Annotated in this window: 48 protein-coding genes and 2 riboswitches; of the genes, 29 read left to right on the top strand and 19 right to left on the bottom strand. The window is 73.2% G+C overall.

Annotated features, from left to right (window positions below; translation table 11 throughout):
* Window positions 1-188: 188 nt before the first annotated feature.
* The 3 genes from purS (at window position 189) to OERS_RS13160 (ending at window position 1,586) form a co-directional block, all read left to right on the top strand.
* Window positions 189-461 carry a phosphoribosylformylglycinamidine synthase subunit PurS gene (gene purS, locus OERS_RS13170; RefSeq protein ID WP_056652540.1) on the top strand — a complete coding sequence of 91 codons (273 nt, stop codon included), beginning with the start codon at window positions 189-191 and terminating at the stop codon, window positions 459-461.
* Complete coding sequence (gene purQ / locus OERS_RS13165) at window positions 461-1,189, top strand: phosphoribosylformylglycinamidine synthase subunit PurQ (RefSeq protein WP_068626105.1); 729 nt, start codon at window positions 461-463, stop codon at window positions 1,187-1,189. The genes purS and purQ overlap by 1 nt, the downstream gene beginning before the upstream one ends.
* 115 nt (window positions 1,190-1,304) lie before the next feature.
* Window positions 1,305-1,586, top strand: a complete 282-nt coding sequence (locus OERS_RS13160) for a hypothetical protein (RefSeq protein WP_056764641.1) — start codon at window positions 1,305-1,307, stop codon at window positions 1,584-1,586.
* A gap of 9 nt (window positions 1,587-1,595) precedes the next feature.
* On the opposite strand, the gene OERS_RS13155 is transcribed toward OERS_RS13160, so the two are convergent.
* The 5 genes from OERS_RS13155 to OERS_RS13135 form a co-directional block, all read right to left on the bottom strand.
* Window positions 1,596-2,267, bottom strand: coding sequence for a DUF1345 domain-containing protein (locus OERS_RS13155; RefSeq protein ID WP_083201447.1), 672 nt, complete (start codon window positions 2,265-2,267; stop codon window positions 1,596-1,598).
* A 117-nt stretch (window positions 2,268-2,384) separates the two neighbouring features.
* A complete protein-coding gene (locus tag OERS_RS13150; protein WP_056764798.1) occupies window positions 2,385-3,212 on the bottom strand; it encodes an MBL fold metallo-hydrolase in 828 nt (275 codons plus the stop codon).
* Window positions 3,213-3,279: 67 nt separating this feature from the next.
* Window positions 3,280-4,326 carry an LLM class flavin-dependent oxidoreductase gene (locus tag OERS_RS13145; RefSeq protein WP_068626104.1) on the bottom strand — a complete coding sequence of 349 codons (1,047 nt, stop codon included), beginning with the start codon at window positions 4,324-4,326 and terminating at the stop codon, window positions 3,280-3,282.
* A gap of 124 nt (window positions 4,327-4,450) precedes the next feature.
* Window positions 4,451-5,710 (bottom strand): O-succinylhomoserine sulfhydrylase, encoded by a 1,260-nt coding sequence (locus OERS_RS13140; protein ID WP_068626114.1) that lies wholly within the window; start codon window positions 5,708-5,710, stop codon window positions 4,451-4,453.
* Window positions 5,711-5,733: 23 nt separating this feature from the next.
* The gene (locus OERS_RS13135; protein WP_068626103.1) at window positions 5,734-6,198 is read right to left on the bottom strand and encodes a rhodanese-like domain-containing protein; all 465 of its coding nucleotides are present in this window, start codon (window positions 6,196-6,198) and stop codon (window positions 5,734-5,736) included.
* Between the two features lie 6 nt (window positions 6,199-6,204).
* A riboswitch (SAM riboswitch) is annotated at window positions 6,205-6,297 on the bottom strand.
* A 76-nt stretch (window positions 6,298-6,373) separates the two neighbouring features.
* On the opposite strand from OERS_RS13135, the gene OERS_RS13130 reads away from it, so the two are divergent.
* The 3 genes from OERS_RS13130 (at window position 6,374) to OERS_RS13120 (ending at window position 9,756) form a co-directional block, all read left to right on the top strand.
* Complete coding sequence (locus tag OERS_RS13130) at window positions 6,374-7,261, top strand: phosphotransferase enzyme family protein (RefSeq protein ID WP_083201446.1); 888 nt, start codon at window positions 6,374-6,376, stop codon at window positions 7,259-7,261.
* Window positions 7,262-7,341: 80 nt separating this feature from the next.
* Window positions 7,342-7,456, top strand: a riboswitch (SAM riboswitch).
* A gap of 40 nt (window positions 7,457-7,496) precedes the next feature.
* Complete coding sequence (locus OERS_RS13125) at window positions 7,497-8,897, top strand: aminotransferase class V-fold PLP-dependent enzyme (RefSeq protein WP_068626102.1); 1,401 nt, start codon at window positions 7,497-7,499, stop codon at window positions 8,895-8,897.
* Window positions 8,898-8,979: 82 nt separating this feature from the next.
* On the top strand, window positions 8,980-9,756 hold the full coding sequence (locus OERS_RS13120; protein WP_322788297.1) for a GNAT family N-acetyltransferase: 777 nt from the start codon (window positions 8,980-8,982) through the stop codon (window positions 9,754-9,756).
* Between the two features lie 66 nt (window positions 9,757-9,822).
* Here the strand turns inward: OERS_RS13120 and OERS_RS13115 are convergent, their stop codons facing one another.
* Window positions 9,823-9,999, bottom strand: a complete 177-nt coding sequence (locus OERS_RS13115; RefSeq protein WP_056652525.1) for a CsbD family protein — start codon at window positions 9,997-9,999, stop codon at window positions 9,823-9,825.
* Between the two features lie 120 nt (window positions 10,000-10,119).
* Here OERS_RS13115 and OERS_RS13110 point away from each other — a divergent pair, with 120 nt between their 5' ends.
* The 3 genes from OERS_RS13110 to OERS_RS20710 all read left to right on the top strand — a co-directional run bounded on the left by OERS_RS13110 (window position 10,120) and on the right by OERS_RS20710 (window position 14,581).
* The gene (locus OERS_RS13110; protein ID WP_068626100.1) at window positions 10,120-10,740 is read left to right on the top strand and encodes a GNAT family N-acetyltransferase; all 621 of its coding nucleotides are present in this window, start codon (window positions 10,120-10,122) and stop codon (window positions 10,738-10,740) included.
* Between the two features lie 103 nt (window positions 10,741-10,843).
* Entirely contained in the window at window positions 10,844-12,337 is a 1,494-nt protein-coding gene (locus tag OERS_RS13105; protein WP_211268481.1) for a peptide MFS transporter, read from the top strand.
* A gap of 69 nt (window positions 12,338-12,406) precedes the next feature.
* The gene (locus tag OERS_RS20710) at window positions 12,407-14,581 is read left to right on the top strand and encodes a CocE/NonD family hydrolase (protein ID WP_139107829.1); all 2,175 of its coding nucleotides are present in this window, start codon (window positions 12,407-12,409) and stop codon (window positions 14,579-14,581) included.
* A gap of 88 nt (window positions 14,582-14,669) precedes the next feature.
* On the opposite strand, the gene OERS_RS13095 is transcribed toward OERS_RS20710, so the two are convergent.
* The 3 genes from OERS_RS13095 to OERS_RS13085 are packed head-to-tail and all read right to left on the bottom strand — an operon-like array spanning window position 14,670 to window position 18,459.
* The gene (locus OERS_RS13095; RefSeq protein WP_068626098.1) at window positions 14,670-15,647 is read right to left on the bottom strand and encodes a MaoC/PaaZ C-terminal domain-containing protein; all 978 of its coding nucleotides are present in this window, start codon (window positions 15,645-15,647) and stop codon (window positions 14,670-14,672) included.
* Window positions 15,644-16,996 carry a 3-oxoacyl-ACP reductase gene (locus OERS_RS13090; RefSeq protein ID WP_068626097.1) on the bottom strand — a complete coding sequence of 451 codons (1,353 nt, stop codon included), beginning with the start codon at window positions 16,994-16,996 and terminating at the stop codon, window positions 15,644-15,646. The genes OERS_RS13095 and OERS_RS13090 overlap by 4 nt, the downstream gene beginning before the upstream one ends.
* Window positions 16,997-17,007: 11 nt before the next feature.
* A complete protein-coding gene (locus tag OERS_RS13085; RefSeq protein ID WP_082609001.1) occupies window positions 17,008-18,459 on the bottom strand; it encodes an acetyl-CoA C-acetyltransferase in 1,452 nt (483 codons plus the stop codon).
* A gap of 232 nt (window positions 18,460-18,691) precedes the next feature.
* Here OERS_RS13085 and OERS_RS13080 point away from each other — a divergent pair, with 232 nt between their 5' ends.
* The 3 genes from OERS_RS13080 to OERS_RS13070 all read left to right on the top strand — a co-directional run bounded on the left by OERS_RS13080 (window position 18,692) and on the right by OERS_RS13070 (window position 22,780).
* On the top strand, window positions 18,692-19,525 hold the full coding sequence (locus OERS_RS13080; protein ID WP_409365927.1) for a TetR/AcrR family transcriptional regulator: 834 nt from the start codon (window positions 18,692-18,694) through the stop codon (window positions 19,523-19,525).
* Window positions 19,526-19,562: 37 nt separating this feature from the next.
* Complete coding sequence (locus OERS_RS13075; RefSeq protein WP_068626096.1) at window positions 19,563-21,749, top strand: acyl-CoA dehydrogenase family protein; 2,187 nt, start codon at window positions 19,563-19,565, stop codon at window positions 21,747-21,749.
* Window positions 21,750-22,054: 305 nt separating this feature from the next.
* The gene (locus tag OERS_RS13070; RefSeq protein WP_083201444.1) at window positions 22,055-22,780 is read left to right on the top strand and encodes a GNAT family N-acetyltransferase; all 726 of its coding nucleotides are present in this window, start codon (window positions 22,055-22,057) and stop codon (window positions 22,778-22,780) included.
* A gap of 100 nt (window positions 22,781-22,880) precedes the next feature.
* Here the strand turns inward: OERS_RS13070 and OERS_RS13065 are convergent, their stop codons facing one another.
* Both OERS_RS13065 and OERS_RS21770 read right to left on the bottom strand, forming a co-directional pair.
* Window positions 22,881-23,747 carry an aminoglycoside phosphotransferase family protein gene (locus OERS_RS13065; protein ID WP_068626095.1) on the bottom strand — a complete coding sequence of 289 codons (867 nt, stop codon included), beginning with the start codon at window positions 23,745-23,747 and terminating at the stop codon, window positions 22,881-22,883.
* A gap of 111 nt (window positions 23,748-23,858) precedes the next feature.
* Window positions 23,859-24,917 (bottom strand): DUF2599 domain-containing protein, encoded by a 1,059-nt coding sequence (locus tag OERS_RS21770; protein ID WP_068626094.1) that lies wholly within the window; start codon window positions 24,915-24,917, stop codon window positions 23,859-23,861.
* A gap of 244 nt (window positions 24,918-25,161) precedes the next feature.
* On the opposite strand from OERS_RS21770, the gene purL reads away from it, so the two are divergent.
* Complete coding sequence (purL, locus tag OERS_RS13055) at window positions 25,162-27,537, top strand: phosphoribosylformylglycinamidine synthase subunit PurL (protein WP_068626093.1); 2,376 nt, start codon at window positions 25,162-25,164, stop codon at window positions 27,535-27,537.
* A gap of 341 nt (window positions 27,538-27,878) precedes the next feature.
* Here the strand turns inward: purL and OERS_RS13050 are convergent, their stop codons facing one another.
* Entirely contained in the window at window positions 27,879-28,388 is a 510-nt protein-coding gene (locus OERS_RS13050; protein WP_068626092.1) for a hypothetical protein, read from the bottom strand.
* A gap of 165 nt (window positions 28,389-28,553) precedes the next feature.
* Between OERS_RS13050 and OERS_RS13045 the strand changes: the two genes are divergently transcribed.
* From OERS_RS13045 to OERS_RS13015, 6 genes are all read left to right on the top strand, one after another.
* Window positions 28,554-29,762: an MATE family efflux transporter gene (locus tag OERS_RS13045; protein WP_068626091.1), complete on the top strand. Its 1,209-nt coding sequence runs from the start codon at window positions 28,554-28,556 to the stop codon at window positions 29,760-29,762.
* Between the two features lie 213 nt (window positions 29,763-29,975).
* Complete coding sequence (locus OERS_RS13035) at window positions 29,976-32,201, top strand: glycosyltransferase (RefSeq protein WP_169834225.1); 2,226 nt, start codon at window positions 29,976-29,978, stop codon at window positions 32,199-32,201.
* Between the two features lie 214 nt (window positions 32,202-32,415).
* Window positions 32,416-33,504: an endonuclease/exonuclease/phosphatase family protein gene (locus OERS_RS13030; RefSeq protein ID WP_068626088.1), complete on the top strand. Its 1,089-nt coding sequence runs from the start codon at window positions 32,416-32,418 to the stop codon at window positions 33,502-33,504.
* Window positions 33,501-34,505 (top strand): endonuclease/exonuclease/phosphatase family protein, encoded by a 1,005-nt coding sequence (locus tag OERS_RS13025; protein WP_139107828.1) that lies wholly within the window; start codon window positions 33,501-33,503, stop codon window positions 34,503-34,505. Before OERS_RS13030 ends, OERS_RS13025 begins: the two co-directional genes overlap by 4 nt.
* Before the next feature lie 9 nt (window positions 34,506-34,514).
* On the top strand, window positions 34,515-34,874 hold the full coding sequence (locus OERS_RS13020) for a hypothetical protein (protein WP_068626086.1): 360 nt from the start codon (window positions 34,515-34,517) through the stop codon (window positions 34,872-34,874).
* A gap of 156 nt (window positions 34,875-35,030) precedes the next feature.
* Window positions 35,031-36,032, top strand: a complete 1,002-nt coding sequence (locus OERS_RS13015) for a hypothetical protein (RefSeq protein ID WP_068626085.1) — start codon at window positions 35,031-35,033, stop codon at window positions 36,030-36,032.
* A 179-nt stretch (window positions 36,033-36,211) separates the two neighbouring features.
* On the opposite strand, the gene OERS_RS13010 is transcribed toward OERS_RS13015, so the two are convergent.
* From OERS_RS13010 to OERS_RS12985, 6 genes are all read right to left on the bottom strand, one after another.
* Entirely contained in the window at window positions 36,212-36,430 is a 219-nt protein-coding gene (locus OERS_RS13010; RefSeq protein WP_056652484.1) for a helix-hairpin-helix domain-containing protein, read from the bottom strand.
* A gap of 49 nt (window positions 36,431-36,479) precedes the next feature.
* Window positions 36,480-37,736 carry an MFS transporter gene (locus OERS_RS13005; protein ID WP_083201442.1) on the bottom strand — a complete coding sequence of 419 codons (1,257 nt, stop codon included), beginning with the start codon at window positions 37,734-37,736 and terminating at the stop codon, window positions 36,480-36,482.
* Window positions 37,733-39,172, bottom strand: coding sequence for an LLM class flavin-dependent oxidoreductase (locus OERS_RS13000; protein WP_083201441.1), 1,440 nt, complete (start codon window positions 39,170-39,172; stop codon window positions 37,733-37,735). The genes OERS_RS13005 and OERS_RS13000 overlap by 4 nt, the downstream gene beginning before the upstream one ends.
* 100 nt (window positions 39,173-39,272) lie before the next feature.
* On the bottom strand, window positions 39,273-40,175 hold the full coding sequence (locus OERS_RS12995; RefSeq protein ID WP_082608997.1) for an ABC transporter permease: 903 nt from the start codon (window positions 40,173-40,175) through the stop codon (window positions 39,273-39,275).
* Window positions 40,168-41,043: an ABC transporter ATP-binding protein gene (locus OERS_RS12990; protein ID WP_068626109.1), complete on the bottom strand. Its 876-nt coding sequence runs from the start codon at window positions 41,041-41,043 to the stop codon at window positions 40,168-40,170. The genes OERS_RS12995 and OERS_RS12990 overlap by 8 nt, the downstream gene beginning before the upstream one ends.
* Window positions 41,044-41,141: 98 nt before the next feature.
* Window positions 41,142-42,242, bottom strand: a complete 1,101-nt coding sequence (locus tag OERS_RS12985; protein WP_068626084.1) for an ABC transporter substrate-binding protein — start codon at window positions 42,240-42,242, stop codon at window positions 41,142-41,144.
* A gap of 542 nt (window positions 42,243-42,784) precedes the next feature.
* Between OERS_RS12985 and OERS_RS12980 the strand changes: the two genes are divergently transcribed.
* Window positions 42,785-43,762 carry a hypothetical protein gene (locus OERS_RS12980; protein ID WP_068626083.1) on the top strand — a complete coding sequence of 326 codons (978 nt, stop codon included), beginning with the start codon at window positions 42,785-42,787 and terminating at the stop codon, window positions 43,760-43,762.
* A 36-nt stretch (window positions 43,763-43,798) separates the two neighbouring features.
* On the opposite strand, the gene OERS_RS12975 is transcribed toward OERS_RS12980, so the two are convergent.
* Complete coding sequence (locus OERS_RS12975; RefSeq protein ID WP_068626082.1) at window positions 43,799-45,433, bottom strand: ATP-dependent DNA ligase; 1,635 nt, start codon at window positions 45,431-45,433, stop codon at window positions 43,799-43,801.
* A 130-nt stretch (window positions 45,434-45,563) separates the two neighbouring features.
* Here OERS_RS12975 and OERS_RS12970 point away from each other — a divergent pair, with 130 nt between their 5' ends.
* From OERS_RS12970 to OERS_RS12930, 9 genes are all read left to right on the top strand, one after another.
* Complete coding sequence (locus OERS_RS12970; protein ID WP_068626081.1) at window positions 45,564-46,382, top strand: 3-hydroxyacyl-CoA dehydrogenase; 819 nt, start codon at window positions 45,564-45,566, stop codon at window positions 46,380-46,382.
* A gap of 691 nt (window positions 46,383-47,073) precedes the next feature.
* Window positions 47,074-48,333, top strand: a complete 1,260-nt coding sequence (locus tag OERS_RS12965; RefSeq protein WP_083201439.1) for an LLM class flavin-dependent oxidoreductase — start codon at window positions 47,074-47,076, stop codon at window positions 48,331-48,333.
* 12 nt (window positions 48,334-48,345) lie between these two features.
* Window positions 48,346-49,827 (top strand): NtaA/DmoA family FMN-dependent monooxygenase, encoded by a 1,482-nt coding sequence (locus OERS_RS12960; protein WP_068626080.1) that lies wholly within the window; start codon window positions 48,346-48,348, stop codon window positions 49,825-49,827.
* Between the two features lie 46 nt (window positions 49,828-49,873).
* Window positions 49,874-50,818 carry a DUF1684 domain-containing protein gene (locus tag OERS_RS12955; RefSeq protein ID WP_083201438.1) on the top strand — a complete coding sequence of 315 codons (945 nt, stop codon included), beginning with the start codon at window positions 49,874-49,876 and terminating at the stop codon, window positions 50,816-50,818.
* Window positions 50,815-51,513, top strand: a complete 699-nt coding sequence (locus OERS_RS12950; RefSeq protein ID WP_068626079.1) for a GNAT family N-acetyltransferase — start codon at window positions 50,815-50,817, stop codon at window positions 51,511-51,513. The genes OERS_RS12955 and OERS_RS12950 overlap by 4 nt, the downstream gene beginning before the upstream one ends.
* 95 nt (window positions 51,514-51,608) lie before the next feature.
* Window positions 51,609-52,739, top strand: coding sequence for an amino acid ABC transporter permease (locus OERS_RS12945; RefSeq protein WP_068626078.1), 1,131 nt, complete (start codon window positions 51,609-51,611; stop codon window positions 52,737-52,739).
* Window positions 52,736-53,608: an amino acid ABC transporter ATP-binding protein gene (locus OERS_RS12940; protein ID WP_083201437.1), complete on the top strand. Its 873-nt coding sequence runs from the start codon at window positions 52,736-52,738 to the stop codon at window positions 53,606-53,608. The genes OERS_RS12945 and OERS_RS12940 overlap by 4 nt, the downstream gene beginning before the upstream one ends.
* 76 nt (window positions 53,609-53,684) lie before the next feature.
* Window positions 53,685-54,740: an ABC transporter substrate-binding protein gene (locus OERS_RS12935; protein ID WP_083201436.1), complete on the top strand. Its 1,056-nt coding sequence runs from the start codon at window positions 53,685-53,687 to the stop codon at window positions 54,738-54,740.
* Window positions 54,741-54,822: 82 nt separating this feature from the next.
* Window positions 54,823-56,082: FAD-dependent oxidoreductase (locus OERS_RS12930; RefSeq protein WP_068626077.1), on the top strand; the 1,260-nt coding region annotated here is incomplete at its 3' end.

The following is a 56,082-nucleotide window of genomic DNA, read 5'->3' as shown; positions in this document are numbered from 1 at the left end:
CGCCCAGCCCGCACCCGCGCCCGCCGCCTGAGACGCGACCCTGCCCCGTGCGCGGCCCGGGTAAACTGGCCCCGGAATCCCCACCCACCGAGATCCGTGCGACCCGGTCGCCGCCCTCGCGGCGCGCCCCGAGCCTCGTGCGGACCTGTCCGAGCCGAGCGGCCGGACCAACTTCCCGAGGAGCTCCCGTGGGACGCGTAGTCGTCGAGGTCATGCCCAAGCCCGAGATCCTGGACCCGCAGGGCAAGGCCGTCGTCGGGGCGCTCCCGCGCCTGGGCTTCACCCAGTTCACCAGCGTGCGCCAGGGCAAGCGGTTCGAGCTCGAGGTCGAGGGTGACGTCACCCCCGAGGTGCTCGCCGCGGCCCGCGAGGCCGGCGAGAAGGTCCTGTCGAACCCGGTCATCGAGGACGTCGTCCTCGTCGCCGAGCTGACGGCCGAGCTGGGCGGGGAGAGCGCCTGATGAGCGCCCCCGCAGCGACCGGCCTGGCCACGGCCCGGATCGGTGTCATCACGTTCCCCGGCACGCTCGACGACCGGGACGCGGCCCGTGCCGTGCGCCTGGCCGGCGGCGAGCCCGTGTCCCTGTGGCACGCGGACGCGGACCTGCACGGGGTCGACGCGGTCGTGCTCCCGGGCGGCTTCTCGTACGGCGACTACCTTCGTGCCGGGGCGATCAGCCGCTTCGCGCCCGTCATGGACTCGCTCGTCGACGCGGCCAAGGGCGGCCTTCCCGTCCTGGGGATCTGCAACGGCTTCCAGATCCTCACCGAGGCGCACCTGCTGCCCGGCTCGATGATCAAGAACGACCACCTCGCGTTCATCTGCCGCGAGCAGACCATGGTCGTGGAGAACGCTGAGACGGCCTGGACGCGCGACTACACCGCGGGCCAGCGCATCACGGTGCCGCTCAAGAACCAGGACGGCCAGTTCGTCGCCGACGAGCGCACGCTCGACGAGCTCGAGGCCGAGGGTCGCGTGGTCTTCCGCTACGAGGGCTGGAACCCGAACGGGTCGCGCCGCGACATCGCGGGCATCTCGAACGCGGCGGGCAACGTCGTGGGTCTCATGCCGCACCCCGAGCACGCGGTCGAGGCCGGGTTCGGCCCCGCGAACGAGTCCGGGCCCCGTGCGGGCACCGACGGGCTGGGCTTCTTCACCTCGGTGCTGAGCACGCTCGTCCAGGCCTGACCGCAGCACCAGCACTGCCCGACGGCGGGGCTCACCCAGGAGGTGAGCCCCGCCGTCGGCATGTCACCCCGAGCGCTGCCGCGCGGCGAGAGCGCAACCCGCTACCCTTGGTCCCGTGCCCACCTTCTTGTCCGGTTCCTCCACGTTCGGCGCCTTCATGATCGACTGCCTCGCGTGGGTCGCCGGGGCGCTGGGCGCGGCTCCTGGACGGGTCGGGGCCATCGCCACGCGCGCCGAGGCAGTGATCACCGGGTGGGGCTGGACCGGCCCCGCCGGCGAGATGGCCGAGCGCATCGCGTACACCCCGCTACGGGTCGCCGTCGCCCTGTTCCTGGTCATGGCGGTCGCCGCGGTCGCGGCGCTCGTGTCGAGCGTCCTGACGCGCCGGGCCCGGTGACGCAGAGCCTCAGAGCCCTGCGACGAGGTTCACGACCGCACCGATGATCACGGTTCCGAACAAGTACGACAGCAACGCGTGGCCCAGCGCGGTCCGCCGGATCTCTCCCGACGTGACGTTGGTGTCGGAGATCGCGAAGCTCATCCCGACCGTGAACGCCACGTACAGGAAGTCGAGGTAGCGCGGCGGCTCGACCTGGTTGAAGTCGATCCCGCCGTCCTCGCCCGTGTAGTACTGACGGGCGTAGGCCAGCCCGAACAGGGTGTGGACCGCAGCCCACGAGACCGCGATGCAGGCCACGGCGAACACCGCGCTCACGGCCTGGGCGCTCTTCTTCTCGGGTGAGGCCAGCAGGAGGAGCGCGACCCCCACGAGGCTCGCGAGCGAGGCCGCGAGGATGAACAGGTGGGTCACGCGCCGGGACGGCTCCTCGCGGGTCGCGTGGCTCGCGGTCAGCCGCGCGTCCATGGGGGTCACGACGACCCAGGTCCAGGTCGTGAAGACGAGCGCGGCGATGCTCCAGCCGGCGAGGACCGCGAACCGGGGGTATCCCTGCGTGCCGAACCAGATCCCCGCGATGACCCCCAGGGCGACACCGGCGCCGAGGCGCACGGCAGGACCTGCGCCCAGGGCGTCGCGGCGGGCGGGGGACGTCGGGAGGTCCGGGATCGAGGGGGTCACGCGGTCAGTCAACCACCGGCCCCACGGCCCGTCGCGCCGGATCGGCGTCTCGGTCGCTCCGGCTCCAGCGTGCGGATCTGCTGCACCGTGCGCTGTGCGCTCGCCGTGCCCGTCGCGCTACGCGCGCTCGGCGAGGTACCGGAGCTGGGCGCGGACGCTCTGCCGGGCGGCCGGGAGCACCCCGGGTGCGACGGCGCCGTAGACGACCGCCGTGACCTGCTCGACGAGCCGGTCGGTCACGGGGTCTCCCGCGAGCCTCGCCGCGGCGAGGGCGGCGCGCACCTCGGCGAGCCGCCCCAGCCGGTGCTCGCGGTACGCCCGCACGACGGCGGACAGGTCGTCCAGGTGCGGGCCGTGCGCGGGCAGGACCGTCGCGGCCCCGAACGCCTCGAGCGCGTCGAGGCTCGTGAGGTAGTCGCTCAGCGAGCCGTCCGGCGCGGAGATCACCGTGGTGCCGCGCCCGAGGATCGTGTCGCCCGTCAGCACCGAGCCGCGCGGTCCGTCGTCCGGCAGGCGGAAGCTCAGGGAGTCGGCGGTGTGGCCCGGGGTCGCGACGACCTCGATCCGCAGCCCGGCCGCACGGAGGACCTCGCCCCCGTGCAGCGGTTCGGCCGTTCCCCCGTGCGCTGACCCGCCGAGCGGCCCGCCCCCCGCGGGGTGGCAGTGGACGGGGTCGGCCGCCCGGACGGGCGCCCCGGTGAGCTCGGCGAAGCGCGCCGCCCCTGCGGTGTGGTCCGCGTGCCGGTGGGTGACGAGGACCAGCTCGACGCGTGGCCCGTCGGCCAGGGCCGAGAGGTGAGCGACGTCGTCGGGCCCCGGGTCGACGACGACGCGCGTGCGCGCGCCGGGCGCGGCCAGGACGTAGGACCTGGTCCCGTCGAGCGTCATGGGTCCGGGGTTCGGGGCGAGCAGCACCGAGGCGTGGTCCGTGACGCGCACGGGCACGCCCGACGGCGCCGCGTCGGCGGGCGGTCGGGTGCGCTCTGGCCGCGTCGGGTTCACGGGACGGTCGTCAGGCGAGCGCGTCCGCGAGCAGCTCGAGCGTCTGCGTGCGGCCGGGCGTCGCGTCGAGCGACTCGTCGGCGCGGGACGCCGCGACGGGCACGACCATGACCTCGTCGACGCCGTGCCGGGCGGCCAGCTCGCGCACGCGACGCGCGGCAGCCTGGGGCTCGTCGACGATCCAGCGGTCGAGCATCTCGTCGGCCATCTGGGACGTGAGCCCGTCGAGCGGCGTCGACGCCGCGTCCTCGACCGTCTCCTGGGCGCCCAGCGGCTTGCCCGAGCGCAGGCGGGCCATCATGCGGGCCTGGGGCAGCGCGCGCGCACGGGCCTCGGCGAGCGTCGGGGCGACCGACACGTTGACCGTCAGGAACGTCTCCGGCGCCGGGTGCTCGGGCGACGGGCGGTAGCCGTCGCGGTAGAGCGCGAGGATCTCGTCGATGCCCTGACCCGAGAAGTGGTTGGCGAACACGTACGGCAGGCCGAGCTCGGCGGCCAGACGTGCCGAGTAGTCGCTCGACCCGAGCAGCCAGACGGTCGGCACGGACTCGGCGGCCGGGGTCGCGTGCACGTCGTAGACCTGGCCGCTCGTGAGGCGGACCGAGGCGCCCTCGGCGCTCATGAGCGAGCGGATGTCCTGGACGTGCTGGGGGAAGCGGTCGACGTCGGACGTGGGGCCGCTGCTGCGGAGCAGGGCCGTGACGACGGGGTCGCTGCCGGGCGCCCGGCCGATCCCCAGGTCGACGCGTCCCGGGGCCATGGCCTCGAGGACCGCGAACTGCTCGGCCACGACGAGCGGCGCGTGGTTGGGGAGCATGACGCCGCCCGAGCCGACGCGGATCCGTTCGGTCACCGTGGCGGCCGCCGCGATCATGACGGGCGGGGCGGACGCGGCGACCGCGGGCATGTTGTGGTGCTCGGCGAACCAGTAGCGCGTGAAGCCGAGGCGGTCGGCGAGGCGCACGAGGTCCAGGGACGCGGCGATGGCCTGGGAGCTGGACTGTCCCGAACGGACGGGGACGAGGTCGAGGACGGAGAGGCGCGGCGAGGTAGTCATCGCCAGGTCCAACCCCGGGAGGCGGTCAGGGTATTCCTGCTTGCTGTCGCTGGGTGCGGAGTACTCGTCGCCGTCCGGCCGGTCTCACGACGAGTACTCCGCACGCAGCGGTGGACCGCAGGCCTCAGCGCGCGGCGAGCGCCTGCTCGACGTCCTCGATCAGGTCGAGCGGGTCCTCGAGGCCGATCGACAGGCGCACGGTCGTCTCCGCGATCCCGACGGCGGCACGGCCCTCCGCGCCCAGCTTGCGGTGCGTCGTGGTCGCGGGGTGCGTGATGAGGGACTTGGCGTCGCCCAGGTTGTTGGAGATGTCCACGATCTGCAGGGCGTCGAGGAACTGGAACGTGCGCTTCTTGAGGAGCTCGGCGTCCGTGCCCGGGTCGTCGGCGCCGGGCACGTCGAGGTTGAACGTCACGACCGTCCCGCCGCCGCTCTGCTGGGCCTTGGCGAGCTCGACCTGGGGGTGCGAGGCGAGGAACGGGTAGCGCACGGCCGTGATGCCGGGCAGCTCCTCGAGCGCGGTCGCGACCTGGAGCGCCGCGGCGTTCTGGGCCTTGACGCGCACCGACAGGGTCTCGAGGCCCTTGACCAGGACCCACGCGTTGAACGCGCTGAGCGAGGGTCCGGTGTTGCGGATGAAGGTCTGGACCGGGCCCTTGACGTACTCCTCGGAGCCCAGGATCGCGCCGCCGAGCACGCGCCCCTGCCCGTCGATGTGCTTGGTCGCCGAGTACACGACGACGTCCGCACCGAGCTCGAGCGGCTTCTGCAGCACGGGGGTCGCGAACACGTTGTCGAGCACGACGACGGCCCCCGCCGCGTGCGCGAGGTCGCTCACGCGGCGCACGTCGATCACGTCCTGCATGGGGTTGGACGGGGTCTCGAAGAAGACGACGTCTGCAGGGGTCGACAGCGCTTCCTCCCACTGCGACAGCACGTGACCGTCGACGTAGTCGGTGCGCACGCCCCACTTGGCGAAGATCTCGTCGAAGATCACGAGCGACGAGCCGAACAGTGCGCGGGCCGCGACGATGCGCGACCCGGAACCGACCAGGGCCGCGAGCGACGTGAAGACCGCGGACATGCCCGACGCCGTGGCGTAGCAGGCCTCGGCGCCCTCGATGAGTCGCAGCCGCTCCTCGAACGTGTGCACGGTCGGGTTGCCGTAGCGCGAGTAGATGAAGCGGTCGACCTCGCCCGCGAAGGCGGCCTCTGCCTCGGCGGCGCTCCCGTAGACATAGCCCTGCGTGAGGAAGAGCGCCTCGCTCGTCTCCTCGAAGTCGGAGCGGGCGTGGCCGCCGCGCACCGCGAGGGTGTCGGGCCGCACCGAGCGGGGCAGCGGCCCGCGGCCCGAGCCGCCCGGGATCCCGGCGGGGATGCGCAGGACGCCGTCCCCGGTGCCGGCGCTCACGACTGCTTCCAGGGGAGGCCTGCTGCGCGCCAGCCGTCGGAACCACGGTGACCGGCGCCGTCGAGCGCTCCTTCGAAGCCTTCGAGCACGTTGTACGCGGGGCCCAGGCCGGCGGCGGTCGCGGCCTTGGCCGCGCCGATCGAACGGGCTCCCGAGCGGCACAGGAACACGACGGGGGTCTCGGGTGTCACGCCGGCCGCAGCGAGGTCCGTGACGAACGACGGGTTGGGTCGGCCGTCGAGCGTGACCCACTGGGTCAGGACCGGTTCGCGGCCCGTCGAGGACAGGTCGGGGACGCCGACGAAGCGCCACTCGGCGTCGGTGCGGACGTCGACGAGGACGGCGTGCGGGTCGGCCTGGAGAAGGGTCCACGCCTGCTGGGGCGTGATGTCGCCGGCGTAGCCGGCGGCGGGCCGGGCGTCGGGGACCGGTGCAGCGGTCGTGCGGTCGGGGGCACTCATGGTGATCCTCCATCGGTCGTGGCGGTAGCACCCTCGCCCGTCACCGGGGGGTTGCTGCGGCGTCATCGTGCCAAGTCACTCAGCCGCTCTGGATGGTTGCGTCGGATCGTACGTCACCGTGCCCACGGAGTGAAACGGGTGTCTCGCAGGGTGGGCAGGGGATAGGTTGCTGCGCATGGAGCACCCCGCGCGTCGCCACGAGGTAGAGGATTCCCGTCGAGACAGCGGGCTCGGGGCCTCTACCTCGACGCAAGCCCTCTACCTCACGGCAGGCGGTCGTGAGCAGAGCCCGCCCGAGGAGGTCCTGACCGGGGGCAACTCCTCGACCGTCGTGCGGAGCGGCGACACGGTCCGCCGGACCGCCGGGCCCTGGACGCCGACCGTCCACGCGCTCCTGCGCCACCTGCGCGCGCACGGCATCACCGAGGTGCCCGAGCCACTGGGGACCGACGAGCAGGGACGCGAGGTCCTGTCCTATCTCCCGGGCGACGTCGCGAACTACCCCCTTCCCCTGTGGGTCTGGGACGAGTCGGTGCTCCGTGACGCGGGCGCGCTGCTGCGGCGCGTGCACGACGGGAGCGTCGGTTTCCTCGCCGCGGGCGACGCGCCCGCGCCACCCATCTGGCAGAGCGCACCACACGAGCCCGCCGAGGTCGTGTGCCACAACGACGTCGCCCCGTACAACCTGGTCTTTCGCGACGGGGTCGTCGTCGGGCTCATCGACTTCGATACCGCGAGCCCCGGCCCCCGGATCTGGGACCTGGCTTACCTCGGCTACCGGCTGGCGCCCTTCGTGGCGGACGCCGCGGGCGAGGACGGGAGCGACGTCGTCGGGCGCCTGGATCCTCTCGCGCGCCTCGACGCGCTGGTCGCGGCCTACGGGCTGCCCTTCTCGCGACGCGAGGTCCTGACCGCGATGGTCGCCCGCCTCGAGGAGATCGCGGACTTCACCGACGGCCGTGCGGAGCAGACGGCCCGGTCCGACTTCCGTCGGCACGCGGCCATGTACCGGGCCGACGCGCGGCGCGTCGCGGCCCTGGCAGAGGACGCTCCGACCGCCTGACAGGCACCCTCTGCCCACCATCCGAGACGCCGTGCCCACCGGTTGACACGCTCTGCGGGCCTCGCCCATCCTTGACACCAGGTCATGAGTGCCAGCGCAAAACCCCGGTTTGCTGGCCGGCAACCCTCCTCCGCGGCGGGGTGCCCCGGGTGACGACCAGGTCCCTCTCTACAAGGAGGGGGGCAAGCGCGGAGGGGCCGCAGGGCGAACTCCGACGACCACCGGAGGACGTGCCATGAGCGCACACGCAGTCATCGAAGCCCCTACCTCGTGTGCCGTGCTGCCCGTCGTGGGCAGCGACACCCTGGTCCCCCTCGTCGACGGGCGCAGCGTCCCGTACGCCAACCTCGACGTCGCGGCGTCGGCCCCGGCGCTGCAGGTCGTGGCCGACCGCGTCAACGAGGTCCTGCCGCTCTACGCGAGCGTGCACCGCGGCGCGGGCTACCTGTCTCAGGTGTCGACCGCGCTCTACGAGGCCGCGCGCCAGACCGTCGGCGCGTTCGTCGGCGCCCGCGAGGACGACGTCACGATCGTCACGCGCAACACCACGGACTCGCTCAACCTGCTCGCGGGCTGCGTCCCGTCCCAGGCCGACGGTTCGCCGGGCCGTGTGCTCGTGCTGGACGTCGAGCACCACGCGAACCTCCTGCCGTGGCAGCGCACGGGCGGGGCCACGGTCCTGGTCGGCGGTGCGACGGTCGCCGAGACCCTGTCCGGGCTGCGCGCAGAGCTGTCGCGCTTCCCGTACGCGCTCGTCGCGATCACGGGGGCCTCGAACGTCACGGGCGAGTCGCTGCCGCTCGCCGAGGTCGTCGCCGCGGCGCACGACGCCGGAGCGCGGGTCCTGCTCGACGGCGCCCAGCTCGTCCCGCACCGGGGCGTCTCGCTCGCCGCGAGCGACGTGGACTACGTCGCGTTCTCGGGCCACAAGACCTACGCGCCGTTCGGTGCGGGCGCGCTCGTGGGGCGCCGTGACTGGCTCGACGCCGGCACGCCCTATCTCGCCGGGGGCGGCGCGGTGCGCAACGTGACGCTCGAGGGCACCACGTGGCAGAGCGCCCCGGCGCGGCACGAGGCCGGGTCGCCCAACGTGATCGGCGCGGTCGCGCTCGCCTCGGCGTGCGACGCGCTCGCGGCGCTCGAGCCGGGCGTGCTGGTCGCGCACGAGACCGAGCTGCGTGCCCGTCTCGTCGACGGGCTCGAGGAGATCGACGGCGTGCGCGTCGTCCGCGCCTGGGCCGACGCCGTGGACCCCGTGGGCGTCGTGACCTTCTCGGTCGACGGCCACGACGCGGGCCTCGTCGCGTCCTACCTGTCGGCCGAGCACGGCATCGGCGTGCGTGACGGCCGGTTCTGCGCGCACCCGCTCCTGGCCCGCCTGGGCTTCCCGGCCGGTGCCATCCGGGCGTCGATCGGCGTGGGCACCACGGGCGAGGAGATCGAGCGCCTGATCGCGGCGCTGCGCGCCTACGTCGGCGAGGGGGCCAAGGCTCGGTACGAGGTCGTCGACGGCTGCTGGGTCGTGAGCGACGACCCTCGTCCGCTGCTCCAGGTCGCAGGGCTCTCCGGGCTGTTCGCGACCGCCGCGGTCGGCAACATCACGGCCGCCGTGGGGTGCGGTCCGGCCCCAGCCTGACGAGCCCTCTGACCTGCGGAGACGCTCCTCGGGACACAACGTTCACCCGTGCGTCACCTCGCCGTCCACGAAGGACCGCTCCGTGGTCTTGGCGGCGACGCCCGCGTGTGTTCTGATATGCGCTGTGCAGCACGATGTCGTCCTGGAAGGCCACGGGTTCCGCCTCGAACCCCTGGCTGTCGCGCACGCCGGTGCGCTGGCTCAGATCGTCGATCCGACGATGTGGGCGGGTATGAGTACGACCCTCCCTGCGGGGGAGGTCGGGATGGTGAACTTCATCGAGGACACTCGGGCTACCCGGGCGCTGACGGCCTTCGCCGTCGTCGACGCGGGCTCGGGTCTCGTGGTGGGGAGCACCGCTTTCCGTGACCTGTCGCTCGACGACAGGCGCGTGGAGATCGGGCGGACCTTCTACGCCCGTTCCACGTGGGGGAGCCTCGTGAACCCGGTCTCGAAATGGTTGCTGCTCCGACATGCGTTCGAGTCGTGGGACGTGCACCGCGTGGGCTTCCGGGTGGACGCGCGCAACTCGCGCTCGCTCGCCGCGATGCGTCGCCTCGGCGCGTACGAGGAGGGCGTCATGCGAGGTCATCGCACGGCCCCCGACGGCACGCGTGCCGACTCGGTGTGCTTCTCGATCCTCGCGCACGAGTGGGCGGGCGTCGAGCTCGGCCTGCTCGCGCGGATCACGAGCCCGCGGATCGTCCCGGTGCTCGGCCCCGTCGAGATGTCCGCCGCCGGCGAGCCCGTGACCACGCCGCTCCTGTCGGTCGTCCCGCCCGTCGCGGACCACGTCGCCGAGGCGGCCGGTCAGGCCGTCGGCTCGGTCACGGCCCTGCCGCCCGCCGTCGCCCTCTGAGAACTTCCCCCGTCCACGGCGACGCCCCGGGACCCGTATGGGTCCCGGGGCGTCCTTCGTCTGCGGTCAGTCCTTCGTGAAGGCGTCCTTGACGTCGTCACCGGCCTGCTTGACGTTGGCCTTCGCCTGGTCGGCGTGGCCCTCGGCCTCGAGCTTCTCGTTGCCGGTCGCCTTGCCGGCGCCTTCCTTGACCTTGCCCTTGGCCTCTTCGGCACCGTGCTTGATCTTGTCTCCCAGTCCCATGGGGTTCCTCCCTCGGTGGTGGTTGGTTCGTCTCGACCGTAGGCAGGCCCCCGGGCGGCTCGCATCTCGGGGGACGGGCGGTTCACAAGATCCTCACGTCCTGTCCGGCAGGATGACCGCATGGAGAACGTCACGGTCCTGGAAGGGTTCGGGCTGCGCCTCGAGCCGCTCGGCGAGCAGCACGCGCCCGAGCTGGGGGCGTTCGTCGACGACGCCCTGTGGGCAGGGATGTCGTCGCCCACGCCGCGCGGGACGCCCGCCATGTCCGCCTACGTGCGCGACGCGGTGGCGGCGCCGGGGCGCCTGGCGTGGGCCGTCGTCGGGCCGCGTGTCCCCGGCGAGGGGCCCGACGGCGCCACGTCCGTCCGCGGCAGCACCTCGCTCTACGAGTGGTCGCCCTCGCAGGGCCGCGTCGAGCTCGGCTCGACCTTCTACGACCGTCCCTGGTGGGGCGGCGTGACCAACCCGGCGTGCAAGTACCTGCTGCTGCGGCACGCGTTCGAGGTGCTCGACGTCGAACGCGTCGCTCTGCGGGCCGACGCGCGCAACTCCCGCTCGATCGCGGCGATCCAGCGCCTCGGCGCCGTACCCGAGGGGGTGCTGCGCAGCCACCGCGTCGCGCCCGACGGGTCGCGCGGCGACACGGCCTACTTCTCGGTCCTCGCCGACGAGTGGCCGGCCGTCCGGGACGGCCTGCTCGACCGGCTCGCGCGGCTGGAGGGCCTCGACCGGGTCGTCTGACGGCGCCACCGGGGCGTCCCTGTGGCCTCGGGCGACGAACCTGCCTAGGTTGGAAGGATGCCTCCGCGAGCCTGCGGAGGGCGCACCGACCGCTGGAGGGCTGTTGACGACCGAGGACGCACGACCGGCAGGACCCGCGGTCGACCCGGACGACAGAGCCTTCTTCGGGCACCCGCGAGGCCTGTCGACCCTGTTCGGCCTCGAGGTCTGGGAGCGGTTCTCGTTCCTCGGGATGCAGGCCATCCTCGTGCTGTTCTTCACCGCGACCGTCGCGGACGACGGGCTCGGTATGGAGGCCGGGCAGGCCGCCTCGATCGCGGCCGGCTACGGGACCATGGTCTACCTGGTCTCGGTCGGGGGCGGGTGGATCGCGGACCGGGTCCTGGGCTCGTACCGCGCGGTCCTGTGGGGCGGGATCCTCATCGCGTGCGGGCACTACACCATGGCGATCCCCGCCGAGCTCTCGACGTGGCTCGGCCTGGTCCTCATCAGCCTGGGTACGGGGCTGCTCAAGCCCAACGTGTCGACCCTCGTGGGCAAGCTCTACTCGACCACCGACGAGCGCCGGGACGCGGGGTTCGCGCTCTACTACATGGGCATCAACGTCGGGGCGTTCTTCGGTCCTCTCGTCACGGGGTGGCTCGGCGCCGACGTCGGCTGGCACTGGGGGTTCTCTGCCGCCGCGATCGGCATGACCGCGGGAGTGGTCCAGTACGTCGTGGGACGCAGGCACATCCCGGGCCACGGGCGCGGCCCCGAGGCGCCCCTGCCTCCGGCCGTGATGCGCCGGACCCTGTGGATCCTGGGAGGGGTCGCGGCCGGGGTGGTGATCCTCGCCGTCGGGCTCGCGCTCGTGGGACGCCTCAGCATCGCGGGCGTCGTCGACGCGCTGACCGTGGTCGCCATGGCCGCCCCGATCGTCTACTTCACCGTCATGTTCCGCAGCCCCCGCGTGACGGGCGAGGAACGCGGCCGGCTCCGGCCGTTCCTCGTGCTGTGGTTCGCGTCGGTCGCGTTCAACTTCGTGCTGTTCCAGGCGTACAGCGTCCTGATCCTGCTGGCCGACCAGCACGTCGAGCGCACGATCTTCGGGTGGCAGGCCCCCGCGGCCTGGTTCAGCTCGTTCCTGGGCGGCGTCGAGGTGCTCGTCGCGCCCGTGGTCGCGGCGCTGTGGACCTGGCTCGGGCCCCGGCAGCCGCACGCGTCCAAGAAGATCGCGATCGGCGCGCTGCTCGGCGGCCTGTCCTACCTGGTCCTCGTGCCCGCCGTGACGGGGCAGAGCGGCGACTGGAAGATCGCCGTGTGGTGGCTCCTGGCCTCGCTCCTGCTGCTGGGGCTCGGTGACGTGCTGCTCCAGACGACGGGCTTGTCCGCGACGACCAAGCTCGCCCCCGCGGCGTTCTCGAGCCAGTCGATGGCCGTGTGGTTCCTGTCGATCGCGCTCGCGAACGGCATCCAGGCGCAGACCGTCCGGTTCTACGGCGAGATCCCCGACGGCCTCTACTTCACGCTCAACGGCGCGGTCGCGGTGCTCGTCGCGGTCGTCGTCCTGGTCCTCTCGCCCTGGATGAGACGAACCATGCACCCCGTCCACTGACCGGTGCGCGCCACCGGCAGCACCCGAACGACTGCACCACCCGCACCACCCAGCACCGGAGGAATGACCATGCGGTACGTGACCGAGCTCCCGTTCGAGACCACGGTCGAGGACCACTGGATACCCCTCGCCGACGGGACGCGCCTCGCCGCGCGCGTCTGGCGACCGGTCGACCCCACGCCCGTCCCCGCGATCCTGGAGTACCTGCCCTACCGGCTGTCCGACTGGACCGCACCGCGCGACGCGCAGCGCCACCCGTACTACGCGGGCCACGGGTACGCGTCGGTGCGCGTCGACATCCGCGGCAGCGGGAACTCGGACGGCCACCAGGACGACGAGTACTCCCCGACCGAGCTCGCCGACGGCGTCGCGGTCGTCGAGTGGCTCGCCGCGCAGGAGTGGTGCAGCGGCAAGGTCGGGATGTTCGGCATCTCGTGGGGAGGGTTCAACGCCCTGCAGGTCGCGGCCCTCGCGCCCGAGGCGCTCGCGGCGATCGTCACGGTGTGCTCGACCGACGACCGGTACGACAACGACGTGCACTACACGGGCGGATCGGTCCTCGCGGTCGACATGCACGCGTGGGCCGCGACCATGCTCGCGTTCTGCTCCCGGCCCCCGGACCCGGCCGTCGTGGGCGACCGGTGGAAGGAGCAGTGGCTCGACCGCCTCGAGCGCACCGAGCCGTTCGTCCACACCTGGCTCGACCACCAGACGCGCGACGACTACTGGCGCCACGGCAGCGTGATCGAGGACTACTCGGCGATCAAGGCCGCGGTGCTCGCGGTCGGCGGGTGGAACGACCCCTACCGCGACACGGTCCTGCGGCTCGTGGCCGCGGGCGACGCGACGGCCGACGGCGACCGCGCCCTGGGTGGCCCGGTCCGCGGCATCGTCGGTCCCTGGTCGCACCAGTACCCCGACCGCGGCCTGCCGCCGGGTCCCTCGATCGGCTTCCTCCAGGAGACCCTGCGCTGGTGGGACCAGTTCCTCAAGGACGAGGACACGGGCGCCCTCGACGAGCCGGCGCTGCGCGCATGGGTCACCGAGTCAGTGCCTCCCGCCACGGTCTACGACGAGCTGCCCGGGCGCTGGGTCGGGGAGGAGCGGTGGCCGTCCCCGCACGTCCGGCCGACGGTCCTCCCGTTCGCGGGAGCGCCTGGCGGCACCGACGACGTCGACGACGCAGCGGTCGCCACCGTGCTGCGCACGACCGCCCCGCTCGTCACGCACCTTCCCGCCCGCCCGGGCCCTGCGAGCGGTGGGCCGGCCGCCCCGGCGGTCGTGCCGCCGTCGTGCCTCGTGGCCTCTCCCCAGCACACCGGGATCGACGCGGGCCGCTTCTTCCCGTTCGGGAACGACGCGGACCTGCCGCCCGACCAGCGCGAGGAGGACGGGCGGTCCGTGTGCTTCGACTCGCCGCCGCTCACCCAGCGGCTCGAGATCCTGGGTCGTGCACGGGTCCGCCTGCGCCTGTCGTGCGCGGGCGACAAGGGGCAGGTCGTGGCACGGCTGTGCGACGTGGGCCCCGACGGCTCCTCGACGCTCGTGACCCGTGGCGTGCTCAACCTGTCGGCCCGCGAGGGGCGCGACCGCGTCGTCCCCTGGGAGCCCGGCGCGACGCACGACGTGACGTTCGAGCTCAGCGGGGTGGGGTACGCGCTCGCTCCCGGGCACCGGCTCCGGCTCGCGCTCTCCTCGGCGTACTGGCCGTGGGTGTGGCCGCAGCCGGGCGGAGCTGCGCTCGCGGTCGCGCCCGCGGGCAGCTCGCTCGAGCTCCCGCTGCACGACGGCGCAGCTCCCGGCGGGCACCCGGTCGTCACCTTCGAGGAGCCGGAGCAGGCGCCCCCGCTCGGCGTCGTCTACCCGGAGGACGCGGACCAGCGGCCCGAGCGACGCGTCGTGCGCGACGTCGCGGCCGACGAGTGGCTCCTGGAGGTGGACCCGAGGTACGGCGGGACGCGCATCTACCCCGACGGCCTCGAGTTCACCGAGGACGCGCTCGAGCGCTACTGGATCGGGCGCGACCCGCTGAGCGCACGCACGCGTTCCGACTGGAGCGTGCGGCTGCGTCGACCCGGTGCCACGCCGTCCGACCTCGCGTGGGACGCGAGCGTCGTGACGCGCTCGGAGATCTCGTGCGACGCCGAGTTCTTCCACACCGACGACGAGGTCGTGGCGCGCGACGGCGAGGACGTGGTGTTCGAACGTCGGTGGCGGCGCAGCATCCGGCGGACCGCGGGGTGAACGCTCCTGCCGAGACGTGAGCAGATGCCCCTGATCTGACCCGATCAGGGGCATCTGCTCACTTCTCGGCGAGCGGCGGGAGCAGCGCTCAGCGCGGCGTGACCGTCCCGCTGAGGTGCCGCCTGCCGCTCTTCCCGTTCCAGCCCACGTACGTGAACCCGCCCGGGTGAGCGTCGTCGTCGGGCGCCCGGGTGATGGCGACCTGGACCGTGCCCGGGACCAGGACGGGCGCGGCGAACTCGACCGTCCAGTCGTAGGCGTCACCGCGTGCCGCGCCGACCTCGGCCAGCGCGCGTGCAGCCGTGTACATGCCGTGCGCGATGGTCCGCGGGAACCCGAACGCCTTGGCGCCCAGGACCGAGGTGTGGATGGGGTTGCGGTCGCCCGAGATCGCGCCGTACGCGCGCCCGATCCCGCTGCCGAGCTCCCAGCGTGCCGTCGGGACCGGCGGCACGAACTCCTCGCGCGACGCCTCCTCGGTCCGCTGAGGGGGCGCCTCCTCCTCTGACGGCAGGCCGAACCCCTTGGCCAGGTACGTCGAGACGCCGCGGTACGCGAGCTCGCCGCCAGTGCTGACCTCGGTCACGAGGTCCACCTGGACCCCGCGCCGGTGCGCGCGCAGGTCCTCGGCCGTCGCGCGGACCTCGAGCACGTCGCCGACGCGCACGGGACGGTGCACCGAGACCGCGTTCGACACGTGCACGAGCCCCAGCAGCGGCAGCGGGAAGTCGCCGCGCACCATGAGCGCGGTCGCGAGCGGGAACGCGAGCACGTGCAGGTACCCCGCGGGCAGCGTGTCGCACACGCGCTCGCCGATCAGGCGCTGGTACTCGGTCAGGTGCTCGGTCACGCCCGCGGTCGGGACGTCGGCGACGCGGTAGACGACGTCGGGCAGGACGACGTCCCGCGGCCCGGGCAGGACGCGCCCCACGGGGGAGCGCGTCACGGCGATCCGGCCCGACGACGCCACGCCCTTCGCGTACAGACCGCCGAGCCCCGGCAACGAGGGCAGCGTGACGAGACGCGGGTTGCGGCGCTCCGGGGCCCCCTGCGCGGCGGCCGTCACGCGCCCACCAGGCTCTGGCCGCACACGCGCAGCACCTGACCGTTGACGCCGCCCGCCGCGGGGGAGGCGAGGAAGGCGATGGCCTCCGCGACGTCGACGGGCAGGCCACCCTGCTGGAGCGAGGAGACGCGACGGGCCATCTCGCGCTGGACGAGCGGGATCGAGGCCGTCATGTCGGTCTCGATGAACCCGGGCGCTACCGCGTTGGCCGAGCCGCCGAGCGGGGCCAGGAGGCGGGCCGTCGCGCGCGTGTGCCCGATGACCCCGGCCTTGGAGGCACCGTAGTTCGTCTGCCCGCGGTTGCCCGCGATGCCGCTCGTCGAGGCGAGCGAGACGATGTGCGGGGCCTCGGAGAAGCCGTTCGCGCCCAGCAGGTACTCGTTGATCCGCAGCTGCGAGAGCAGGTTGACCGCGATCACGGCGTCCCACTTGTCGGGGGACATGTTGGCGAGGAGCTTGTCGCGCAGGATCCCGGCGTTGTGGACCAGGACGTGCAGGCCGCCGTGGCGGGTCCGTGCGTGCTCGAGGATGCGGGCGCCTGCGTCCTCGGCCGTGACGTCGAGCTGGAGTGCCGTGCCCTTGATCTCGTTGGCGACCTTGGCGAGCGACTCGCCGGCCGCGGGGACGTCGACCACGACGACCGTCGCGCCGTCGCGGGCCAGGGTCCGGGCGATCGCGGCCCCGATCCCGCGGGCCGCGCCCGTCACGACCGCGACGCGGCCCGCGAGGGGTCGGTCCCAGTCGGGCGTCGCCCCGGTCGGGGCCGGACCCACGTGGAGCAGCTGGCCGTCGACGAACGCCGACCTCGCCGAGAGGAAGAAGCGCAGCGTGGCCAGGGCCGACGTGCTGTCGGGGGCGGCGTCCTCGGTGAGCTGGATGCCGTTCGCCGTGGAACCTGCGCGCAGCTCCTTGGCGAGCGAGCGCAGGAACCCGTCGACGCCCTGGCGGGTCGCCGCGAGCAGGGGCGTGTCGTCGTCGGACGGCGCGCGCGAGACGGTCACGACGCGGCCTCCGGGCGCGAGCTGACGCAGGTTCGCGCCCAGCTCGAGGACGGGGGCCGAGAAGTCGGCGGGGCTCGTCGCGCCCGTCAGGACGACGACGATCGCGCCCCAGCGGGTCTCGGCGCCGTTCGCGTTCTGCCGCACGTCGAGGTCCCAGCCGAGCAGGGCCTGGGCGACCGCGGTCGTGTCGGCGGCCGAGCCGGGCTCGCCGATCACGAGCACGGGGCCCGGGACGAGCGGGTCGCCCGCGCGGTAGCGGCGCAGGACCGCGGGCCGGGGCAGGCCGAGCTTCGTGGCGAGCGTCTTGGTGAAGCCGGAGTTCACCGCGGACAGGTACTTGTCGGTCATGGCGGGGTCCCTCAGCTCTCGGTGCTCTGCGCGGGCGTGGTGGACAGGTCGTCGGCGCTCTCGAGGATCGCGGCGAGGCCCAGGCCTCCGGCCGCGCAGATCGAGATGAGCGCCCGTGCCGGGCGGCCCGTCTCCGCAGCCTTCTGCGCGACGAGCTTCGCGGCCGTGGCGACGATGCGCCCGCCCGTCGCGGCGAACGGGTGCCCCGCGGCGAGCGACGAGCCGTTGACGTTGAGCCGCGAGCGGTCGATCGAGCCCAGGGCGCCGTCGAGGCCGAGCTCGGTGCGGCAGTAGTCGTCGTCCTCCCACGCGGCGAGCGTGGTCAGGACCGTCGAGGCGAAGGCCTCGTGGATCTCGTAGACGTCGAAGTCCTCGAGCGTGAGGCCGTTGCGGGCGAGCAGGCGGGGGACCGCGTGGGCAGGGGCCATGAGCAGGCCCTCGTGGCCGTGCACGTAGTCGACGGCCGCGGACTCGGCGTCGACCACGCGGGCCAGGACGGGCAGGTCGTGCTCTGCGGCCCACTCGCGCGAGCCGAGCAGGACGACCGAGGCGCCGTCGGTCAGAGGGGTCGAGTTGCCGGCGGTCATGGTGGGGCCCACCGGCTGAGCGGGTCCGGCGTCTCCGCCCGCCGCGGCCCCGTGCGTGGGCGCGCTCGGAGTGAGGTGCTTGCCGAACACGGGCTTGAGGGACGCGAGCTTCTCGGCCGACGAGTCGGCGCGCATGTTCTGGTCCTGCGTGAGGCCGCGGAACGGGGTCACGAGGTCGTCGAAGAACCCGGCCTGCCACGCGGCGGCGAGGTGCAGGTGGCTGTTCAGGGCGACCTCGTCCTGCGCCTCGCGCGTGATGCCCCACGCGGCGGTCGTGATCGCCTGGTGCTCGCCCATCGACAGGCCCGTGCGGGGCTCGCCCGTGCTGGGGGTCGACGGCGCCAGGTCGCCGGGGCGCACCGAGGCGAACGCCTTGAGGCGCGCGCCCAGGGTCTTGGCGTGGCTGGCCTTGAGCAGCGCCTTGCGCAGCCCCTCGCTGACGGCGATGGGGGCGTCGGACACCGTGTCGGAGCCGCCCGCGATGCCCGACTCGATCTGCCCGAGGCGGATCTTGTTGGACACCGTCACGACGGCCTCGAGGCCCGTGGCGCACGCCTGCTGGAGGTCGAACGCGGGGGTCTGCGGCGAGAGCGACGAGCCCAGGACCGACTCGCGGACCAGGTTGAAGTCGCGCGAGTGCTTGAGCACCGCGCCGCCGACGACCTCGCCCAGGCGCTCGCCCTGGAGGCCGTAGCGGGCCACGAGCCCCTCGAGGGCGGCCGTGAACATGTCCTGGTTGCTGGCTCCCGTGTACTTCCCGCCGGCACGCGCGAACGGGATGCGGTTGCCGCCCAGGACGTAGGCGTCGCGGAGGGCCGGGGGCTGCTGGGCGGAGCTGGGTGTGGGGGTGGGCTGCTGCGTCTTCCGGATGGCCACTTCGGCTGCTCTCTCTCGCTTCGTTGCTGAGGGTCTCGGACCGCGGGCGCGATCCACGCGGTGTCCAAGACCCACAGTACCTGATACTCTCGGTATCGTGAGGCGGGTCACACCCTTCACTCCCTGTGCCCGGCGTTCCCGCCAGGGTAGGACGCCGTCGTGAGGACCACTCGCGGACCGACGGACGGACGACCAGGGACGACACCGACGTCGGGCACCTCTGGAGGACTGTGTGATCAACGGCGACACGAACGGCAGGACCGGGCGACCGCGGACCGCCGTGCTCCACCGTGCCCCTGGCCGCACCCCCGCACCTGCTCCCGCTCCCGTCGTGGACGGACGCTCGACCCGGTGGGACGACCACCGGGCGATCCGCCGCGCCGAGCTCGTGCACGCGGCGCGCAAGGCCGTCCACAAGGGCGGCCCCGGGGTGTCCATGGACGAGATCGCGGCGGCCTCGGGCACGTCCAAGTCGATCATCTACCGCTACTTCGAGGACAAGACCGGCCTGCAGATCGCGATCGGGGCCTCGGTCGTCGGGCAGATGCACGACGCCCTGACGCAGGCCGCGGAGTCCGCCGAGACGCCGCGCCGGGCGCTGCGCGCCATGGTCGGCGTCTACCTCGAGATGATCGCGAGCTCGCCCAACGTCTACTACTTCGTGACCCGCACGGGCGCGATCGCCGGCACCGACGGCACCGCGCGCACGGCCTCCGCGCCCCTCGCGGCGTTCCTCGACTCGGTGACCGAGCTGGTCGCCCAGCCCTTCACGCGCGCGGCCGACGTCACGCCCGCCGACGCCGCGGCCTGGGCCGCGGGCGCCGTCGGGTTCGTGCGCGGCGCGGGCGAGTGGTGGCTCGGCCACCACGACGACCCCGACACCCCGGACCGCGACGAGCTCACCGAGCGGGTCGCAGCCTGGCTGTGGGGCGGCCCCGTGGGCGTCATGGCCCGTGGTCGGGGCGCGGCCGCCGCGGGCGACGCTGCACCCGCCGCTCGTGGCGACGCCCCGGACGGCGTGGCCGCCCCGGACGGCGTGGCCGCCCCCTCCACCGACGACCTCTGATCCTTCTCATGGCTACCACCGGCACACAGGAGTCCCGATGACCACCACCTCTGACCGCACCGCCGCCCGCGACACCCAGCGGGGCGACGGCGCAGCGACCTCCACGTCCATCCCCGCCGCAGGCGTCACACCCCCGATGCCCGAGGGCGAGGTCCGTGTCGACGTGGCCGACCTCTCGCACCAGCTCCTGGGCCGCTGGGCCGACCTGCGCGCCAAGGCGCGCGCGACCGCGGGCGAGGAGCGGTTCCAGCGCATCGAGGGGCTCTCGCTCACCGAGCACCGCGAGCGCGTCATGGACCAGGTCAAGCAGCTCGTCGAGATCGGGCAGGTGCACCGCGGGTTCCCGACGCGCCTCGGCGGGCAGGACGACGCCGGCGGCAACCTCGCCGGGTTCGAGGAGCTCGTCGCGGCGGACCCCTCGCTCCAGATCAAGGCGGGCGTCCAGTGGGGCCTGTTCGCCGCGGCGATCCTGCACCTCGGCACGCCCGAGCAGCAGGACCGCCTGCTCCCGGCCGCGATGGACGCCTCGGTGCCCGGTGCGTTCGCCATGACCGAGACAGGCCACGGCTCGGACGTCGCCTCGATCGCGACGACCGCGACGTTCGACCCGGCGACGCAGGAGTTCGTCGTCCACACCCCGTTCCGCGGGGCCTGGAAGGACTACCTCGGCAACGCGGCGGTCAACGGCACGGCGGCGGTCATCTTCGCGCAGCTCGTGACGAACGGCGTCAACCACGGCGTCCACGCGTTCTACGCGCCCATCCGTGAGACCACGCCCGACGGCGGCGCGGGGGCCTTTCTGCCCGGCGTCGGCGGGGAGGACGACGGGCTCAAGGGCGGGCTCAACGGGATCGACAACGGTCGCCTGCACTTCACGCACGTCCGGGTCCCGCGCGAGAACCTCCTGGCCCGCTACGGACAGGTCGCCGAGGACGGCACGTACACCTCGCCGATCGACAGCCCCGGGCGTCGCTTCTTCACGATGCTCGGCTCGCTCGTCCAGGGCCGCGTCTCGCTCGACGGCGCCGCGATCACCGCGTCGAAGCTGGGCCTCGCGACCGCGGTGACCTACGGCAACCAGCGCCGTCAGTTCAACGCGGCCTCGCCCGTCGACGAGGTCGTGATCCTCGACTACGGCACGCACCAGCGTCGCCTGATCCCGCGCATCGCGCAGACGTACGCGATGCACTTCGCGCACGACCGCCTGCTCGACCTGTTCGACCTGGTGTTCTCGGGCGAGAACGACACGCCCGAGTCGCGCGAGGACCTCGAGACCATGGCGGCCTCGCTCAAGCCGATGAGCACGTGGTTCGCGCTCGACACCCTCCAGGAGGCGCGCGAGGCCTGCGGCGGCGCAGGGTTCCTCACCGAGAACCGGATCACGAGCCTGCGCGCAGACATGGACGTGTACGTGACGTTCGAGGGCGACAACACCGTGCTGCTCCAGCTCGTCGCCAAGCGGCTCCTGGCCGACTACGGCAAGGAGTTCAAGGACATCTCGCCCGGGCAGATGGCCCGGTTCGTGGTCGAGCAGGCCGCCGATGCCGCGCTGCACCGCACGCCGCTCAAGCGCGCCGCGCAGACCATCGCGGACGTGGGCGACCCGCGCCGTGCCGCCGGGCACCTCAAGGACGTCGGGAACCAGCGCGAGCTGCTGACAGACCGCGTCGAGACCATGGTCGCCGACGTCGCCACCGCCCTGCGCCCCGCGCAGAAGGCCACCCCGGAGAAGGCCGCCGAGCTCTTCAACGAGCACCAGTACGAGCTCATCGAGATGGCGAAGGCGCACGCCGACCTGCTGCACTGGGAGGCGTTCACGCAGGCCCTCGAGACCATCGAGGACGCGGGCACCCGCCAGGTCCTCACGTGGGTCCGCGACCTGTTCGGGCTCACGGTCATCGAGCGCAACCTCGCCTGGTACCTGATCAACGGGCGCCTGTCCGCGCAGCGTGCCCGCACGGTCACGGGCTACATCGACCGCCTCGTCGCACGCCTGCGCCCCCACGCCCAGGACCTGGTCGACGCCTGGGGCTACGGCCCCGAGCACCTGCGCGCCAAGATCGCGTCGGGAGCCGAGCAGGTGCGTCAGGACGAGGCCCGCGAGTACTACCGGCAGCTGCGGGCCAGCGGCGACGAGCCCGTGAGCGAGAAGTCGATCAAGGCGCGCGAGAAGGCCGCGGCCAAGGCGGCGGCACGGGGCGGGTCGAAGATCGCGAGGCGCTGACGGCACGCGGGGCTGGCTGTCCGTGCCGAGCACGAGGTTGCGGTCGTTATCCGGTCGATAGTGGCCGCAACCTCGTGCTCGACCGCACGCAACCTCGTGCTCGACCAGCACGGCAGCACCGCACGAACGACCTCGGGGCCCGGCGGAGCGGTACCGCCGCCGAGGGAGCCAGGGACCCGTGGGTCCGGCGTGACGACCACCAGCCGTCGCGCCGGGCCCGCGGGTCCCTTCGTGCGTCGTCGAAGGCACCGCGACCGGCGACGAATCCTGTTGACGCGCCCCGTGCACTCGGCCAGGCTGCACCGATGGCACCTGATCCCGCAGCCGAACCCGCGACCGACGCCCCCGCCCAGACCGTGCGCCGCACCGAGCCCCCGTCGCGCACCGAGCTCTGGCCTCCGGCCGGGCTGCGCGTCGTCTCGGGGGACCTGGAGCTGCGTCACCTCGACGAGGACCTGCTCTTCCAGCTCGCGGCGATCGGTGGCGAGGGCATCCACGACGAGGGCTTCATGCCCTTCGCGTTCCCGTGGTCGCGCGGGTCGGCGGTCGAGGTCGGCCGCAGCATCCTGGCCTACCAGTGGGGCGCGGCGTCGCGGATCGCGCCCGCGTCCTGGGCGATCGAGCTGGCCGTGGTCCGCGACGGCGAGGTGCTGGGTGTCCAGGCCCTCACGGCGTCGGACTTCGCCGTGACACGCACGGCGGAGTCCGGCTCGTGGTTGGGGCGGCGGCACCAGGGGGCCGGCGTCGGCACGCTCGCGCGGCTCATGATCCTCGAGCTCCTCTTCACGGGGTTCGGGGCGCAGACCGCCACGACCTCGGCGTGGGAGGACAACGGCCCGTCGAACGGGGTCACGCGCAAGCTCGGCTACCGCCCCAACGGCACGGCGACGCTCGCCCGCGAGGGCAAGCCTGCGGTCGACGTCCGGTACCGCCTCGACCGGGCGGACTGGGAGGCCCGCGGCGAGGCGTTGCGACCCGAGGTGACGCTGCACGGCGTCGGGCCGGTGCGGGAGATGCTGGGGATCGACTGAGCGGCCGAGCACGAGGTTCCGGTCGGTCGAGCACGAGGTTGCGGTCGGAATCCGCCGGACAACGACCGCAACCTCGTGCTCGGCACCGAAGACTGGCCCCTCAGCCGGCCACGAGCCCCGCGAGCACCGACCTGGCCTCGGCCTCGAACGCCGGGTCGTCGTGCGCGATCGACCACGCGATGATCGCGAGCGTCGAGAGCGCGACGTACGCGCGCAGCACGAGGCGATCCTCGTCGTCGGGCACGCGCCCGTAGCCCTCGAGGAACGCCGCCTCCAGGTCGGGGCGGCCCCGCCACTCGCGCATCGTGAGCTTCTGCAGGTCCACGGCCCACGGCGACGGCTCGCAGTGCGCGAAGTCGATCACCCGTACCCGCCCCTGCGCATCGACCAGCCAGTTGCGCGGACCGTAGTCGCGGTGCGTGGGCACGAGCCGCACGGACCGCACGTGGGCCACGGGCGCCGCGACCGCGCGCAGCCGCACCAGGTCCGCCGCGTCGACGAGCCCGGCGTGCGCGGAGATCTTCTCGTCGAGCTCGGCGAGCAGTCGCTCGCCGTAGCCCTCGTCCGGCACGGCCGGGGCGCTCGCGTGCAGCCGCGCGAGCAGTGCCCCGGCCTGCCGGTGGACGTCCGGGTCGAGGGCCACCGCACCGGCCCCGAGCGTCCCGGGCACGTGCGTCATCACCAGCACGTGCGCGTCGACGTCGGCCGCGAGCAGCTGACCGGCGTCGTCCCCCAGCACGGGGACGTACCGCCGCAGGGCCTCGGCCTCGCGCTCCACGTTGCGCGCCGAGCGCTCCCACTTCACGACGACGTCGCCCGCCCCGGTCCGCACGTGCGCCACGCGGGACTGGCCGTGGGGCCAGAGCCACTCCTCGACGAGCTCGACGGCCCCGCCGTGCCCGACCGAGGTGGACCAGGTCGCGGCGGCGTCGAGCAGGACGGAGGGCGGCGGGAGGTCTGAGGGCACCCGCCGATGCTAGGGCGCCCTCGACGCCGAGCACGAGGTTCCGGTCGGTCGAGCACGAGGTTGCGGTCGGAATCCGCCGGACAACGACCGCAACCTCGTGCTCGGCAGCAGTCAGTCGGTCGGGTTGCAGCGCGCCGCGGCCGTCGCGAGGAACCCGACGTCGGGCCGCCACGGCTCGAGGTTCCACGTCTTCTTGTCGGTCGCACCCAGTGCGTGGCAGTCGAACTGGTCGCGCATGGTCGACGAGTCGGCCTCGGGCTCGCTCGCGACGAGCTGCGCCCACGCGGTCTCCTCGCCCACCAGGCCCGACTGCCGCGCCCACGGCGTCGGGTCCACCGCGAGCGAGCGCCCGCCCTCGCGGTTGCCCCAGGTCGCGCTGCGCACGCCCTGCGCGCCGAGCCAGGTCGTCACGGTCACGTCGTCGGGCGGGGCGCTCGCGGTGGTTCCCACCGTGCCCGACGGCGTCGCGCCCACCGCCTTCACGCGCACCTCCGCGCGGGTCGGCGCCACGACCACGACTCCCGCGCGGACAGTGGATCCGGACGGTTCCGTCGCCTCCGGCGCCGACAGGCCGCCGAGCGGCGTGCCCGCCGCGTCGAGCACGCTGATGCTGCCGTCGCCGTTGCGGAGCAGGGACCCGTCGGCAGGGGAGACGAGGTCGAGCGTCGCGGTGGCGGCCGAGTCGTCGGCCGTGCCGTCCGTCGTGCCGGTCGTGGCGCCGCCGGCGCCGCTGTCGGAGGCGGCCCCGGTTCCGGCCCCCGGGACCGCGAGCCCGAACGAGACCCGGCTCGACCCGTCCTCGTCGGGCGTCACGGTGACCGGCACGACGGGTGCGGACGTCGCCGGGTCGGTCCCTGCCGGATCGGCAGCGTCGCCCGCCCCGGCCGCCCCGTGGGCCCCTGCAGCCCCGCCCGGCGCAGCCCCGACCGGCACCGACAGCAGCAGCTCGATCCCGTCGGCCGTGACCGCGCGCACGCTCACGGCCGGCGCAGCGGGCTCGAGATCCGAGTCGCCCGGCGGCCCGTCAGAGGGGACCCCCGCGGACGGCGCGGGCGACCCGGGGACGGGAGCGGCGCCGTCGGGCCCGGTGCAACCGACCAGCAGGCAGGCCACCAGCGCGGCCCCGACGAGGGCGAGGCGCGGACGGGTGCGGCGAACGATCGAGGTCACCGTGCGAGGCTATCCCCGCCGGTGGACCGGGCCCCGCGCGCACCCGGTCCCCACCGCCCGAGGGGAGCGCATCCGCCCAGCCCACGGGCCTGCCCGTGCCCCCACGGACGCGTTCGTGGACGCCCGACCGCACCGCGGCCAACCCCCGGTAAACTGGCCGCACCTGTGCAGCCCCGTGCCGGTCGCCTCCCCGATGACTCGCTCGTCGAAACGCGCCGGCTGGCACGCCACCCCGAGGGATTCGATGACCGCCCCCAGCAACGCCCCGACGCCCGCCGCCGCAGCGACCTCCGAGCACCGGCCGCACCTCGACACGGTCGAGCGCGCAGCCGCCACCCCCGACGAGGCGCAGCCCTTCGCGGAGCTCGGCCTCAAGCCGGACGAGTACCAGCGCATCCGCGACATCCTCGGGCGACGCCCCACGGCTGCCGAGCTCGCGATGTACTCCGTCATGTGGTCGGAGCACTGCTCCTACAAGTCGTCCAAGGTGCACCTGAGCACGTTCGGCAAGAAGACGACCGACGAGATGAAGAAGCACCTCCTCGTCGGTATCGGCGAGAACGCGGGCGTCGTCGACATCGGTGACGGCTGGGCCGTGACGTTCAAGGTCGAGTCCCACAACCACCCGAGCTTCGTCGAGCCCTACCAGGGCGCCGCGACGGGCGTCGGCGGGATCGTCCGCGACATCATCTCGATGGGCGCGCGCCCCGTGGCCGTCATGGACCAGCTCCGCTTCGGCGCGGTCGACCACCCGGACACGGCGCGCGTCGTGCACGGCGTCGTGTCGGGCGTCGGTGGCTACGGCAACTCGCTCGGCCTGCCGAACATCGGCGGCGAGCTCGTCTTCGACTCCTCGTACCAGGGCAACCCCCTCGTCAACGCACTGTGCATCGGCGTGCTGCGCCACGAGGACATCCACCTCGCGAACGCCTCGGGCGTGGGCAACAAGGTCGTCCTGTTCGGTGCGCGCACCGGCGGCGACGGCATCGGTGGCGCCTCGATCCTCGCGTCCGAGACGTTCGAGGACGGCGTGCCCGCCAAGCGCCCCTCGGTCCAGGTCGGCGACCCCTTCATGGAGAAGGTCCTCATCGAGTGCTGCCTCGAGCTCTACGCGGCGCGCGTCGTCGAGGGCATCCAGGACCTCGGTGCGGCCGGCATCTCGTGCGCCACGTCGGAGCTCGCCTCCAACGGTGACGGCGGCATGCACGTCGAGCTCGACTCGGTCCTGCTGCGCGACCCGTCGCTCAACGCGGGCGAGATCCTCATGTCGGAGTCGCAGGAGCGCATGATGGCCGTCGTCGCTCCCGACAAGCTCGACGAGTTCCTCGCCATCACGGGCAAGTGGGACGTCGAGACCTCGGTCATCGGCGAGGTCACCGGCACCGGTCGCCTCACGATCGACCACCAGGGCGAGCGCATCGTGGACGTGGACCCCAAGTCCGTGGCGCACGAGGGACCCACCTACCACCGCCCCTACGCGCGCCCCACGTGGATGGACGGCCTCAACGCGGACACCGTGGTTGCCGCCGCGCTAGCCCGTCCCGAGACGGCCGACGAGCTCCGCGCGACCGCGCTGCGCCTGCTCGGGTCGCCCAACCTCGCGTCCAAGGAGTGGGTCACCAACCAGTACGACCGCTTCGTCCAGGGCAACACGGCCCTCGCCCAGCCCGACGACGGCGGCGTGATCCGCGTCGACGAGACCACGGGCCTCGGGGTCGCGCTCGCGACCGACGCCAACGGCCGCTACGCCAAGCTCGACCCGCGCACGGGAGCCCAGCTCGCGCTCGCCGAGGCGTACCGCAACGTCGCCACGACCGGCGCGCGCCCGCTCGCCATCACCGACTGCCTCAACTTCGGCTCGCCCGAGGACCCCGACTCGATGTGGCAGCTCGTCGAGGCCATCGAGGGCCTGGCCGACGCGTGCCAGACGCTCGGCGTCCCCGTCACGGGCGGCAACGTCTCGCTCTACAACGGCACGGGAGAGCCCGGGCAGATCGACTCGTCGATCCACCCGACGCCCGTCGTCGGCGTCCTCGGCGTGCTCGACGACGTCGCGCACGCCACCGGGTCCGGCTGGCGCGAGGCGGGAGAGGCCATCTACCTCCTCGGCACGACCCGCGCCGAGCTCGACGGCTCCGCATGGGCCGACGTCGTCCACCAGCACCTCGGCGGCCTTCCCCCGCAGCTCGACCTCGCGGCCGAGCGCGCCCTGGCCGAGGTCCTCGTCAACGCGAGCCGCGACCACCTGGTCTCCGCCGCGCACGACCTCTCCGAGGGCGGCCTGGTCCAGGGTCTGTTCGAGGCGTCGCTGCGCTTCGGGACCGGCGCCAAGGTGTCGATCGACGCCCTCGCGACCCGCGACGGCGTCACGCCGTTCGAGGCGCTGTTCTCCGAGTCCACGGCCCGCGCGCTCGTCGCCGTGCCGCGCAGCGAGGAGACCAAGCTGGTCGACGCGTGCGTCGCCCGCGGTGTGCCCGTCCTCAAGATCGGCGTGACCGGCACCGAGCCGGCCGAGGTCGCCGAGACCGGTGAGTCGCTCGAGATCGAGGGCATCTTCACGATCCCGCTGAGCGAGGCCGACCAGGTCTTCCGCGCGACGCTGCCGGGGATCTTCGGCTAGTCGTCAGGCCCGAGGGGCGAGTGCGCGGTCTTCTGTCCGCGCACTCGTCCCTCGCGCGTTCCCGCCGGGCCCGACCCGGCGGCGCGCACTCGTTGCTCTGCGCTGCCGCCCGCCGGTCCCCGGGGCGACGTGCGCTGGGACTCAGCAGGTCTCGCGAGATGCGGCCAACGGGGGTCTTGGACGGTCTTCGACCCCCACTAGCCGCATCTCGCGACGCGAACCCTTCTGCCGTCCGCTGCCCCTCGCAGGGTCGCGCTCTGGGGCTCAGCAGGGCGGGCGGGTGCGGCGGCCCCCGATCCGGGCGAACGACCGATCTGACGTCGGGCCGGGAGAGCCGCAGATCAGCCAGGCTCTTCCAGCAGTGCTCGAGCCATGCGGCGGAGGTGGGCGTCGAGGGCCGCTGATTCCTCGGCGTGGGTGGGAACCCCGTTCCCGAAGTGCTCTCTCATGTCGTCGAGCTCCTCGTACTCCCACAGCGCGCCGACGAATCGCTCGTGCTCGTCCGAGTCGTGAGCTCTGCGGTTCGAGAACGCCCACTCCGTGAGCTCGCGGGGCGTCGTGCGCCCGTCGAGCACCTTCCGGGCCTGGGTCCTCAGGACGTAGAGGTTCAGGGCGTCGTCGCCGACCGGAAGGTGGAGCCCCAGCTCGGCCACGACGTCCTCGACCACCAGGCGGAGGAGCTCGTTCGGGGTGTCCGGGTAGAGGCCCGCGAGGTCGCGCAGGGCCGGCGAGTCGAGTCCTGCCACGAGCGCCTCGCAGGCCGCGTCCACGACGTCCTGCCCCTGCGCGTAATCCTTCCACGCCCAGATGACGAGGGCATCGAGCAGTGCGTCACGTGCTTCGTCCGACATGCCGCCGAGCCTAGGGCGCGGGTCGGCGCGGACGCGATGTGTCGGGCCCCACGTGCTCGACCGCACGACGAAGCACTCGCCAGAGGCCCTGCCGGGCCGGGCTGCTAGAGTTCCGGCGTGGAAAAACCAGGTCAGCCGGTCGCGAGAGGACTGCTCCTCGTCGGGGTGGCGACGATGCTGGCCAACGGCGCCGCCTACCTCTTGTCGATGATCGGCGCGCGGGCACTCTCGGTCGCCGACTACGGTGCGCTCGGCGCGCTGCTCAGCGTCTCGATCATCGGCAGCACCATCGCCTTGGCAGCACAGGCCGTGGGTTCGCGGCAGATGGTGTTCAAGGCGATGGACCAGGCACGAGCTGTCGCGGAGACCGCTGGGCTCGCCTCGGGGGCGACGATCACGATGACGGTTCTCGGTGTCGTGCTCTTCCAACCGCTCGCTTCTTTGCTGGGTGTTCCGCCCCTTGCCGTTCTTCTCACCTTCGGGGCCATGGCCGCGTCGATTCCCGGATTCACCGCACTGGGAATTCTCCAGGGTCGCGAGGATCATCGTGGATTTGGGATCGCATATTCAGGAATCGGTCTGATCCGGGCCGCGGGCGGAATTGTCGCGATGCTCTTCGTGCCGACGGTGACCAGTGCGTCTCTCGGCATCTTCGTCGGAAGTGTCGTCGGCTCCGCGTTGAGCATGGTCGTCGGCAGGCTTCCGCTCTCCCTGGCCTGGACCGGTCGACCGCTCGTCCGTGAGCTCCTGCACAACTCGTCCGCCCTGGTCGCGCTGTTCGCCCTCGCCAACTCCGACGTCCTCCTGGCGCGGGTGTTCCTCGACGAGGACTCGTCCGGGGGATACGCGGTCGGCGCCTTGATCGCGAAGATCGCGTTCTTCCTCCCGTACGCCATCATCACCATCTACTTTCCCCGGATGAGCGCTGCGGAGGACAAGAGGCGCGCCTTCCTGATGGCGCTGCTCATGACGGCAGGCATGGGCGTGGTCGTGACCGCCGCATGCTTCCTGCTCGGCGGGCCGCTGGTCTGGATCCTGGCCGGCGCGAAGTACGCCGCACTGGCTCCGCTGGCCTGGTTGTTCGCCCTGGAGGGCAGCATCTTCGCCGTCATGCAGGTCGTGCTCTATGCGGGCTTCTCCACCCGGGCGAAGATCGTCGGGCTCGTGCCGTTGGCGGCCCTTGCGGCACAGATCCTGGTGGTGACCCTGTGGCGCCACGACACGATCCTGCAGATCCTCGTCGTCACGATCGTCGCAGCCACGGCCTCGACGATCGTCGGGGTATGGATCGAGCTCCGACCGTCGCGCAAAGAGGCAGCACGTGACGGCCGGGCGAGTTTGTCGTCTCCCGAGCCTCGCGTCGAGACGTCCTAGGGCCCGAGGCCGGAGGGAAGATACGTGGCTCAAACCATGTTGACCGTCATGATAGAATTCGTCGGCGTGTCAGCGTCAGCAGCCTCGCACCCCTGGAACTCCGTAGTGTTCCCTTGACCAGCTGGGCGAAATGAAGGATCGATGGTGCAGTCCGCGAAAACCCCATCAGTAAACCGTTTGTGGCCGCGCTCCACAAGCATCATTCTCATTCTGGTGGGCGTCGTCCTGGCCACGACTTCTTTCCTCATCGTCATCAACATGCCGCCCTTGGTCTGGCACTCGGCGCGAACCCTCGAGCTGCAGTCGATCTACACCGCCTACCAGCAGACCGGGACCTTGCTGATCAAGGCCACCGGCTCGGGGTCGAGCTACACGCAGGTCTACTCACCGGGTGAGTATGCGTCGGCAGCCTGGGACGACGACCCGGGCAGCTACATCGTCGCCAGCCTCATGGGGCACCTGACCCACTCCGACTCTCCGTTCCCGGGCCTGGGGCTCGCTCAGGCGTTCCTCGTCGCGCTGCCCCTCCTGTGGCTTCCGACGGCAGTCGCGAGGATCTTCAAGCGCGCGCGTGCCGGCTACGCCATCATCCTGCTCCCCGCCGTGATGTGGCTGACCAACAACGGCACGGTCCTGGCGGGAACCGAGTACGGGCTCTCTGACGCTTCCAGCCCGACGCGCGTCTACGCCCTGTACGGGATCGCCGCTTCGATGGCCTTCCTCTCGCTGACGTTGCTGGTCCTTGCCTGCACGTTCCGGTTCCGTACGTGGGCGCTGGTCCTGGTGAGCCTCGGGTTCGTCGTCCTCGCGGCCGCGGGCAACCTGTCTCGGTCCCTCTCCGGGGTCGGCATCGCGCTCGGCGTCGGCGTCCTGTGGTGGCTGCACTTCTCCGGACGTCTCAAGTGGCTGAGGGCCCTGGGAGTGGCTCTGGTGGCCGTCGTGCTGGCCGCCGGGCTCCAGTCGGGCATCATGTCGTCGATCAACTCGGCCAGGAGCGAGGCCACCGGTCAGAGCATGTCCGACCTGCCCAACAGCCACGGGACGTGGCACCCGCTCTACCTGGGCCTGTCGTTCCCGCAACCGATCACCGGTGAACCGTCCCCGCTGGGGATCGAGTGGTCGGACGAGTTCGGGTGGAACAAGGCGTGGGAGGTCAACCCTGACGCTGCGATCGCGAGCGTCGAGTACGACCAGATCCTCAAGACCTACTATCTGGACGAGGTCAAGGCGCACCCGGGCACCGTGGCCAAGATCTATGCGGCGAAGCTGCTCTTCGTCATCAAGCACTTCGGTGCGATGCTCATCCTGATCGGGGTCGCGCTCTTCCTGGCACTGACTCGCCGCTCCAAGATCAAGAGAACGCTCGGTTCGGCTGTCGCGGTCACGATCCCGACACTGCTCCTCGGTCTTGTCCCCCCTGTCCTGGTCATGCCTCTGCTCTACTACTACTCGGAGCTGGCCGCCGGACTGAGCGTGCTGGTGGCGATCTCGATCGGGGCTCTCGCGTGGTCTCTCACCTCGATGCCCTCTCACGTCCGGGCCTCCGAGCGGAGTCGTATCGCGGGACGCCTGCGGTCTGACGAGGTGCCGAGTGCTTCACGGGGAATCAGCGTCGTCGTGCCGACCCGAAACGGCGCGGCCGTCATCGGTGGTGCGCTCGACACGTTGGGATCGACCCTGACCGAGCACGACGAGGTCCTGGTGGTCGAGAACGGGTCGACCGACAAGACGACCGAGACGCTCGAGGACATCGCCCGTTCGTGGTCTCACCCCTGCCGGCTCGTGGTGCTGCACTCCCGCCCCGGCCTCGGGGAGGCGCTGCGCACCGGTGTCCTGGCGTCGAAGGGGCAACGAGTGCTCCTGACCGCGGACGACCTTCCCTTCGGGCTCTCGGACTTCGAGGAGTTCGTCAAGCTGCCGCAGGACGTGGTGGTCGCGATCGGCTCCAAGGCTCATCCCGACTCCCAGGTGACCAGGTCGCGGAGGCGGGCGATCCAGTCGCGCATCTTCAGGTTCCTGCGCAGCGCGCTGCTGCAGTCCAAGGTCGGCGACAGCCAGGGCACCATCTGGGCCGACGGTGACTGGTGCCGTTCGCTCGCGGTGCTGTCGCACGAGTCCGGGCTGATGTGGACGACCGAGCTGGTCCTGGCCGCCGAGCAGCAGGGCATCACGGTCGTGGAGGTTCCCGTCGTCCTGAGCCGCACCCACGAGGCGGGTTCCAGCCGGTTCCGTGCCGGCGACGCGGTCCGCTCGTTCATCGGCTTCGTGCGTCTCGCGATCTACAAGGACGACTACGTGGACGAGGTGTGGATCCGTAGCACCGAGTCTCTGGACGATGACCGGTCGACGGCGGGCTCAGGCGTCGACGGTGCGAGCGGGACGGCTGCCGCGGATGCCGAGCTCCAGCTTGCCCATGGGGTGCGCCGCGAAGGAGAGTGACGCGACGTCCTCGGACCTCGTGCAGCACTTCCGCTGACTCCTCGCCCCCTGCTCGGGCTCGTCGTCGCTCGTGGATCCCCACGGCCGACGACGAGCCCGATCTCGTTCCACCGACGGTGCCTTTCACGGGATCAGCCCGCCCGCTGCACCAAGTCTGCGCTGCACCCGGACCGACCAGCCCAGAACAGCCCGAACCGGTCGATAGGGTCGCTGCATGACAGGGGACACGAGTGCCGCTGGCGACGCGAGCATCGCCGAGGCCGCCGCCTCACCCGCCGCCGCCTCGACGGCGACCTCCGCCGCTCTGACCGCCCCCACCGCCCCCAGCGCCCGACGCCGCCCCGGTGGGCGCGCCGTCGGGCTGGTGCTGTGGGTCGTGGGCGGGCTGGTCCTGGCCATGACGCTCGTGCGCGCCGTCCCGTACGACGGCGTCACGCCCCTCGCGCAGGTCGTCGGCGTCACGCCGTGGGTCGTCCCGCTCGCGCCCCTGGTCGCCGCGACGGCCCTGGCCCTGCGCCGCCGGCTGCTCGCGATCCTGTGCGCGGTCGCGCTCGCGGCGCAGGCCGCGTGGGTCGCGCCGTTCTTCGTACCCGGGCAGGGCATCGCACGCGGCATCGAGGCAGACGCCCGGGGCACGCTGCGGGTCCTGACGGTCAACGCGTACTTCGGGCAGGCGGACGCTGCCGCGGTCGTGCAGATGGTCCACGAGCAGGACGCCGACGTGCTTGCGGTCGTCGAGCTCACGGCCGACTTCCACGATCGCCTCGAAGCCGCAGGGATCGCGGCGGTCCTGCCGCACCACCTCGACGCCAAGGTGGGCACCGGTTCGCCCGGGAGCGGCCTGTGGAGCAGGACAGCGCTGACCGACCCCGACACGACAGAGTGGAGCACGTTCGCCATGCCCGCAGCCACCGTCGACGTGGACGGCACGCCCGTGCGCGTGACCGCCGTCCATCCGGTCCCGCCGCTCCCCGAGATCACGGGCGTGTGGCACCAGGAGATGGCCGACCTCGCCCGCCGTGCCCACGACGAGCCACTGCCGCAGGTGCTGCTGGGCGACTTCAACTCGACGTACGACCACGCGTCGTTCCGTGCGGTCCTGGGCGACCGGTTCCACGACGCGACGCGCACGGCCGGGCGCGGCCTGAACCTGTCGTGGCCCGTGGGGGAGCGGGTCCCGACGTTCCTCGACCTCGACCACGTCGTGGTCGACGAGGGCATGCGGGTCGACGACCTCACGTCGCTCGCGGTCCCCGGCTCCGACCACCGCGCGCTCGCGGTCACGGTGCAGGTCGCCCCGTGAGCGCCCCCGCTCTCAGCACGCGCCGTCCGCCGTCCCGGGCACGGCGAGTCGGCGGCGTGGTGTGGACGGTCGTGCTGTCGCTGTGCGTCGCGGGGGTGGGCGCGCTCACGCTCGCGCGCGCCCTGGGGGTCGACGACGTCACTCCCCTCGCGCAGCTCGTGTCCTTCACGCCGTGGGTCGCCCTCGCGGCGCTCGTGGTGCTGCTGCTCTCGTTGAGCCGGCGGCGGTGGGTGCTCAGCGCGATCGCGGGGGTTCTCGTCGTCGCGCACGCGGTGTGGCTCGTGCCGTTCTTCGTGCCGGGGCCGGGCATCGCGCCCGGGGCGGACGGGACCCTGCGCGTCATGGCGACCAACGTCCTCTACGGGCGTGCCGACGCGCGGGCGGTGGTCGAGGCCGTCCGGGAGCAGCAGGTCGAGCTGCTGAGCGTGGTCGAGCTGAGCGAGGAGTTCGAGGCCGACCTGGTGGCCGCCGGGATCGAGGACGTGCTGCCGTACTCGTGGACCGCGATCCACCCGACCGAGGGGGCCGCGGGCAGCGGGCTGTGGAGCGCGACCCCGCTGACCGACGAGCGTGAGGGCGTGGCGAGCCGTTTCCACCAGCCGAGCGCCGTCGTCGGGCTGGACGGGACCTCGGTGCGCGTCACGGCCGTCCACCCGCACCCGCCCACACCCGGGGACGTCGACCTGTGGACGGACGACCTCGCGCTGCTGCGCGACGCGGCGCACGGCGACCCCATGCCGCAGATCCTGCTCGGAGACTTCAACGCGACCTACGACCACTCGGCGTTCCGCGACCTCCTGGGCGGACGCTTCGCCGACGCGACCCGCCTCGCGGGGCAGGGCGTGAGCCTGTCGTGGCCCGCCGACCGGCGCTACCCGCCGCTCGCCGACCTGGACCACGTGGTCGTCGACCGGGGCATGCGGGTCGACGACGTGGGTACGGTCGCGATCCCCGGCACGGATCACCTCGCGATCCTGGCGACCGTGCAGGTCAGGCCGTAGGTTGGTGCCATGAGCGCCGACGAGACCGCCACCACGTACGAGTCGCAGCTGCGCGACCTCCTCGCCCAGCGCATGGACGCAGGTCGCGCGCTCGCCGAGCGGGCCGAGCAGGTCGCCGCTGCCCGCGCCCAGCTCGACGCGGCCGAGCGTGCCTACGCCGCGACCTTCTCCGAGGCGCTCGCCGCGGGCTGGACCGAGGCCGAGCTGCGCAAGGTCTTCAAGTCGCTCGGCGTCGCCGTGCCGACGCGCCCGCGCCGCAGCAAGAGCACGGGCGTCAAGGCGCAGCCCCCGGTGCCCAAGCCCCCTGTGGTCTCGGCGCTCGCGCGCCGGCACGACGACACCGAGGTCATCCAGGTCGTCAGCGCCTGAGCGCTCGAGCGACTCCGCTGGCCGGAGGCGCCACCGGGCGCCGCGTGGCCCCGCGGCGCACCCTGCGTGCTCGCCTTCCGGCGCCCGACGGCGTCGCTCGCCGACGTGGTCCGGTTACGCTTCTCGCCGACCCCGGCTCACGTGAGGATCCCCTAGATGGCGCTGTTCGGTTCGCTGTTCCGCAAGAAGAAGTCCGACCCGTCCTCGTGGGACGAGCTGTGGACGGTGCTGGCTCCGTACGGGGGGCGCGTGACGCCGTCGAGCACCGAGACGTGGCTCCGGGCCGCGGCGACCATGGACCCCAAGCTGCTCGCGAAGGCCAAGGACCAGCTCGAGCGGGCCCACGACCTGCTCGACACCGAGGCCGTGGCGCGTTTCGCCGGCGAGATCCCGTTCACCGGACCGGACCGTCCGTTCGCGCGCCGTCGCTTCCTGCGGACGGTCGACGCCGTGATCGTCGCCGGCCCGGAGGCCGTCGCGCGCGTCGCGGCGGACCCCTCGTACCTGCGGTCGTACGACTCGTCTCCGGCGGTCGCGCCCTACGAGACCCCTGACCCCGAGGGGTACCTGAGCGACCGGTGGGACGTCGAGAGGTGGAAGGACCCGCTCCACCGCATGGTCTGGAAGGACGTGCTCGTGAGCCTGAGCACGCGGCGCCAGAAGGCATGGCCGAGCGTCGCAGACGACTCCGCCGCGCAGATGTTCCACCTCGACCCCGAGTACGGGTGGATCGACGTCGACGCGTCGTCGATCGCCGCGGAGCAGGGAGCGCCGGTCGAGGCTCGCGACGGGTGGACCGGAGCCGGCATCGAGGCGAGCAAGCGGCTCTACGCGGCCCTCGGGAGCCCTCTCGAACGACCTGACGTGCTGGGGCTCGTCGCGGTCGTCGTGCTGTCGCAGGCCGAGTGGGACGACGAGGCGGAGGACGGGGACGAGGTGCGCGCCGGCGTCCTGAACATCGGGATCGACAGGTCCGCGACCGAGCTCGACATCGCGCTCTCGGACGCCGAGAGCGCGGTCACGGACCAGGACGAGCGCGTCGCGCTCCTCGTCGGCCGTGCGGCGCACGCGCTCCTCGTGTTCGACCTGCCGTTCACCGGGTCCCAGGCCGCGGCGCTCGGTGAGCTGGCGCGTTCTCGGGAGGGCCAGGGGCGCTGAGGTCCTCGCGTCGGACGTCGGGCACGCCGTGGGAGTGAGCGTGCCGGGAAGGTTCGGCTGGGCGGGACCTGGTCCTGCTCAGCGAACGCACGTTCGGCCCAGCCGAACCTGCTCGGCAGACAGCCCACCCCGCCGGGGCGGTTCGTCCGCTCGTCCGGACCGAGCGCCTGACGACCGGCTCAGCCCTCCCGGAACCCCGATCCCCGCTCGGCGAGCTCCTCGCCCAGGATCCGGATCGACGTGGGTCCGACCCCGTGGATCGCGAGCAGCTCCTTGGCCGTCGCGCGCGTGAGGTCCTCGTAGCGGGTGTACCCGTGGTGGGCGAGCTCGCGCGTCGCGACCTTGCCGATGCGTGGCGTGAGGTCGCTGGGCGGGACGGCAGCACGGTCCTCGGTCATGGGCTCGGTCCTCTCTCGGTCCGTCCGCGGGCGCGGCGCGCCTCCAGGATCACCGGGGGACGGCCTCGTCCGCCAGCGGGGGAGGCCCGACCAGCAGGGCCGTCGGCCGGGGCCACGGCGCCCACACGGGCACGTACCGCCAGAGCACCGCGCCGCCCGCGGCCGACGCCGCCCCGACCACGAGCGCGGCGGCCCCGAGCGGGGCCACGAGCGCCGTGCCCGCGACGACGAGGGGACCCGCGAAGGCCCCCGCGTCGTGCATGAGCCGCCACGCCCCGAAGAACTCGGCGCGCTGGGCGGGCGGCGCGACGTCGGCCCCGAGCGTCATGATGACGCCGTTGCTCAGCCCGTTCCCGAGCCCCAGGACCAGGGCGACGACGGTCAACGACGCGACGCCGCCCGCCCACGGCAGCGCGAGATAGCCCGCGGCCAGGACCAGCAGCGACGGGACCGCGAGCGCGCGCCGGCCGAACCTGTCCATGAGGTAGCCCGCGGGGATCGAGACCGCGACGTCGAGCGCCGCGCTGGCCCCGAAGACCAGGCTCGTGGTCGCGGCGTCGACGCCCAGGACGTCGGCCCACAGGGGAAGGACCACGGTGCGGGCCGTGCGCGAGAGCCCCATGAGCGCGGCCCCCAGGCCGAGCGTGCGCAGCAGCCGGCGGTGCTCGACCACCACGCGCCACAGCCCCGCCTCCCGCGTGCCCGCGCCGCCGGGCGAGCCGGCCGCCCGGGGGGAGCGTCCGACGTCGGGAACACGGCCCATGAGGACCGCCGTGACGCACACGGCCACGAGCTGGACCGCGAACCCTCCGCGCGTCCCGACAGCCACGATCGCCGCCGCGCCGAGGATCGGCCCCACGAAGAACCCGACGCGCATCATGGCCGCGACCGTCGACATGACGCGCGCGCGGCGCGCGAACGGGACGGCCTCGGCCAGGTACGTCTGGCGCGCGAGGCCCCACACGGCCTGGGACAGCCCCGCGAGGAACACCCCCACCGCGAGCGAGGCCACCGACCACGAGACCAGGCACAGCGCCACGCCGACCACGGCCACGACGCCCGCCCCGATGATCGAGCGTCGCTCCCCGAACCGGGAGACGAGCCGCCCCGCGGGCAGGTCGCCGATCAGCTGGCCCAGCCCGGCGAGCGCCACGACCAGTCCTGCGGCGCCGAGCGACGCGCCGTGCTCGCGCGCCGCGAGCGCGACGACCGGTGCCGCCGCGCCCTGGGCCACGCCCCAGACCCCGGCGGGGACGTGGACGGTCCAGGCCAGCCGGACAGGCGGGGCGCTCGTGCCCGTGCTCACGCCAGGACCGGCTCCGCGGTCCGGGCCTCCTCCTGCCCGACGGCGTCGCTCGCCTCGTCCGTGCCGCTCGCGTCGCGGAGGGCGTGAGCCGGGTCCGCAGCAGGCGAGGCGTACTGGCTCGCGGGGCGCTCGAGCCCGAGGTGGTCGCGCAGCGTGGTGCCCTCGTACTCCGTACGGAACAGGCCGCGCTCGCGCAGGATCGGCACGACGTGGTCGGCGAAGTCGTCCAGGCCGCCCGGCAGGTACGGCGGCATGACGTTGAAGCCGTCGGCGGCGCCCTGCGTGAACCACTCCTCGATCGTGTCGGCGACCTGCTCGGGCGTGCCCGCGACGACGCGGTGGCCGCGCGCCCCGGCGAGGCGGTGGAGCAGGCCGCGGACCGTGGGCTGCTCGCGCTCGACGATGCCCGCGACGACCTGGAGACGGCTGCGCGAGTTGTCGGTCACGTCGCCCGCGTCCGCGAACAGCTCGGCCGGGACGGGACCGTCGAGCTGCGCGTGGTCGAGGCGGACGCCCGTGAGCTTCTCGAGCTGGCGCAGCCCGTACTCGGGGACCGTGAGCTCGTTGAACTCGCGCTCGAGCGCCCGCGCCTCGTCCTCGGTCGAGGCGATGAACGGGCTGATGCCCGGCAGGATCTTGACCGCGTCGCGCGACCGGCCCAGGGCTTCGGCCCCCGCCTTGATGTCTGCGTAGAACGCCTGGGCGTCGGCCAGACGCTGGTGGGCCGTGAAGATCGCCTCGGCGTAGCGGCTCGCGAACGCGCGCCCCTCGTTCGAGGCGCCCGCCTGGACCAGGACCGGGTGGCCCTGGGGCGAGCGGGCCGCGTTGAACGCGCCCTCGACGCGCAGGTGCTTGCCGCGGAAGGCCACGTCGTGGATCTTCGCGGGGTCGGCGTAGCGGCCCGACGCGCGGTCGATCAGGACCGCGTCGTCCTCCCAGCTGTCCCAGAGCCGGGTGACGACCTCGACGAACTCGGCCGCCCGCGCGTACCGCTCGACGTGGTCCGGGTGGGAGTCGAGGCCGAAGTTGCGGGCCGCGTCCTCGGAGGCCGTGGTCACGATGTTCCACCCGGCCCGTCCGTTGCTCAGGTGGTCGAGCGTCGAGAAGAGGCGCGCCAGGTTGTACGGGTCGTAGAACGTGGTCGAGGCCGTCGCGACGAGGCCGATCCGCTCGGTCGCGGCTGCGATCGACGCGAGCGTCAGGAGCGGTTCGAGGCGGCCGACGCTGTTGAACTCGACGCCGTCGTGCAGGACGGGACCGTCGGCGAAGAAGACCGCGTCGAACGTCGCGGCCTCGGCCGTGCGGGCGAGCTCGGTGTAGAAGTCGGCCGTGAAGATGCGCTCGGGCTGGGTGTCCGGGTGGCGCCAGGCCGCCTCGTGGTGGCCGGCCGGGTGGATGAAGAGGTTCAGGCTGAGCTGACGGGGTGGGCGGGTCATGGTGCGTCCTCTGGTCGTGGGTGTGGGTGCGGGTGTGGGTGACGGGTCGGGAGGTCGGTCGTGGCGGGGGCCGGGGCCGCCCAGGACGGGCGGCCCCGGCTCACGTGGTGCGCCAGCGCGAGAAGTGCCGCTCGAGGCTCACGAGCACCGCGTTGATCGAGACGCCGACGAGCGAGATCGCGATGATCCCGGCGTACATGTTCGTGATCTGGAAGTTGAACTGGGCGTAGGTGATGAGGTAGCCGAGGCCGGCCTTGGCGCCGACCATCTCGGCCGCGATGAGCACGAGGATCGAGCTCGTCCCGGCCATGCGGATCCCCGTGAAGATCGTGGGGACCGCGGCGGGCAGCACGACCTTCTGGAACAGCCGGACGGGCGGCAGCCCGAGCGACCGGGCGGACTTCACCAGCAGGGGGTCGACGGTCCGGACCCCCGCGATCGTGTTGAGCAGGATGGGGAAGAAGCACGCGTAGACGACGAGCGTGATCTTGGAGGTCTCGCCGATCCCCAGGACGAGGATGAACACGGGGAGCAGGGCCAGGGCGGCGGTGTTGCGGAACAGCTCGAGGAACGGGCCGAGGAACTGCGCGACGCTCGCCCACCAGCCGATCGCGATCCCCAGCGGGATCGCGAGCAGCACCGCGATCGAGAAGCCGATGCCGGCCCGGGTCAGGCTCGTCCCGACGTGCTTGCCGAGCTCGCCGCTCGTGAGCAGCCCCCAGAAGGACTCGAGGACCGCGCTGAGCGGCGGCAGGAAGACCCGGTCGACGAGCCCGACGCGCGGCGCGACCTCCCAGATCGCCAGGAAGATCACGATCGCGGCCGAGGCCCGCAGGACCCGTGCCCCGACGCCGCGCAGGCGGGCCGCGAGCGAGGGCGTCGGGTCCTGGTCGGCCGTGAGCGCCTGGCGGCGTCCCAGCGTGGGCGGGTCCGCGAACGCGACGGTGTCCTCGGCCGGGGGCACCGGGGCCACGCGGGCCGGTGTGGTCGCGGTGCTAGACATGGGCGTCCTCCTGGGTTCCTGCGGCGGCGCCCTGCGCCTGGGTGGGCGAGCCGTGGAGCGCGCTCCACACCTCGTGCCGGTACCGGCCGAACAGGGCCGAGGAACGGACGTCCCCTCCGGTGTCGTCGGCGGAGTGGTCCGCCGTGCCGTCGTCCGTCCGGCTGGCGTCCCCGGACGGACCCGCGTCGCCGGCCCCCGCGAGGTCCACGTCGATCACGGTCTGCAGGCGACCGGGGCGGGGTGTCATGACCGCTACGCGCTGGCCCAGGTACACCGACTCCTCGATGCCGTGCGTGATGAAGACGATCGTCTTGCCCGTGGTGCGCCAGATGCGCAGCAGCTCGTCCTGGAGCGACTCGCGCGTCTGCGCGTCGAGAGCCGCGAACGGCTCGTCCATGAGGAGCACCTCAGGGTCGAACGCGAGGCTGCGAGCGATCGCGACCCGCTGCTTCATGCCGCCCGAGAGCTCGTGCGGGTACCGGTCCGCGAAGGCCGTGAGGCCCACGAGGTCCAGGTACTCGTCGGCGACGCGGGCGCGTGCGGCCCGCCCGACGCCCTTGGCCTCGAGCCCGAACTCGACGTTCGCGCGGGCCGACCGCCAGGGCAGCAGCGCGTACTGCTGGAAGACCACGCCGCGGTCCAGCCCGGGGCCGGTCACGGGGGAGCCGTCGAGGAGGATCCGGCCCGACGTCGGCTCGGTGAGCCCGCCCAGCAGGTCCAGGAGCGTCGACTTGCCGCAGCCCGAGGGTCCGACGACCGTCAGGAACTCGCCTGCCCGGACGTCGAGCGTGAAGTCCTCGACGGCCGTGAAGCGCTTGCGGGCGCCGCGGCCACCGGCCGCGTCGCGCACGATGAACTCCTTGCGCACGTGCTCGAGGCGGAGCTTGGGCGTCGAGCCCGGGAAGTCGGGCGCAGCCGCGGAGCCCGTCGCGCTGGGCCGGGCGGTCGTGACCGCCCCCGCACCGCTCACGGTGACACCTCGACGGGCTCGCCGTCGGGGCCGGCGTCCTGCGGGTAGGTCCCGTTCGCGTACGGGTTGTCGTCGTTGGTGTAGATGTCCTCGGGCGAGAACCGGCCCTCCTCGAGCTCGCCCTCGCGGACGAGCCAGTCGATCCAGGTCGAGATCTCCTCGTCGACGATCACGCCGCCGGGAGCCGTGATGCTCGCCGACTTCCAGTAGGGGACCAGGTCGGTGGTCTCGCCCCGCCCGCGGCCCTCGATGATGGACGTGAACCGCGCACGGACCTCCTCGACCGGGGTGACCTGCGACCACCGGATGGCCCGCGCGGTGCCCTGGACGAAGTCCTCGACCACCTCGGGGTTCTGCGCGATGTACTCGTCGCGGAAGATGTACGTGCCGTAGCTGAAGTCGCCGAACAGCGAGAGCTCGCTGAACAGCGGCGTGATCCCGCCGCGTTCGAGCGCCTTGTCCTGGAAGACGCGGGACAGCGCGACGACGTCGACCTGACCCTCGCGCAGCACCTGCTCGGCGTTGACGGGCGGGACCACGATGAGCTCGACCTGGTCGATCTCGTCCGCGGTCAGCCCGCCCCGCGTGAGCCACTCGCGGATGACGAACTCGCTCTGCGCTCCCAGCGTGTTGACGCCGATCGACTTGCCGATCAGGTCCTTGGGCTCGGTCAGCGGGCTCCCCTCGAGCGTGTAGAAGCCGCCGTACGAGAGCTCGTCCGAGCCGTAGTAGGAGATGACCGACGTGATGGGCGAGCCCGAGGCCTTGAGCTTGACGATCGCCCCGTTGAACGCACCGCCGAAGTCGGTCGAGCCCGTCGCGGCGGCCTGGATGCTCTGCGGGCCCCCCGTCGAGTCGCCGACCCACTCGAGCTCGACCTTCTCGTAGTAGCCGAGGTCCGCCGCGAGCTCGGGGAACGTCACCTGGCCGACCGAGCCGTCGTAGCGCAGGACGGTCCGGCCCGACTCGCCGACGACCGCCTCCTCGGCGCTCGCAGCCGAGCAGGCCACGAGCGCCGTCGCGAGGCCGACGGTCACGGCGGCCCGCAGGGTCGTGCGAGCGAGCCGACGGGCATGGGGTCTGAGGGTGCGGGGCATGGGAGCTCCAGGGATTCGGGTACGGGAGCCGACCGGTCGTGGGTACGCCGGCGGCAGGGAGGGAAGCGAGACGCTCGGTGCGTGAGGCCGCGTGCGGGCGCGAGAGGCCTGCAGCGGCACGGCGTGAGCGGGATGGTGAAGGTGCGAGGTGCGCGGATCGACCGGTCGTCAGCGCGAGCTGCGGCCGGGCCGGGGCGGGGCTATCGACAGAGACAGCCCGCGACGAGACGCAGGTCGACGGCGCGGCGTACCACGAGGCGCACCGGTGTCCCGGGGTGCTCGTGGGTGCTGACGTCGAAGCGCATGGCGGTGATCCTGTCGGCCCGCGCGGGCACGGCACAAGCCCCCATCCGGTCTCCGAGACGATGTTTCGCCCGGTTTCTCCCGGTAAACGATGCCCGACGGCGGCACGCGCCGCGGCCGGTTGGGCGGGGGTGGGGCGTCGGTCGGGTCGCGCGGAAGGCCGGCTGCGGAGGGCGTGCGGGCCGAGTGCCGAGGACCGCTACGCTCGGCGGACCAACCCGACGAACGACGGAGCCCCGATGTCCATGCTCGCCACCCTCTTCGGCCGAGCCTCCGCCGACCCGTCGCGCTGGACGGACCTGTGGGAGGTGCTTGCTCCGTATGGTGGGCGCGTGACGCCGTCGGGCATCGAGTCCTGGGAACGGGCCTCCGGCCCGATGGGCGCTGCCGTGCTGCGCACGGCGGACAAGCAGCTCGCCGAGGCGTACGTGCTGCTCGACACCGAGGCGCACGCGCGCGCCCTGGGCTACACCGCGCCCGACGCCCCGTTCGCCCGGCGCCGCTTCGTGCGCACCCTGGACTCCGTGATCGTCGCGGGCCCCGAGGCCGTCTCGCGTGTGGCTGCGGACCCCACGGCCCTGCGGTCCTACGACACCGTCCCGGTGCGCGAGCCCTACTCCGAGCCCGTGGTGCCCGTCGAGACGCTCGCCACCCGGATCGCCGGCGCCGTGGCGCGGAAGGGAGTGCGCTACGCCTCGTGCAACGAGTACGTCGGAGTTCTCGACCGGAGGCGTGGCAAGCAGTGGCCGAGCAGACCCGCGAGCATGGGCTGGCGCGACCCTGAGATCGGGTGGGTCCACGTCGACGCGAGCATGCTGTGCGCGAAGGACGGTCCGGAGAGCGAGGATGGCCCGCAGAGCTGGTACGCCGCCGGGTCGTTCGCTGCCGGCCGCATCTTCCGCGCGCTGCACGACGTCGCGGGCGACGGTTTCGGGGAGCAGCGGCCCCGGCACCTTCGGGACGTCCAGGTCGATATCGACCCGATCGGCGACGAGGGGCCCGACGACTCCGACCTGCAGGACGACACGCCGTGGATCGACGACGAGAGCGTCTGCCTGACGAGCTTCGTGCACCCCGAGGACGCCCGGATCGAGGAGTTCGACGCCCGGGTCGAGCTGCTCACCCGGCACGCCGCAGGTGCCCTCGTGCAGCGAGCCGTGGGATTCCCTCCGGCCGAGCTCGCGATCCTCCAGCGGGTCGCGGTGAGCGGCGGCTGACGTGAACCGATCTGTCGCGGGCCACGGTCGAGGAGGTCACGCGAGCGACCTGACCCCCTTGATCGTGTCCGCCTCGGCCGCGGTCTTGTCGTCGCGGTAGCGCAGCACGCGCGCGAACCGCAGCGCGAGCCCGCCCGGGTAGCGCGTGGAGCGCTGGAGCCCGTCGAACGCGATCTCGACGACCTGCTCGGGGCGCAGCGTCACGACCCAGCCGTCGTCGGCGACCTCGAGCTCGCGGAAGCGCTCGGTCTGCCACGCGAGCATCTCGTCGGTCATGCCCTTGAACGTCTTGCCGAGCATCACGAACCCACCGGTCTGGGGGTCGCGCGCGCCCAGGTGGATGTTGGACAGCAGGCCCGTCCGGCGCCCCGACCCGCGTTCGACCGCGAGCACCACGAGGTCGAGCGTGTGCCGAGGCTTGACCTTGATCCACCCGGCGCCGCGCCGTCCGGCCGCGTAGGGAGCGTCGAGCGACTTCACGACGACGCCCTCGTCGCCCTCGCGCACCGTCTCGAGGAAGTACTGGGTCGCCGCGCCGGGGGAGGAGGTCGTCAGACGCCGGACCCTGAAGGAGTCTGCGACGCGGTCCAGCACGACGAGCCGCTCACGCAGCGGGGCGTCGATCAGGTCGCGACCGTCCGCGTGGAGCACGTCGAAGAAGTACGGGCGCAGCGCGAGCGCCCCGGCCAGCGTGGCAGCCTCGGCCTCGCCGTCCGGAGCACCGGGGGCGTCGCGCGTGGCCGAGCGGGCGGCCGTCTCCTGGAAGGGCCTGGCCACCCCGTCCGGCCCGACGACGAGGGCCTCGCCGTCCAGCACGAACCGCTCCGAGGCCAGGGAGCGGGCGTCCGCGACGATCTCGGGGACGCGTGAGGTGATGTCGTCGAGCGAGCGCGTGAACACCCGCACCTGGTCGCCGTCGCGGTGGACCTGGATGCGGATGCCGTCGAGCTTGACGTCGACCGACACCTGGTGCGCGCGGTCGTCGGACTCGGCCGAGACACCGAGCTTGTCGAACGCCGCCGCGACGTCGGGGGCCGACTGCGCGAGCATCGGTCGCACGGGGCGCCCCACCTCGAGGCCGAACCCTGCCAGCGCGGTGAGCGCCGCCGTCGGGCCGTCCGCCTCGAGCGCCGCCCGCGCGACCGGGCCCGACGCCCCGCGCAGCATGGCCGCGCGGCGCACCGCGTCGAGCGGGATGCCTGCGGCCTCGGCGACCGCGTCGACGACCAGCGCGTCGAGCGCTCCTTGCCGCAGGTCGCCCGCGACCAGCCCGCGCAGGAACGACTGCTCACGCTCGGTGGCCGCGGCGAACAACGCCGAGGCCGCCGCGAAGCGGGCCGTGTCGGAACCCGGCCCCGCGAGTCCGGCCATGTGCTCGAAGACCGCGTCGACGGCCTGGACGGTCAGCGTCGGCGCCGCGGCGGGTGGAGGGAGCGCACGCAACGAGGCCCAGCCGAGCCCCGTGCGACGCTGGCGCAGCTCGCCCGCGAGGTAGGACACGACGATCTCGACGTCGTCCCCCGCGCTGCCCTCGGGAGCGCCCGGCCCCTCGGCCACCGCTGCGTCCCGGGCGGCACGGCGCAGCAGGTCGGCGATCGCGGCGCGCTTGGCGAGGCGCGAGCGGGTCGCGGCGACGGCGTCGGACGTGGCGGCGACCTCGGCGAGCAGCATGTCTCATCCTCCCGCCGCTCCCGCGGCCCCGCGCGGGGTGCTGCGACAAACCCACGGTGGGAGTCTGCGCCGGGCGCCGACGCGACCACCTGGCTACGCTGGCGGACGACCGTCGACGAAGGAGTGGGACGTGGAGATCGCGGGCAAGGTCGCGCTGGTGACAGGAGGGGCCTCGGGCCTGGGCCGGGCGACCGTCGAGGAGCTGGTCGGCGCCGGGGCGCGGGTCGTGGTCGCGGACCTGCCGGGCTCGCCCGGTCAGGCGCTCGCGGACTCCCTGGGCGATGCGGTGCGGTTCGTCCCGACCGACGTCACGAGCGAGGACGACGTGTCCCGGGCCCTCGACGCGGCTGCGGACCTGGGCGGGCTGCACGTCGCGGTGAGCTGCGCGGGGATCGTGCTCGCGCGGCGCGTGCTCGGCAGGAACGGGGTGCACGACCTGGCGTCGTTCGCGAAGGTCGTGAGCGTGAACCTCGTCGGGACGTTCAACGTCGCGCGGCTCGCGGCCGAGCGCATGGTCGCGCTGGACGGGGCGGTGGGCGCGGACGGCGCAGACGGTGCGGCGGCCGGTGCCCCGGGGGACATCGGGGTCCCCGAGGAGCGTGGTGTGATCGTGAACACCGCGTCGGTCGCGGCGTTCGACGGTCAGGTGGGCCAGGCGGCGTACGCGGCCTCGAAGGGCGGGGTCGCGGCCATGACGCTGCCGCTCGCGCGCGACCTCGCGGACCTGCGCATCCGTGTCATGACGATCGCGCCGGGCATCTTCAGCACGCCCATGATGGCGTCGTTGCCCGCGGAGGCCCAGGAGTCTCTCGCGGCCCAGGTGCCGCACCCGCGGCGGCTCGGGCGCCCGGAGGAGTTCGCGCGCCTGGTCCGCACGATCGTCGAGAACCCCATGCTCAACGGCGAGGTGATCCGCCTCGACGGCGGCATCCGGATGGCGCCACGCTGACCCGCCAGGCTGCCGGTCCGCGAGGTAGAACCGTCTGCGCGAGGTAGCGCCTGCCGCGTCCTACCTCGCGCAGACGGTTCTACCTCGGCACCGGGAACCTCCCGGTCGAGCGCACGCCCGACGACGGCCCTCACCTCCGATGTCCGTTTCGGCAGGGTTCGGGGCACAATCTCTACTGATTCGGTCCAGAATGCGGACTGTTCGCCGAAGTCGTTGACACTCCCCGGACCCGGGCATACATTCCGGGCCATCGGCAGACGCCACCGTCCGCCGCACCGAAGCGCCTCAGCACCCGAAGCACCGCCGACCCGAGGAGGACCCGTGGACATCCGCGACACGCTCGTCCTCACGCCTGTCGCGTCGGCACGGGGAGCCGTGGCTCCCGCCCGTCGAATGTGTTGTTCCCCCGGGCGTCCCGTCGTCCCGGGCCGCGTCTGTTGTTGAGCCTGCGCTCCTCCTGACGCCTCCCGAGCCGAGCCGGCTCGCCCCTGAACCGCCCCGCCCGTGACGCGGTCGCCGCGGCCTGCCGGAACACCGGCCTGCCCCGGTCACCCGTCGCCCGGCCCGGCGGTCCACCCCGCTGCACCCCCACCTGCACCCCGCAGTGCTCGCGACCCGCCGCGGCCTTCCGCCGATCCCTGCGACAGCGGCCGAGCGACCCCGCACCCGACCTCCCGGAGTGGAACGACCCATGCCTGACTCGAACCTGACCCCGCTGTTCACCCCCGCCTCCTCGTCCGCCGAGCAGCAGGACGACCGATCGACCGACCCGTCGCTCGACGCGCTCGACGACCTGCTCGACGGGCCGCCCCGCCGCTCGGCCCACCTGGGTGTCGACCTGTCCGACGCCGGAGCACGAGCGGGTGCGTGGCGCGCGGTCGGGTCCGAGTCGCCCCGCCTGTTCGACGGCCAGCGCCTCCAGGAGCTCGTCGCCACGGCCCAGCGCGGCGTGCTCGACTTCGCGCTGTTCGACGACACGTTCTCGCTCCAGCCGACGCGCAACACGACGCTGCGCGGACGCCTCGACGCGGCCCTCGTGGCCTCGCGCCTCGCACCGCGCTCGGCGGGGATCGGGCTCGTCGCGACGGTCGACACCACGCACACCGAGCCGTTCCACGTCTCCAAGGCGATCGCGACCGTCGACCACGTGAGCGCGGGCCGCGCCGCCTGGCAGGTGGGCTGGTCGACGACCGAGTCCGGCGCCGCGCTGTTCGGGCGCAAGGGCGCCCAGGACACCACCGACGCGGTCGCCGAGGCCGAGGAGGCCATCGAGGTCGTCAGCCGGCTGTGGGACAGCTGGGAGGACGACGCCGAGATCCGTGACGTCGCCTCGGGCCGCTTCGTCGACCGCGACAAGCTCCACTACGTCGACTACGACGGCGTCCGGTTCGCCGTGAAGGGCCCGTCGATCACGCCCCGCTCGCCCCAGGCGCAGCCCCCGGTCGTCGTGCGCGGGGACTCCGCGGAGGCGCTGGCTCTCGCAGGTCGCCGCGCCGACGTCGTGCGGGTGCGGGCCACGACGCTCGACGGCGCCCGGGCGCTGCGCGACCAGGTGCGTGCCGCGGCCGCCGAGGCAGGCCGCAACCCCGACGACCTGCGCGTGCTCGTCGACGTCTACGCCGTGATCGGCCAGGACCGGGCCAGCGCCCAGGCACGCCTCGACCTGCTCGAGGGGCTCGAGGGGATCACGTGGGACACCGGGTCGCTCACGCACGTGGGCACGGCCCGCGACCTCGCCGAGGTCGTCGAGGAGTGGGTCGAGGCCGGGGCGGCCGACGGGTTCACGATCCGCCCCTCGTCGCTCCGCACCGACCTCGACGCCCTGGTCGACGACGTCGTCCCGCTCCTCCAGGAGGCCGGCGTCTTCCGCTCGACCTACCCGGGCTCGACCCTGCGGGACACCCTGGGGCTCGCCCGCCCCGCCAACCGCTACGCCGCCGCGATCGCCTGAGGACCCGCCACCATGACGCACCCCACCCCTGCCTCGACGGCCCGCTCGCGCGACGGCCGTCCCCGCAAGCAGATCCACCTGGGCGCCCACTTCCCGGGCGTCAACAACACGACCGTGTGGAGCGACCCCGCCTCCCGCAGCCAGATCGAGTTCAGCTCGTTCGAGCACCTCGCCCGCCGGGCGGAGGAGGCCAAGCTCGACTTCTTCTTCCTCGCCGAGGGCCTGCGCCTGCGCGAGCACAAGGGCCAGATCCACGACCTCGACGTCGTGGGCCGCCCCGACACGCTCCCCGTGCTCGCGGCCCTCGCCGCGGTCACCGACCGCCTGGGCCTCGCAGGCACGGTCAACACGACCTTCAACGAGCCCTACGAGCTGGCGCGCCAGTTCGCGAGCCTCGACATCCTGTCGGGAGGCCGCGCGGCCTGGAACCTCGTCACGAGCCCCGACGCGTTCACGGGCGCCAACTTCCGTCGCGGCGGGTTCCTTCCCTACGAGGAGCGGTACGAGCGCGCGGGCGAGCTCGTGGCCCTGGCCCGGCAGCTCTGGGACTCGTGGGACGACGACGCGGTGATCGATCTCGTCGACGGCCAGGACGACGGCACGGTCGACGTCCTCGCCCCCGGGGGCCTCGTGCGGCCCGGGGGAGTGCGACCGTTCGCGCACCGCGGCAAGCACTTCGACGTGTCGGGCCAGTTCGAGACCCCGCGTGGGCCCCAGGGGCACCCGGTCCTGTTCCAGGCGGGCGACTCGGTCGACGGCCGCGACTTCGCGGCGGCGACCGCCGACGTCGTCTTCTCGGCGCACTCGGCGTTCGAGGACGGCCAGGCGTTCTACGCCGACGTGAAGTCGCGCCTCGCGGCGCACGGCCGCGACCGCGACTCGCTCAAGATCCTCCCGGCGACGGTCGTCGTCCTGGGGGACACGGCCGACGAGGCCGCCGAGCGCGCGCGAGAGATCCGCCTCCAGCAGGTGCCGGGCAGGACCGCGATCGCGTTCCTCGAGCAGGTCTGGGGGCGCGACCTCACGGCCTACGACCCCGAGGGTCCGCTGCCCGACGTCGAGCCCGACCTGGAGCACCTCAGCATCACGCGGGGCCGGGTCCGGCACGTCAAGGATCCAGGTCCCGTGGTCCGCGCCTGGCGCGAGAAGGCCGCGGCCAACGGCTGGTCCATCCGCGACCTCGTGATCGACGTGACGAGCCGGGGCGGGTTCGTCGGCACGGCCCAGCAGGTCGCGGACGACATCGACCGGCACGTCCAGGAGGACGCGTCGGACGGCTTCATCCTCGTGCCGCACCTGACCCCGGCGGGGCTCGACGACGTGTTCGACCAGGTCGTGCCGCTGCTCCAGGAGCGCGGCTCGTTCCGCACCGAGTACACGGGCACCACGCTGCGCGACCACCTCGGCCTCTCGCGCCCCGAGGTCGGAGCCGTCCCTGCCCCCGTGGGCGACACGGTCGCGGCCGGGGCGAGCAGCTCGGCCCGCCTGAGCTGACCTCCGCAGCATCCGACCGTCCGACCACCAGTCCTGAAGGAGCATCATGACGACGAGCACCACCACCCCGACCGACGTCGCCACGCGCGGCCGCCACGCCGCGGCGTCCGCCCCGACGGGCACGTCGACCGGCAACCCGGACGGCGCGGCCGCGTGGGCCGCCTGGCACGCCGAGCGGGAGCGGTCGCTGCGCGAGCCGCACGGCTGGCTCACGCTCACCGCGCTGCACTGGGTCCCGGAGTCCCCGACGACGTTCGCGGGCCTGCCCGGTCAGTGGTGGTCGGACGCCGAGGGCGTGCACCTGCGTGCGGCCGCGGCCGACGCGATCGTCCCGGCCGGCAGCCAGGACGCGCTGCGCGGCACCCACGTCCAGGACGTCGCGGAGGGCGCGTCGCGCATCGTCGCGACCTTCGCGCCCGACGGCGCGGACCCGGCCTCCGCGGTCGCGGTCGAGCTCGTGCGGCGCACCGGGCGCTACGGGCTGCGCGTGCGTGACCCGAGGGCCCGCGCCCGGGTCGCGTTCGAGGGCGTGCCGACGTTCTCCTACGACCCGGCCTGGGTCCTCGACGCGCCCGTCCGCTGGTACGACGAGCCGGTCGCCGAGGTCGTGGGCGGCGCGCAGCCGGGGCTCGAGCACCACGTCCAGGTCGTGGGCGAGGTCGACGTGGTCCGCGACGGCGTCACGACGACGCTCCGGCTCACGGGCAAGCCTGGCGGCGGTGCCACGCTGCTGTTCACCGACCCGGCCCCCGGCGTCGCGGACTGGCGGATCCTGTTCGTCGACCGTGACGCGGTGGGCGGAGGAGCCGACGAGGACGAGGCAGGAGAAGGCGTCCGCAGCGACGGGCAGCCCGGCCCGACGCTGCGCCTCGACCTGAACCGCACGCTCAACCTGCCCTACGCCTTCAGCGACTTCGGCACGTGCCCGCAGCCCGTCGCGGGCAACGTCCTGCCGTTCTCGGTCGAGGCGGGGGAGAAGGTCCCCCGATGAGCGCGCCCACCACGACGAGGGAGACCACGACCGGGACGGGGGCGGCAGCGCACCAGGCCGCAGGGTCGGTCGCCGCGCCCGTCGAGGTCCGGTCGGTGACCCTGCACGACCCGCTCGTGCGCCCGCTCCTCGACGAGCTCGCCCACGAGTACGCCACGCGCTACCGCAACCTCCTCGACGAGGACGACCTGCGCGCCGAGATGGAGCACTACCCGGCTGCCGACTTCGCAGCGCCCGACGGCGATCTCGTCCTGCTCCTCGCGGACGGCGAGCCGGTCGCGGGAGGGGCGTTCCGCCGTCGGGCAGAGCCTGAGCTCGGAGAGCCCGCGCGCCGGACCCGGCCCGGGGACGGGCGGTCCGCCCTGCGTGACGACCCCCGCCCGGACGCTCACGAGACGCACAGCGAGGACGGCACGCCCCTCGTCGCGACGGCCGAGCTCAAGCGCATCTGGACCCACTCGGCCCACCGGCGCCGCGGGCTCGCGCGCCAGGTCCTCGTCGAGCTCGAGGACCGCGCTGCCGAGCGCGGCTACGCGCGGATCTACCTGACGACCGGCCCTCGCCAGCCGGAGGCCGCCGGGCTCTATCTGAGCGCGGGCTACACCCCGCTGTTCGACGTGAGCCGGGACCCCGAGGACGTCGGGCCCCTGGCGTTCGAGAAGTGGCTCTGTCCGCACGTGTCAGCACCGGCGTGACCTCGACGTCCCGCTCGCTCTGACACGGCACGACCTGGCCCCGGCTCCCGCCGCGGCGCCCTCGCCCGACCCCTTCTCACCCGCCCGAGGTCCCCATGAGCACCCTGTCCCTGCCACAGGACGAGTCCCGCCAGCTCGTCCCGCCCCCCGGGGCGCTGCCCGACCTGCCGGGCGCGACGACGCTCGCGCCCGCCCCTGCCGCCGACGCGCCCTCCACACGCTGGGAGGACCTCAAGGTCGTCCCTGCCCGCCACCCGGGCCGCTGGATCGCGACCGCGGGCGTCGCGGTCCTGCTCGCGATGGTCGTGAGCTCGCTCGTGACGAACCCCCGGTGGGAGTGGTCGATCGTCGCGCAGTACCTGACGTGGCCCTCGGTCCTCGCGGGCCTGTGGGGCACCATCCGCCTGACCGCGGTCGCCGCAGTCCTCGGGTTCGGCCTCGGGACGATCCTCGCGCTCATGCGCCTGTCGCGCTCGCCCCTGCTCCAGGCCGTCTCGTCGGCCTACACGTGGGTGTTCCGCTCGGTGCCCCTGATCCTGCAGCTCCTGCTCTGGTACAACCTGGCCTACCTCTACCCGACGCTCTCGCTCGGCATCCCGTTCGGGCCCGGCTTCCTCGAGTTCGGGACGCTCGACGTGATCGACAAGTTCGGCGCCGCGATCCTGGGCCTGGGCCTCTCGCAGGCCGCGTACTCCTCGGAGATCGTGCGCGCCGGGATCCTCTCGGTCGACCAGGGGCAGCACGAGGCCGCGGCCTCGCTCGGCATCCCGCGCTCGCGCCAGACGCTGCGTATCGTGCTGCCGCAGGCCATGCGGACCATCGTGCCGACGTCGGTCAACGAGATCATCGGCCTCGTCAAGGGCACGTCGGTCGTGTACGTCCTCGCCTACGGCGAGCTGTTCTACACGATCGGCGTGATCTACGGCCGCAACCAGCGCGTCGTCCCGCTGCTCATGGTCGCGGCGATCTGGTACCTGGTCATCACGACCGTGCTGACGATCGCGCAGTACTACGTCGAGCGGCACTACGCCAAGGGCGCGGTGCGCACGCTGCCCCCGACGCCGGTCCAGCGGGTCCGCTGGACGCTCCAGGTCGCGTGGTCCCGCCTCACGGGCCGCCCCGCGCCCGCCCACCTGCCCCCCGCCTACGCGGCCCGCGCCACGGTCGGCCGCGGCCACCTGCTGCGCACGGGGACGAGCGACCGCACCACCGGAGGTGCCGCATGACCGCCACGACCACTGCTGCTGCGACGGCCCCGGTGACCCGGACGACCGTTGCCGGCGGCGCCGCGACGACCGGAGCCTCGACGACCACGTCCCCGGCCGGCTCCCCGGCCACGGGCCTCGTCGAGGTCCGGGGCGTCCACAAGTCCTACGGCACGCTCGAGGTGCTCGCGGGCATCGACCTCGAGGTCCGACCGGGCGAGGTCACCGTGATCCTGGGTCCGTCGGGCTCGGGCAAGTCCACGCTCCTGCGCGTCATCAACCACCTCGAGAAGGTCGACCGCGGGTTCATCGCGGTCGACGGCGACCTCATCGGCTACGCCCGCAAGGGCGACACCCTGCGGGAGCTCAAGGAGAAGGAGATCCTGGTCCAGCGGACCCAGATCGGCTTCGTGTTCCAGAGCTTCAACCTCTTCCCGCACCTCACGGCCCTCGAGAACGTCGTCGAGGCCCCCGTCTCGGCCCAGGGCAGGGACCGGACCGAGGTCGAGGCCGAGGCGCGCGAGCTCCTGGCCCGCGTGGGCCTCGCCGACAAGGCCGACGCCCGGCCCCGCCAGCTGTCAGGCGGTCAGCAGCAGCGCGTCGCGATCGCCCGCGCGCTCGCCATGCGCCCGCGCGTCCTGCTCTTCGACGAGCCGACCTCGGCGCTCGACCCCGAGCTCGTCGGGGAGGTGCTCGACGTCATCAAGGACCTCGCGCACGGCGGCACGACCATGCTCGTCGTGACGCACGAGATCGGCTTCGCGCGGGAGGTCGCCGACACGGTCGTCTTCATGGACGCCGGTCGCATCGTCGAGCAGGGACCACCCGCACAGGTCCTCGACGCACCCCGCCACGACCGGACCAAGGCCTTCCTCGACAAGGTCCTGTGACGCCCGGAGCCCGGCACACCCGCTGCCCGGGCCGCGTCACCCCACCGCACGTCCACCCACCACGAAAGAGAACACGATGACCCTGCACACCTCCGGCGTGGCCGCCGGCACCGCCCGATCCACGGCTGCGTCCCGCGCGGCCCGTCGTCCCTCCCGCCGCGCCGGCCGCGTCCTGGGGATCGCCGCGACCCTGCCCATCCTCGCGCTGCTCGCGGCATGCGCCACGAACGCGGACGCCGACCCGGTGGGCGACGTCAACGCCGAGAACGCCGCGGCCGCCGGGCTCGTCGTCGACACCTCGCCCGAGCAGGACCGCATCCGCACGACCGAGTCGGCCGAGGCCGTCGCGCTCCTCCCGGCCGCGTTCGCGGACAAGGACACGATCAAGGTCGCGGTCAGCGCGTACGTGCCGCCGCTCGCGTTCCTGGCCGACGACGAGAAGACCCCGATCGGCAACGAGACCGACATCGCCCAGCTCATCGGCGACGCGCTCGGCAAGAAGGTCGAGTGGGAGGTCAAGGCCTGGGCCGACTGGCCGCTCGCCGTCCAGTCGGGCGACGTCGACGTCGTGATCTCCAACGTGACGGTGACCGAGGAGCGCAAGGAGCTCTTCGACTTCTCGTCCTACCGCAACGACCAGCTCGGCTGGCTGACCAAGGCCGACAGCGACCTCACGTCCATCACCGAGGCCAAGGACGTCGCGGGTCTCACGGTCGCGGTCGGGTCGGGGACCAACCAGGAGAAGATCCTGCTCGCGTGGGACGAGGAGAACAAGGCCGCAGGGCTCGAGCCCGCCACGATCGAGTACTTCGAGAACGACGGCGACACGATCCTCGCGCTCCAGTCGGGCCGCATCGACGTGACGTTCGGGCCCAACGCGACCGCGTCGTACAAGGCCAAGGTCTCGCCCGAGGACTTCAAGGTGATCGGCACGCTCAACGGCGGCTGGCCCGCGACCGCGCAGATCGCGGTCGGCACGCTCAAGGGCAACGAGCTCGCCCCCGCGGTCACGGCCGCGCTCAACCACGCGATCGAGGACGGCAGCTATGCCGAGGTGCTCGAGCGCTGGGGCCTGGAGGACGAGGCCATCGAGACCTCCGAGACCAACCCCGCAGGGCTGCCCAAGTCCTGACCAGCACGGCCGACCGGCCCGCGGAATCCTCCTGGGACCCGCGGGCCGGCGGCACCCCACCTACCGACCGAGAGGCAGCCAGATGACCGAGCACGTGTCCCACGTCGTCGTCGGCGGCGGCGTCATGGGCTCCGCTGCAGCGTGGCAGCTCGCACGCGCGGGGCACGACGTCGTCCTGCTCGAACGCTTCGAGCCCGGCCACACGCAGGGCGCCTCGCACGGGGCGTCGCGCATCTACCGGACCACGTACGCCCAGCCCGCCTACCTCGACCTCGCGCAGGAGGCGTTCGGCCTGTGGCGCGACCTCGAGCGCGACGCGGGCCTGGCCACCGGCGACGTCCTGACCCTGACGGGCGGCGTGAGCCACGGCTTCCCGCGCCCCGGCCAGATCGGCGACGCGTTCGTCGCGCGCGGCGTCGCGCACGAGTGGTTGCGTCCCGAGGAGGCCGGCGAGCGCTGGCCCGGCCTGCGGTTCGAGGGCGACGTGCTGCACGAGACCGCGACGGCCGGGCGCGTCCACGCGGACCGCGCGGTCGCGGCCTTCCAGTCCGCGGCGCGCTCGCACGGCGCCGACGTCCGCCACGGGGTGCACGTGCGTCACGTCCACCCGGGTGCGGGCTCGGTCCGGGTCGTCACCGACCGGTACGACCTGGTCGCGGACACGGTCGTGGTCGCGGTGGGCGCGTGGAGCGCGGGCCTGCTGGGTGCGGCCTTCACGGTGCCCGACGGCGGCGCGCCCGTCCCGCCCCTCGTCGTCACCCAGGAGCAGCCCGCGCACTTCGCGCTCGCTCCGGGAGCACCGGCGGAGGACACGTGGCCCAGCTTCACGCACGCCCCCGCCGCGCCGCACCCGTGGCCGAGCGGGGTCTACGGGCTCGCGACGCCCGGCGAGGGGATCAAGGTCGGCTTCCACGGGGTCGGGCCGCGCACCGACCCCGACCGGCGGACCTTCCGGCCCGAGCCCGGGCAGCTCGCCCAGCTCCAGGACTACGTGCGGACGTGGGTCCCGGGGGCCGACGCCGACCGGCTCGTCCCCGTCTCCTGCACGTACACCACGACCCCGGACCACGACTTCGTGCTCGACCGCGTGGGGCGCGTCGTGGTCGCCGCGGGATTCTCGGGCCACGGCTTCAAGTTCGCGCCGTCGATCGGCCGGGTCCTGGCGGAGCTGGCTCGCGAGGAGCCGGCCGCCCAGCCGGTCGCCGCGGACCGGTTGTTCTCGCTGGCCCGGTTCGCGGGGGTGCCGGCGAGCGCCGCGAGCCGGTCCTTGCGGGCCGGGTCGGTCACCGCCACGACGCTCCAGAACTGCATGTTGGACGAGGTCGGCGCGGACTGCGCGGCG

Origin of the sequence: Oerskovia enterophila (genome assembly GCF_001692445.1) — a bacterium.
Classification (GTDB): Bacteria; Actinomycetota; Actinomycetes; order Actinomycetales; family Cellulomonadaceae; genus Oerskovia; species Oerskovia enterophila.
Note: the sequence above shows the minus strand (reverse complement) of the source record. Positions and strands in the feature narration are given on the sequence as shown.

Excerpts from the sequence above, each read along its gene's own strand:
- OERS_RS13110 (WP_068626100.1), top strand. The coding sequence starts at position 10,120 with ATGGAGAACGTCACGGTCCTGGAAGGGTTCGGGCTGCGCCTCGAGCCG.
- OERS_RS13030 (WP_068626088.1), top strand. The coding sequence starts at position 32,416 with ATGACAGGGGACACGAGTGCCGCTGGCGACGCGAGCATCGCCGAGGCC.
- OERS_RS12935 (WP_083201436.1), top strand. The coding sequence starts at position 53,685 with ATGACCCTGCACACCTCCGGCGTGGCCGCCGGCACCGCCCGATCCACG.
- OERS_RS13145 (WP_068626104.1), bottom strand. The coding sequence starts at position 4,326 with ATGACTACCTCGCCGCGCCTCTCCGTCCTCGACCTCGTCCCCGTCCGT.
- OERS_RS12995 (WP_082608997.1), bottom strand. The coding sequence starts at position 40,175 with ATGTCTAGCACCGCGACCACACCGGCCCGCGTGGCCCCGGTGCCCCCG.
- OERS_RS13015 (WP_068626085.1), top strand. The coding sequence starts at position 35,031 with ATGGCGCTGTTCGGTTCGCTGTTCCGCAAGAAGAAGTCCGACCCGTCC.
- OERS_RS20710 (WP_139107829.1), top strand. The coding sequence starts at position 12,407 with ATGCGGTACGTGACCGAGCTCCCGTTCGAGACCACGGTCGAGGACCAC.
- OERS_RS13115 (WP_056652525.1), bottom strand. The coding sequence starts at position 9,999 with ATGGGACTGGGAGACAAGATCAAGCACGGTGCCGAAGAGGCCAAGGGC.
- OERS_RS12955 (WP_083201438.1), top strand. The coding sequence starts at position 49,874 with ATGACGACGAGCACCACCACCCCGACCGACGTCGCCACGCGCGGCCGC.
- OERS_RS13075 (WP_068626096.1), top strand. The coding sequence starts at position 19,563 with ATGACCACCACCTCTGACCGCACCGCCGCCCGCGACACCCAGCGGGGC.
- OERS_RS13130 (WP_083201446.1), top strand. The coding sequence starts at position 6,374 with ATGGAGCACCCCGCGCGTCGCCACGAGGTAGAGGATTCCCGTCGAGAC.
- OERS_RS12950 (WP_068626079.1), top strand. The coding sequence starts at position 50,815 with ATGAGCGCGCCCACCACGACGAGGGAGACCACGACCGGGACGGGGGCG.
- OERS_RS12985 (WP_068626084.1), bottom strand. The coding sequence starts at position 42,242 with ATGCCCCGCACCCTCAGACCCCATGCCCGTCGGCTCGCTCGCACGACC.
- OERS_RS12980 (WP_068626083.1), top strand. The coding sequence starts at position 42,785 with ATGTCCATGCTCGCCACCCTCTTCGGCCGAGCCTCCGCCGACCCGTCG.
- OERS_RS13135 (WP_068626103.1), bottom strand. The coding sequence starts at position 6,198 with ATGAGTGCCCCCGACCGCACGACCGCTGCACCGGTCCCCGACGCCCGG.
- OERS_RS13125 (WP_068626102.1), top strand. The coding sequence starts at position 7,497 with ATGAGCGCACACGCAGTCATCGAAGCCCCTACCTCGTGTGCCGTGCTG.
- OERS_RS12965 (WP_083201439.1), top strand. The coding sequence starts at position 47,074 with ATGCCTGACTCGAACCTGACCCCGCTGTTCACCCCCGCCTCCTCGTCC.
- OERS_RS12945 (WP_068626078.1), top strand. The coding sequence starts at position 51,609 with ATGAGCACCCTGTCCCTGCCACAGGACGAGTCCCGCCAGCTCGTCCCG.
- OERS_RS13020 (WP_068626086.1), top strand. The coding sequence starts at position 34,515 with ATGAGCGCCGACGAGACCGCCACCACGTACGAGTCGCAGCTGCGCGAC.
- OERS_RS13070 (WP_083201444.1), top strand. The coding sequence starts at position 22,055 with ATGGCACCTGATCCCGCAGCCGAACCCGCGACCGACGCCCCCGCCCAG.
- OERS_RS12960 (WP_068626080.1), top strand. The coding sequence starts at position 48,346 with ATGACGCACCCCACCCCTGCCTCGACGGCCCGCTCGCGCGACGGCCGT.
- purQ (WP_068626105.1), top strand. The coding sequence starts at position 461 with ATGAGCGCCCCCGCAGCGACCGGCCTGGCCACGGCCCGGATCGGTGTC.
- OERS_RS13090 (WP_068626097.1), bottom strand. The coding sequence starts at position 16,996 with ATGACCGACAAGTACCTGTCCGCGGTGAACTCCGGCTTCACCAAGACG.
- purL (WP_068626093.1), top strand. The coding sequence starts at position 25,162 with ATGACCGCCCCCAGCAACGCCCCGACGCCCGCCGCCGCAGCGACCTCC.
- OERS_RS12940 (WP_083201437.1), top strand. The coding sequence starts at position 52,736 with ATGACCGCCACGACCACTGCTGCTGCGACGGCCCCGGTGACCCGGACG.
- OERS_RS13000 (WP_083201441.1), bottom strand. The coding sequence starts at position 39,172 with ATGACCCGCCCACCCCGTCAGCTCAGCCTGAACCTCTTCATCCACCCG.
- OERS_RS13010 (WP_056652484.1), bottom strand. The coding sequence starts at position 36,430 with ATGACCGAGGACCGTGCTGCCGTCCCGCCCAGCGACCTCACGCCACGC.
- OERS_RS13050 (WP_068626092.1), bottom strand. The coding sequence starts at position 28,388 with ATGTCGGACGAAGCACGTGACGCACTGCTCGATGCCCTCGTCATCTGG.
- OERS_RS12975 (WP_068626082.1), bottom strand. The coding sequence starts at position 45,433 with ATGCTGCTCGCCGAGGTCGCCGCCACGTCCGACGCCGTCGCCGCGACC.